This window comes from Snodgrassella alvi (assembly GCF_002777745.1).
Classification (GTDB): domain Bacteria; phylum Pseudomonadota; class Gammaproteobacteria; order Burkholderiales; family Neisseriaceae; genus Snodgrassella; species Snodgrassella alvi_D.
Genome location: NZ_MEIO01000027.1, coordinates 1 through 57,671, shown reverse-complemented (window position 1 = coordinate 57,671; position 57,671 = coordinate 1). Strand labels below are relative to the sequence as shown.

At 40.8% G+C, this 57,671-nt stretch carries 49 protein-coding genes, 6 tRNA genes and 1 pseudogene (1 of these 56 running past the window's edge); 27 read left to right on the top strand and 29 right to left on the bottom strand.

All coding sequences use genetic code 11. The features are described 5' to 3' along the window. Positions 1-197 carry the 3' portion of a DUF3465 domain-containing protein gene (locus tag BHC51_RS03200; RefSeq protein ID WP_100124169.1) on the top strand. 304 nt of this gene lie to the left of the window's left edge, so 197 of the gene's 501 nt are visible here — the last part of the coding sequence; its start codon lies beyond the left edge, outside the window; it ends in the stop codon at positions 195-197. 66 nt (positions 198-263) lie between these two features. Next, positions 264-839 (top strand): HdeD family acid-resistance protein, encoded by a 576-nt coding sequence (locus BHC51_RS03195; protein ID WP_180296416.1) that lies wholly within the window; start codon positions 264-266, stop codon positions 837-839. 90 nt (positions 840-929) lie between these two features. Here BHC51_RS03195 and BHC51_RS03190 read toward each other — a convergent pair whose 3' ends face one another. The 9 genes from BHC51_RS03190 to pilM form a co-directional block, all read right to left on the bottom strand. Further along, positions 930-2,123: an amino acid aminotransferase gene (locus BHC51_RS03190; protein WP_100153301.1), complete on the bottom strand. Its 1,194-nt coding sequence runs from the start codon at positions 2,121-2,123 to the stop codon at positions 930-932. 108 nt (positions 2,124-2,231) lie between these two features. Continuing rightward, positions 2,232-2,942 carry a tRNA (guanosine(46)-N7)-methyltransferase TrmB gene (gene trmB / locus BHC51_RS03185; protein WP_100153300.1) on the bottom strand — a complete coding sequence of 237 codons (711 nt, stop codon included), beginning with the start codon at positions 2,940-2,942 and terminating at the stop codon, positions 2,232-2,234. A gap of 60 nt (positions 2,943-3,002) precedes the next feature. Then, positions 3,003-4,085 carry a 3-dehydroquinate synthase gene (gene aroB, locus BHC51_RS03180; RefSeq protein WP_100153299.1) on the bottom strand — a complete coding sequence of 361 codons (1,083 nt, stop codon included), beginning with the start codon at positions 4,083-4,085 and terminating at the stop codon, positions 3,003-3,005. 6 nt (positions 4,086-4,091) lie between these two features. Continuing rightward, entirely contained in the window at positions 4,092-4,634 is a 543-nt protein-coding gene (locus BHC51_RS03175; protein WP_180296415.1) for a shikimate kinase, read from the bottom strand. A 282-nt stretch (positions 4,635-4,916) separates the two neighbouring features. After that, a complete protein-coding gene (gene pilQ, locus BHC51_RS03170) occupies positions 4,917-7,088 on the bottom strand; it encodes a type IV pilus secretin PilQ (RefSeq protein WP_100153298.1) in 2,172 nt (723 codons plus the stop codon). A gap of 35 nt (positions 7,089-7,123) precedes the next feature. Next, a complete protein-coding gene (locus tag BHC51_RS03165; RefSeq protein ID WP_180296414.1) occupies positions 7,124-7,660 on the bottom strand; it encodes a pilus assembly protein PilP in 537 nt (178 codons plus the stop codon). Positions 7,661-7,713: 53 nt separating this feature from the next. Beyond that, positions 7,714-8,352 (bottom strand): type 4a pilus biogenesis protein PilO, encoded by a 639-nt coding sequence (locus tag BHC51_RS03160; RefSeq protein WP_100153297.1) that lies wholly within the window; start codon positions 8,350-8,352, stop codon positions 7,714-7,716. 14 nt (positions 8,353-8,366) lie between these two features. Then, complete coding sequence (locus tag BHC51_RS03155) at positions 8,367-9,035, bottom strand: PilN domain-containing protein (protein WP_100153296.1); 669 nt, start codon at positions 9,033-9,035, stop codon at positions 8,367-8,369. 1 nt (position 9,036) lies between these two features. Further along, complete coding sequence (gene pilM, locus BHC51_RS03150; protein ID WP_180296413.1) at positions 9,037-10,083, bottom strand: type IV pilus biogenesis protein PilM; 1,047 nt, start codon at positions 10,081-10,083, stop codon at positions 9,037-9,039. Between the two features lie 181 nt (positions 10,084-10,264). Here pilM and BHC51_RS03145 point away from each other — a divergent pair, with 181 nt between their 5' ends. From BHC51_RS03145 to BHC51_RS03080, 14 genes are all read left to right on the top strand, one after another. Next, a complete protein-coding gene (locus BHC51_RS03145; protein WP_100153294.1) occupies positions 10,265-12,619 on the top strand; it encodes a penicillin-binding protein 1A in 2,355 nt (784 codons plus the stop codon). 260 nt (positions 12,620-12,879) lie between these two features. After that, positions 12,880-13,812 (top strand): polyphosphate kinase 2, encoded by a 933-nt coding sequence (gene ppk2 / locus BHC51_RS03140; RefSeq protein WP_100153293.1) that lies wholly within the window; start codon positions 12,880-12,882, stop codon positions 13,810-13,812. Between the two features lie 163 nt (positions 13,813-13,975). Next, positions 13,976-15,235 carry a glutamate-5-semialdehyde dehydrogenase gene (locus tag BHC51_RS03135; RefSeq protein WP_100153292.1) on the top strand — a complete coding sequence of 420 codons (1,260 nt, stop codon included), beginning with the start codon at positions 13,976-13,978 and terminating at the stop codon, positions 15,233-15,235. Between the two features lie 240 nt (positions 15,236-15,475). Beyond that, a complete protein-coding gene (gene htpX, locus BHC51_RS03130; protein WP_180296421.1) occupies positions 15,476-16,330 on the top strand; it encodes a protease HtpX in 855 nt (284 codons plus the stop codon). A gap of 942 nt (positions 16,331-17,272) precedes the next feature. Continuing rightward, positions 17,273-18,460, top strand: a complete 1,188-nt coding sequence (locus BHC51_RS03125; RefSeq protein WP_100124158.1) for an acetylornithine/succinyldiaminopimelate transaminase — start codon at positions 17,273-17,275, stop codon at positions 18,458-18,460. A gap of 2 nt (positions 18,461-18,462) precedes the next feature. Further along, entirely contained in the window at positions 18,463-19,197 is a 735-nt protein-coding gene (locus BHC51_RS03120; protein ID WP_100153291.1) for an SIR2 family NAD-dependent protein deacylase, read from the top strand. A 66-nt stretch (positions 19,198-19,263) separates the two neighbouring features. Beyond that, entirely contained in the window at positions 19,264-20,196 is a 933-nt protein-coding gene (gene hemC / locus BHC51_RS03115; RefSeq protein WP_100153290.1) for a hydroxymethylbilane synthase, read from the top strand. Then, positions 20,193-20,924 carry a uroporphyrinogen-III synthase gene (locus BHC51_RS03110; protein WP_100100369.1) on the top strand — a complete coding sequence of 244 codons (732 nt, stop codon included), beginning with the start codon at positions 20,193-20,195 and terminating at the stop codon, positions 20,922-20,924. The genes hemC and BHC51_RS03110 overlap by 4 nt, the downstream gene beginning before the upstream one ends. A gap of 53 nt (positions 20,925-20,977) precedes the next feature. Continuing rightward, positions 20,978-22,360 carry a uroporphyrinogen-III C-methyltransferase gene (locus tag BHC51_RS03105; RefSeq protein WP_257384761.1) on the top strand — a complete coding sequence of 461 codons (1,383 nt, stop codon included), beginning with the start codon at positions 20,978-20,980 and terminating at the stop codon, positions 22,358-22,360. Next, positions 22,357-23,559, top strand: coding sequence for a heme biosynthesis HemY N-terminal domain-containing protein (locus tag BHC51_RS03100; protein WP_100153289.1), 1,203 nt, complete (start codon positions 22,357-22,359; stop codon positions 23,557-23,559). The genes BHC51_RS03105 and BHC51_RS03100 overlap by 4 nt, the downstream gene beginning before the upstream one ends. Before the next feature lie 59 nt (positions 23,560-23,618). Next, positions 23,619-24,683, top strand: a complete 1,065-nt coding sequence (gene hemE / locus BHC51_RS03095; protein WP_100100371.1) for a uroporphyrinogen decarboxylase — start codon at positions 23,619-23,621, stop codon at positions 24,681-24,683. A 205-nt stretch (positions 24,684-24,888) separates the two neighbouring features. Beyond that, a complete protein-coding gene (cls, locus tag BHC51_RS03090; protein WP_100153288.1) occupies positions 24,889-26,382 on the top strand; it encodes a cardiolipin synthase in 1,494 nt (497 codons plus the stop codon). 383 nt (positions 26,383-26,765) lie between these two features. After that, complete coding sequence (locus BHC51_RS03085) at positions 26,766-27,260, top strand: Plug domain-containing protein (RefSeq protein WP_100153287.1); 495 nt, start codon at positions 26,766-26,768, stop codon at positions 27,258-27,260. A 273-nt stretch (positions 27,261-27,533) separates the two neighbouring features. Further along, positions 27,534-27,725 (top strand): hypothetical protein, encoded by a 192-nt coding sequence (locus tag BHC51_RS03080; protein WP_100153286.1) that lies wholly within the window; start codon positions 27,534-27,536, stop codon positions 27,723-27,725. Between the two features lie 32 nt (positions 27,726-27,757). Here BHC51_RS03080 and BHC51_RS03075 read toward each other — a convergent pair whose 3' ends face one another. The 6 genes from BHC51_RS03075 to BHC51_RS03050 all read right to left on the bottom strand — a co-directional run bounded on the left by BHC51_RS03075 (position 27,758) and on the right by BHC51_RS03050 (position 33,598). After that, positions 27,758-28,885, bottom strand: coding sequence for a Tim44 domain-containing protein (locus tag BHC51_RS03075; protein WP_100124150.1), 1,128 nt, complete (start codon positions 28,883-28,885; stop codon positions 27,758-27,760). A 496-nt stretch (positions 28,886-29,381) separates the two neighbouring features. Further along, positions 29,382-30,023 (bottom strand): trimeric intracellular cation channel family protein, encoded by a 642-nt coding sequence (locus BHC51_RS03070; RefSeq protein WP_100153285.1) that lies wholly within the window; start codon positions 30,021-30,023, stop codon positions 29,382-29,384. A gap of 6 nt (positions 30,024-30,029) precedes the next feature. After that, positions 30,030-30,722 carry a pseudouridine synthase gene (locus BHC51_RS03065; protein WP_100124148.1) on the bottom strand — a complete coding sequence of 231 codons (693 nt, stop codon included), beginning with the start codon at positions 30,720-30,722 and terminating at the stop codon, positions 30,030-30,032. A gap of 40 nt (positions 30,723-30,762) precedes the next feature. Beyond that, complete coding sequence (locus tag BHC51_RS03060) at positions 30,763-32,220, bottom strand: sodium:proton antiporter (protein ID WP_100153284.1); 1,458 nt, start codon at positions 32,218-32,220, stop codon at positions 30,763-30,765. A 206-nt stretch (positions 32,221-32,426) separates the two neighbouring features. Next, positions 32,427-33,008, bottom strand: coding sequence for a DUF1415 domain-containing protein (locus tag BHC51_RS03055; protein ID WP_100124146.1), 582 nt, complete (start codon positions 33,006-33,008; stop codon positions 32,427-32,429). A gap of 107 nt (positions 33,009-33,115) precedes the next feature. Next, complete coding sequence (locus BHC51_RS03050; RefSeq protein WP_100100380.1) at positions 33,116-33,598, bottom strand: Lrp/AsnC family transcriptional regulator; 483 nt, start codon at positions 33,596-33,598, stop codon at positions 33,116-33,118. A gap of 684 nt (positions 33,599-34,282) precedes the next feature. On the opposite strand from BHC51_RS03050, the gene BHC51_RS03045 reads away from it, so the two are divergent. The 3 genes from BHC51_RS03045 (at position 34,283) to BHC51_RS03035 (ending at position 38,178) form a co-directional block, all read left to right on the top strand. Further along, on the top strand, positions 34,283-35,482 hold the full coding sequence (locus BHC51_RS03045; RefSeq protein WP_100153283.1) for an MFS transporter: 1,200 nt from the start codon (positions 34,283-34,285) through the stop codon (positions 35,480-35,482). A gap of 314 nt (positions 35,483-35,796) precedes the next feature. Beyond that, positions 35,797-36,987 (top strand): FAD-dependent monooxygenase, encoded by a 1,191-nt coding sequence (locus tag BHC51_RS03040; protein WP_100153282.1) that lies wholly within the window; start codon positions 35,797-35,799, stop codon positions 36,985-36,987. Positions 36,988-37,014: 27 nt separating this feature from the next. Continuing rightward, a complete protein-coding gene (locus BHC51_RS03035) occupies positions 37,015-38,178 on the top strand; it encodes an FAD-dependent monooxygenase (RefSeq protein WP_100153281.1) in 1,164 nt (387 codons plus the stop codon). A gap of 408 nt (positions 38,179-38,586) precedes the next feature. On the opposite strand, the gene BHC51_RS03030 is transcribed toward BHC51_RS03035, so the two are convergent. The 9 genes and pseudogenes from BHC51_RS03030 to msrAB form a co-directional block, all read right to left on the bottom strand. Then, positions 38,587-39,057, bottom strand: coding sequence for an OB-fold protein (locus BHC51_RS03030; RefSeq protein ID WP_306807521.1), 471 nt, complete (start codon positions 39,055-39,057; stop codon positions 38,587-38,589). A gap of 546 nt (positions 39,058-39,603) precedes the next feature. After that, positions 39,604-39,694, bottom strand: a tRNA-Leu gene (locus tag BHC51_RS03025). Between the two features lie 45 nt (positions 39,695-39,739). Then, positions 39,740-39,814: transfer RNA gene (locus BHC51_RS12630), tRNA-Cys, on the bottom strand. 23 nt (positions 39,815-39,837) lie between these two features. After that, a tRNA-Cys gene (locus BHC51_RS03020) sits at positions 39,838-39,911 on the bottom strand. A 45-nt stretch (positions 39,912-39,956) separates the two neighbouring features. Then, positions 39,957-40,032 (bottom strand) — tRNA-Gly (locus tag BHC51_RS03015). A 32-nt stretch (positions 40,033-40,064) separates the two neighbouring features. After that, positions 40,065-40,140: transfer RNA gene (locus tag BHC51_RS03010), tRNA-Gly, on the bottom strand. 31 nt (positions 40,141-40,171) lie between these two features. Then, a tRNA-Gly gene (locus BHC51_RS03005) sits at positions 40,172-40,247 on the bottom strand. Positions 40,248-40,354: 107 nt separating this feature from the next. Next, positions 40,355-40,927, bottom strand: a complete 573-nt coding sequence (gene pgsA, locus BHC51_RS03000) for a CDP-diacylglycerol--glycerol-3-phosphate 3-phosphatidyltransferase (RefSeq protein ID WP_100100384.1) — start codon at positions 40,925-40,927, stop codon at positions 40,355-40,357. A 245-nt stretch (positions 40,928-41,172) separates the two neighbouring features. Then, positions 41,173-42,165 (bottom strand): annotated as a pseudogene (msrAB, locus tag BHC51_RS02995) (bifunctional peptide-methionine (S)-S-oxide reductase MsrA/peptide-methionine (R)-S-oxide reductase MsrB); the annotation flags it as partial. Positions 42,166-42,311: 146 nt separating this feature from the next. On the opposite strand from msrAB, the gene BHC51_RS02990 reads away from it, so the two are divergent. From BHC51_RS02990 to rfbD, 5 genes are all read left to right on the top strand, one after another. Beyond that, positions 42,312-42,800: a GNAT family N-acetyltransferase gene (locus BHC51_RS02990; protein WP_100100386.1), complete on the top strand. Its 489-nt coding sequence runs from the start codon at positions 42,312-42,314 to the stop codon at positions 42,798-42,800. A 558-nt stretch (positions 42,801-43,358) separates the two neighbouring features. Next, a complete protein-coding gene (nrdR, locus tag BHC51_RS02980; RefSeq protein ID WP_100100388.1) occupies positions 43,359-43,814 on the top strand; it encodes a transcriptional regulator NrdR in 456 nt (151 codons plus the stop codon). A gap of 106 nt (positions 43,815-43,920) precedes the next feature. Next, positions 43,921-44,517 (top strand): cytochrome C, encoded by a 597-nt coding sequence (locus BHC51_RS02975; protein ID WP_143557484.1) that lies wholly within the window; start codon positions 43,921-43,923, stop codon positions 44,515-44,517. Positions 44,518-44,520: 3 nt separating this feature from the next. Further along, complete coding sequence (gene ribD / locus BHC51_RS02970) at positions 44,521-45,654, top strand: bifunctional diaminohydroxyphosphoribosylaminopyrimidine deaminase/5-amino-6-(5-phosphoribosylamino)uracil reductase RibD (RefSeq protein ID WP_100153279.1); 1,134 nt, start codon at positions 44,521-44,523, stop codon at positions 45,652-45,654. Positions 45,655-45,828: 174 nt separating this feature from the next. Then, positions 45,829-46,689: a dTDP-4-dehydrorhamnose reductase gene (gene rfbD, locus BHC51_RS02965; RefSeq protein ID WP_100100391.1), complete on the top strand. Its 861-nt coding sequence runs from the start codon at positions 45,829-45,831 to the stop codon at positions 46,687-46,689. Positions 46,690-46,744: 55 nt separating this feature from the next. On the opposite strand, the gene BHC51_RS02960 is transcribed toward rfbD, so the two are convergent. Together BHC51_RS02960 and BHC51_RS02955 are read right to left on the bottom strand one after the other, a co-directional pair. Next, a complete protein-coding gene (locus BHC51_RS02960; RefSeq protein WP_100100392.1) occupies positions 46,745-47,188 on the bottom strand; it encodes a DNA polymerase III subunit chi in 444 nt (147 codons plus the stop codon). A gap of 12 nt (positions 47,189-47,200) precedes the next feature. Continuing rightward, positions 47,201-48,610 carry a leucyl aminopeptidase gene (locus tag BHC51_RS02955; protein ID WP_100153278.1) on the bottom strand — a complete coding sequence of 470 codons (1,410 nt, stop codon included), beginning with the start codon at positions 48,608-48,610 and terminating at the stop codon, positions 47,201-47,203. A gap of 130 nt (positions 48,611-48,740) precedes the next feature. On the opposite strand from BHC51_RS02955, the gene lptF reads away from it, so the two are divergent. Together lptF and lptG are read left to right on the top strand one after the other, a co-directional pair. Then, entirely contained in the window at positions 48,741-49,850 is a 1,110-nt protein-coding gene (gene lptF, locus BHC51_RS02950; RefSeq protein ID WP_100100394.1) for an LPS export ABC transporter permease LptF, read from the top strand. Next, a complete protein-coding gene (gene lptG / locus BHC51_RS02945; protein ID WP_100124138.1) occupies positions 49,850-50,938 on the top strand; it encodes an LPS export ABC transporter permease LptG in 1,089 nt (362 codons plus the stop codon). The genes lptF and lptG overlap by 1 nt, the downstream gene beginning before the upstream one ends. Positions 50,939-51,794: 856 nt before the next feature. On the opposite strand, the gene BHC51_RS02940 is transcribed toward lptG, so the two are convergent. Genes BHC51_RS02940 through BHC51_RS02930 form a run of 3 tightly spaced genes read right to left on the bottom strand, consistent with a single transcriptional unit; the run spans position 51,795 to position 56,720 of the window. Then, positions 51,795-53,117: a TolC family protein gene (locus tag BHC51_RS02940; RefSeq protein WP_100153277.1), complete on the bottom strand. Its 1,323-nt coding sequence runs from the start codon at positions 53,115-53,117 to the stop codon at positions 51,795-51,797. Then, positions 53,117-54,544 carry an HlyD family type I secretion periplasmic adaptor subunit gene (locus BHC51_RS02935; protein ID WP_180296420.1) on the bottom strand — a complete coding sequence of 476 codons (1,428 nt, stop codon included), beginning with the start codon at positions 54,542-54,544 and terminating at the stop codon, positions 53,117-53,119. The genes BHC51_RS02940 and BHC51_RS02935 overlap by 1 nt, the downstream gene beginning before the upstream one ends. Before the next feature lie 34 nt (positions 54,545-54,578). Further along, entirely contained in the window at positions 54,579-56,720 is a 2,142-nt protein-coding gene (locus tag BHC51_RS02930) for a type I secretion system permease/ATPase (protein WP_100153276.1), read from the bottom strand. A 498-nt stretch (positions 56,721-57,218) separates the two neighbouring features. Here BHC51_RS02930 and BHC51_RS02925 point away from each other — a divergent pair. Next, positions 57,219-57,671 (top strand): calcium-binding protein (locus BHC51_RS02925; RefSeq protein ID WP_306807520.1); only part of this gene is annotated, 453 nt, incomplete at its 3' end.

Here is a 57,671-nt window from a genome sequence, read left to right as displayed (position 1 = left end):
ATAACGGTACTCTTTTAGTGGTGCATAATATTGATCTGGCACCCCGATTAAATGGTTTGCAACGCGGAGATAAGGTTTCTTTTACTGGTGAATACATCAGTAATGAACGGGGTGGCCTGATACATTGGACACATCATGATCCTTCACATCGCCATGCTGATGGCTGGTTATTATATAAGGGAAAGCGTTATCAATAAGCTTGCTGAAATATTACGTTTTTAAAATTTATGATGTGTGATTTATATTTAAATTAAGGAAATATCGTGAATAATCTTTCTTTTCGTAGTCCACTGGCTGATTTACTTTCTGAAAATTGGTGGATAGTACTGATACGTGGTATTGCCGCTTTAATTTTTGGTTTACTGACATGGTTTTACCCATTTATATCAATACTGGTTATGATGATCTTCTTTGGGGTTTATGCTTTAATAGATGGTGTGATGGGCATTGTAATTTCTATTAATGGACGCAGGACACATCAGGATTGGTGGCTGATGCTGATTTGGGGTATTGTAAGTATTCTGGCAGGGATGGTAACTTTTTTCGTTCCGGGAATAACTTGGCTGGTTTTGATTGCATTTATTGCAATCTGGGCATTAGTTAGTGGAGTATTGCAGATCATCGCTGCTATTCGTTTACGTAAATCTATTCATGGTGAGGGATGGATGATTGTGGCGGGAATTTTATCAGTTTTGATGGGCATTATTTTGTTGGTTAATCCTTTGCAAGGTGGTATAGCATTGACCTGGGTTATTGGTGTTTATGCGGCATTATTTGGTGTTGTGAATATTGCTTTGGCTTTTCGTGTCCGCCGATTTTCTGCCGCAGAGATAAATTAGAAATGATGTTTATATTAAATTAATTTTTATTGAAAACTGGCTGGTAATCAATCAGACCAGCCAGTTTTATTACTCGAAGTAAAGAGAATTTTATTTCAATACTTCAACCATAGCATTGGCCACATATTCTATGTTACTACTATTTAAACCAGCCATGCACATACGACCATTTTCGACTAAATACACGCCAAATTCAGTTTTTAAGCGCGTTACTTGCTGAGGGCTTAAGCCTGTAAAGCTGAACATGCCACGTTGTTTAATGAAATAGCTGAAATCGCGTTCGGGGATTTTAGTCTGCAATATTTCATACAAGCGGGAGCGCATAGCACGAATGCGGTCGCGCATCATATAAACTTCCTGCTCCCATTGTTGAAATAATTGGTTATTATTCATCACTTGATCAACAATGTGACCACCATATCCTGGAGGGCTTGAATATATACGGCGAACAATGAATTTAAGTTGACTCTGTACCAGTTGGGCTTCTGTAGCTGTTGGACAAACTATGCTTAAGCCGCCAACACGCTCACCATACATGGACAGATTTTTGGAAAATGAATTACTGATATAAATGCATAAGCCTATTTCAACAGCTTTACGAATGGCATAAGTATCAGTATCTATATCATCTCCAAATCCCTGATATGCTATATCCATAAAAGGGATTAATCGTTGTTGCTTGATAATTTCCAGCAATTCATCCCATTGCTGCTGGTTTGGATCTACGCCAGTAGGATTGTGACAGCAGGGATGTAATAAAATAATACTGCCTGCTTCCAGTTGCAGCAGGAATTGTTTTAACTCTGTAAATTTAATGCCGATGGTTTCAGGGTCATAGTAGGGATATTTATGTACTTCTATTCCTGCTCCCTCAAATATACTGATATGGTTGCCCCATGTAGGGTTGCTGACATAAGCTTTTGCCTGTGGGAACCAGTGGTGAATAAATTCTGCACCTATGCGCAAGGCACCAGAACCACCAAGGCTGGCAATAGTTGCTACCCGACCGGTTCTGATGGCTTCATGTTCACTGCCGAGTAATAGTCTTTGGCAGGCTTGTCTATAACCGGACAGTCCATCCATGGGTAGATAATCATGCGGGAGATGTTGGGCTACCATCTGCGATTCTACGGTCTTTACGCATTCCAGTACAGGTACACGACCAGTATCATCATAATAAACACCTACACCAAGATTCACTTTTTGGCTGCGTGAATCCTGTTTGTATTGATCCATCAGTCCTAGTATAGGATCTCCTGGATAGTATTCGACATTCTGAAACATTTCAGTTCCTTAGAAGACAGCAATATTATTTGACGGAAGATGAATTGCTGTAATGCAATCCAAGCTGATTGTACCTTAAATGCCTTTACTGTTTATTAATTTCTACTGTTATTTCTTTACAAAAACCAAATCCCACACACTATGTCCGAGTCGTTTGCCGCGAGCTTCAAATTTTGTTTCTGGTCGATAGGCTGGTGTAGTAGCAAAATCATGTGCCGTATTTTGTAATTCTGGGAAGCTGTTTAATACTTCAAGCATTTGTTCTGCATATTCCTGCCAGTCGGTTGCCAGATGAATATAGCCATTTTTTTGCAGTTTTGGAAGTAACTGGGCAATAAAGGGTATCTGAATCAGGCGGCGTTTGTGATGGCGCTTTTTGTGCCATGGATCCGGAAAGAAAATATGAATACCATGCAGGCTATTGTTACTGAGCATATGATTGACCACTTCTACCGCATCATGGCGCATCACCTTTATATTCTGAATATTTTGTTCCTGAATCAGTTTTAATAGGTTGCCTACGCCAGGTCCGTGTACATCAATAGCCAGAAAATCGCATTCAGGAAGATTGTGGGCAATTGCAGCACTTGCTACGCCCATACCGAATCCGATTTCTAGAATTTTGGGTGCATTTCTATTGAATATGGTATTTAAATCTACTACGTGTTTATTGAAATCAACACCAAATTGTGTCCATTGTGTATCAATGGCACGTTGCTGTGCAGTAGTCATATGGCCTTGGCGAAGAACAAAACTGCGGATGGTACGAACGTGATCTTTATTGCTTTCTACTTGCAGATCGGGTTTAGTGGTGGTCATACTTTATCTTGTGTTTAACATGAAAGTTGATAATTTAGCGAACAGAGATTCTAACATGCTTCAAGAGATAAATTGTTTCAATGTTGTTGTCAGTGTTTCTGTTGTTATATTGTCAGCCAGTACGGCTTCTCCAAGGGTTTTAACCACTACAAAACGCAAGTTTCCATCAATTACTTTTTTATCATGACTCATATGCGTAAGCCACGCTTGCAAAGACATTGCTGGAGGAACAACGGGCAGATTAGCCTTGGCTAATAAAGTAATGACACGTGCAGTATCCTCTGAACGCAGATAGCCAAGTTGTTCCGACAATCGGCATGCCAGCACTGTACCGGCAGCAACAGCTTCTCCATGCAACCAGTTGCCATAGCCCATTTCTGCTTCAATGGCATGACCAAATGTGTGTCCCAGATTCAGATAAGCGCGGATCCCGACTTCTTTTTCATCTGCGCCAACAATATCGGCTTTCATCTGACAGCATCGGTAAACGGCTTGAGCCAGTATGGCCGGATTTTGATCAATTAATGCGGTGATATTGTTTTCCAGCCATTGTAAGAATTCTATATCGCCTAATACTGCGTATTTAATTACTTCTGCCAGGCCTGCGGAAAATTCTCGGGCAGGTAAGGTTTGTAAACTGTTTAAGTCGATAAATACTGCCTGAGGCTGATAAAACGCGCCAATCATATTTTTTCCCAAGGGATGATTGATTGCTGTTTTACCCCCGACAGATGAGTCTACCTGACTAAGAAGTGTGGTAGGAATCTGAATAAAAGGAGCGCCACGCTGGTATGTTGCAGCTGCAAATCCCACCATATCGCCAATGACCCCTCCACCCAAAGCTAGTAAAGTAGTTTGGCGTTCTGCTCGATGCTGCATTAAGCCATTATAGATTAGATTCAGTGTCTGCCAGTTTTTATATTGTTCACCATCAGGCAGAATAATACTGAAATGCTTATAACCAGACTGGGTCAGAATTTGCTGCCATTCCGACAGATACAATGCTGCAACTGTATCATTACTGATAATGGCGATTTTGTTATTAAGATAGGGAGTAAGAATTTGTTGCGCAGATTCAAGTAAGTTACTGCCTATAAAAATTGGATATTGATGTGAGGCGGTTGCAACAGAAAGGGTATACATGATGGTTTATAACAAAGACAGTTGTTGAGAAGGAGGATGCAGTAATCGAATTAATCGATTAACGGTATGAGCACTATCAGGGCTGCCTACATCCATTACAGTATGTGCTGTAGCGCGATAAATAGGATCACGTATGGTATATAATTCCTGCAATTTGGCCAGTGGATCCGAAACCTGTAATAAGGGGCGATTTTTATCGTGCTGAATTCTTCCGAGTAAAACTTCGGGCTGGGCGTGCAGATAAATTACGTGGCCATTCTGTTGTAGTTTAAGCCGGTTTTCGAGTTGTAAAACCGCACCTCCGCCGGTAGCAATGATAGTATTTTTTTTTTGTACCAGTTCGCTGAGAATCATTGCTTCACGGCTACGAAATCCGGATTCCCCTTCAAGTTCAAAAATGGTTGGTATGGAAACACCTGTGCGTTCACAGATTACCTGATCACTATCATAAAAGGTACAACGTAATTTATTTGCCAGTTGTTTACCGAGAGTGGTTTTTCCTGCTCCCATCAAACCGATCAGAATCAGATTGCCAGCTATATTATCCATGTTTGTAATTGTAACTGAGTACCACAATTTATGCATTAGTAAACTGAAGATATAATATTGAAGAATGGTACTAAATTTATAAACTATATCTATTTAATTAATAGAAAAAGTCTTTTGGCTTGTTTAGCTACCTGAGGAACAAATATGCTGGATATAGCTTAACTGATTAAAGATTTAAAAGGCTGGCAAAATAATCTGAAACCCAAAATTTATATATTGTTTTAAGTAAAAAGCCAGTCTGTTGTTTACAGACTGGCTGAATTAAATTTTATAGTATTTACCTTAATATTTTAACGGCGCATTGGTAGACTCAACTATACGTGGAGTAATGAAAACCAGTACTTCATTACGTTGTTGAGTATTTTTTCTATGTTTGAATAAATTACCAATACCTGGAATATCACCTAATAAAGGCACTTTATCTATACCGTTTTCATTATTTTCATTGTAAATACCACCAATAATTAATGTACCACCGTTTTCTATCATGGTTTGGGTATTAACAGTCCGTTTTTGCATACAGATATCACTAGTACGGACTATATCCGGAGCAACATTTGAGCAGGCAATCGGACGATCATTCTGTACTTCCAATGTCATGATAATATTGCCATCCGGAGTAATTTGTGGTGTAACTTTTAACCCTAATACAGCATCTTTGAAACTAGTCGACGTAGCACCACTAGAAGATGCTTCCAGATAAGGTACCTCATAACCAGATTCAATTTTGGCTTCTTTGCGATCCTGAGTTAATACTCTGGGTGAAGAAATAATTTTGGTTTTGCCCGCAGATTGCGAAGCTGAAAGTTCAAGGAACAATGCACCTGAAGCAAAATTATGTACCCAAGAAACGATTGAAGTTGGATTAGTTACACCAAGATTAATATTGGGGGCGTCAAATTTAGCTGAAGAGCTGGCATTATCCCGATTCGTTTCGGTAAGATGCCCTCCGATTATATTTCTGCCTGTATGTCTGGTATAACCAAACTTGGTACCTAGTTCACGAGCGAAACTATCGGTAGTTTCTACAATTCGTGCTTCTATAAGTACCTGTTGGGATGGAACATCAACTTGTGCTACCAGTTTCTCAAATTTTTTAATTACACTATTAATATCGGTAATAATTAATATATTAGTAGCTGGATCCAGTAGTGCGCTACCTCGCGGACTTAAAATACTATGTTCCGGATCCAAGCTTTTTCCATCCTCCGAAAGGTTAAGAATTTTTTTGAAATCTTCTACACTCCGGTATTTCAGCTGGAAAGTTTGGGAAAGTAATGGACCTAAATCGTCAATTTTCTTTTGCTGCTCGAGAGTATTGGTATCACGGGACATTAATTCATCGCGTGGTGCAACATTGATTACATTACCATTGCGACGCATATCCAGGTTGCGTGATTCCATAACCAGATTTAATGCCTGATCCCAAGGAACGTCTTTTAAAGAAATAGTCATTTTTCCTTGAACACTGTCGCTGGCAACAATATTCATACCCGATTCTTTGGCCAGAATCTGTAGAATAGTGCGTACATCAATGTCCTGAAAATCTAAAGAAACGCGTTTCCCTTTAAAAGATTTATTAGTATTTTTTAATCCTTCACTGTCTAATTCAAACTTACGTGATACTTCTACTATCAGATTATTGCCGCTCTTGATCTGATTAAATTCCCAGCTGCCCTGCATCTGGATATTAACCTCAGTATCATTACCTACTCGGTGCAGACGGATTGCACGTACAGGTGTACTAAAATCGGTAACATCAAGATTGCGTTGCTGTTCGGTTAGCAAAGGGACATTTTTATAGGTTAATGTCAGGCTGGACGGATTACGTTTAATTATAGGTTCGACTTTGCCATTTAGCCCGATAATGGAAACAACTCCATTACCGTTCTTACCTTTTTGAAAATCTACATTAACTGCAGTAGTAGTATTATATGTATTATCAGTTGTTACCGGCTGACGGTTGATTACCTGTGCTGATATATTGTTGGGTGTCGGGTAGGATGGTGGATTCAGTACAGGAGTAGATTTGACAAGCGGAGGCTGTTTACTTTTAGCTTTATTTTTTGCTGCAAGTGGTTCTTGTACATATACCCATACTTCGTTACCTTTGACAGTAGCATTGTATTGTCCTGCCTTTGTTAAAGACAGCATCACACGTGTACGGTTGGAAGTCTGACCAGCTTCAATTTGCTGCAGAATTGTGTCATTAAATTTTAGTAGATTTTGTGGTACTGTTAATCCGGTACCAGCAAAATCCAGTGCAATCCGTGCGGGATTCTCAGTAGTAAAACCTCGGGGTAGTACAGGATCTTTATCAAACTGGATTTTAATCAGGCGCTGTTGATTCTGCAGAGTGCCGACCTTAATAGCGGTGATATTCCCTGCCAGTAGACTCTGACTCAGTAAACCCAGACCGAGAGTGGATAAAATAGATATGGTTTTAATTTTCATATTGATACCTTCTTAATTTTAAATGGGTTACTTTTTCAGTTCTGACTGGATGTTTTTGCAGAAGCGCTATCTGCCGCCTGTAACGGTATGCTGGCGCGTCGGCTTGACCAGTTGCTATAAGAGTCTTCGACTAACTCCGAAATCACGATTTCATCCGGTGTTATCGCTGTGATACGTCCGAAATTCTGTCCCAGATAATTACCCAGATTGACGGTATATACATGTCCATCCACGGCAATAAAAGCAGAGGGTGCTTTACCTGTAGCTTTAATTAAGCCGACATAATGTAATTCACCTAAAGAGTAATTTTCCAGAATCTGTCTGGGGCGGTTCAGATCGGGGGCATTCTTTCCCTGTAATCCGGCTTTTAAACGTGCTGGATCAAAGATATTCATTTGTGGCTGGGCCGGAGGAGTATAACTGGGCTGAATATTTAGCTCAGCTTGCTCACGTTTAATAGGTTTGGATTTTGCCTGCTGACTGGTATTTTGCATCCATTCATGCAAATCTTCATTTGCTGCCGAACATGCACCCAGTGTCAGAATGCAAAGGCAGAGTAGATATTTATTCATGTTTAATCCGTTGCTCATATATTTAAAGTGCCGTGATTACAAAGAAAGTAAGCTTATTTCTTATCTTTTTTATCATCAGTTTGGGCTTTGATTTCTGCAGCGGTTAACGCTTTGTAGGTATTGGCAACTGCATTTAAGGTAAGTGTGTTATCTTTATCATTACGTTTCAGAACAATGGAGTTTAACGTCACAATACGTGATAATTTTCCCACATCACGTATAAACTGACTGATCTGATTGTAATTACCTGTCAGGGTAATCTTGTAAGGTAATGTCTGAATAACCTGTTGTTCAGCTTTATTATCAGCATTTTGTGCCACTGGGGTAATACTATCCATATTCAATCCGTTTTTAGTTGCACACTCATGCAGCTCCTGAATCAGATTGGGAATTTCTGCCTGTGTTGGCAGTTGCTTTAATAATAAATTAAATGAACCATTTATACTTTCTAGTTCTGCTTTCAATACATCCAGATTGGCTGCCTGTCTACTTTTTTCAGCGTAAGTCTGCTTTAGTGTTTCCTCTTCCTGTCGTAGTTGACTTAATTGTGCATTTAAACCACTGTAAACAAAGAAATAGGCCAGAACGATAATAATAACAATGATGCCTCCGGCTATACCCAGTTGTACAGGCTTGCCTTGCTGGGATAGGGAGTTTAAATCTATTGCTTTGAGATCAATGTTTGTTGCCATATTCAGCTACTCCTTCAATTTGATGTTTCTGATGCATCAGATGCAACCTGATTTTGTGGCTTTTCTGTTGCCTGACTTTGTTCAGCAGGTGTTGAATTTGAGCTAATGGCTTGATTAGTTTCAATCATGTATTCCGGCTGACCAATATTATTATTCAAATGTATGCGGATGCTGAATTCTTGCGTATTGTTAACCCGTTTGATATTCAACAGTTCAGGGGTACTGAAAAGTCTTCCTGGTAATGCACTCATAAATGCAGCAGTTTTGGCATCACTGAATGCCTTGCCATTAATTGTATAATTATTTGCATCCTGAGCTGTTATGCTGGTTATATATAATCCCATCGGCGCCACAGTATTCAGTGTATCCAGTATACGTGCTGCTTCAAAACGCTTATTAGACAATTCTGCCACTTTTTCCTGCCGTGCCATAAAGTTTTTTCGTTCATCTTGCAGCTTTTCAATCTGGCTAATCTCTTCTTCCAGTTTGCTTATACCATTTTTTAAAACCAGATTACGGCTTTCCTGACTGCTCACTCGGCTATCAAAAGCCATATAACCCAGAACTGCCAGTCCAAGGCCAATCAGGGTTGCTCCGGCCAATAAAGTCTGAAACTGCTTTTTTTCTTTGGCCTGTAATGCTTCACGATAAGGCAGCAGGTTAATTTTTAATAAAGGTAACATCTTATAATCCTCTTACGGCCAGACCAAAGGCAACGGTTAATAAACTACTGTCCTGTTGTAATTTTGCCGGCTCGATACCATCACCGAGTTCTGCTAACAGTACAGGGTTAATCTGTTGTGCTGGGATGCGAGTTTGCTGCCTGATACTCTCGGTAAATCCATTGGCGCCATTGTTGCCATAGCCAAAAATCAGAATTTCCTCGATTTCGTTTTCCTGACTGGCTGAGGTAAAGTAAAACTGCAAAACTCGCTGAATTTCCTGAATAAACTGTTGTTGAAAAGGCTGTGCAACAGTCGAATTATAATCTTCAGGTTTAGATGGGCTGTAGAGCATGTCCCAGGCTTCTTCTTCGGTCAGTTGATAGCTGCGTCGTAAAGACTGCATCAGATGTTCATAGCCCAGATTAATTTCCTGTTTGTACAGTAATTTGCCGTGGCACATGATGATAGCCTGTGTTTCGCTATAATCAATATTAAATACAGCGATACACTTATTCGTCAGCTCTGGTTGTCTGACATTGATCCAAGTAATGGCGCTGTTGATAACCGCCAGTAAATCTACATCCATTTGTGTGGGCGTGATTCCGGCATCAGTATACGCATCCATCAGGATGTTGACATCATCCCGTTTGCTATTGACTAGTAACAGATTTTCTTTGCCCTGCCCATTAATGCTGACACTCTGGTAATCATAACTTACGTCATCCAGAGAGTCATATTGACTTAGTTCAGCCATAACCTGTTCTTCTTCGGTATACTCTGTATCCTCATCCCGATCGAGAAACTGGATGAAAGCCTGTCTTTGGGAAATGGCTACGGTAATATTGCGGCAACTGCTTCGGAGTTTTTGGTTTGCCTGTTGCAAATGAGCAACAAGTTCTTCGTGATTTTCGACGTTGCCATTACCAATTATGTTTTTTGGCAGAGGGACAACAACGTATTTTTCGAGACGAAATTGATTTAAACTGCGTGCATTCAGAAGCACCATGTTAATGCTTTTATCAGTAATACTGATACCAAGACACTGTCTCGAGGAAGTTGTGGCCACCTTCTTATTCTTTGAATTTATTTTGAAATTATTCAGTTTCATGAAAGGGCTTTCTGTCTGTTTATCAAACGGGTGATATCGTGCTTTAAAAAAAGCTCTTATATCTTGCTAACAAAATGAAGAACAAAGTTTACTTTATTTTTAATATGTTTCGCAGCCTTTAAATGAAAATTAGTTGATTATGATTAGAAAATTATTACTATCTACGGTAGGTTTGTTTGTTGGGTTGGGGCTTTTTGCTGCTGGTCTGGTGGCAATTGCAATTCTGGTTACATATCCTAAATTGCCATCTTTGGAAGCTGTGACACATTATCAACCTAAGATGCCGCTAACAATCTATTCTGCTGATGGTAAGTTAATGGGGCAGTTTGGTGAAGAACGACGTGCTTTTACTCGGATCAATGACTTTCCTCAGGTGCTGAAAGACGCAGTAGTGGCAGCTGAAGATAAGCGTTTTTATGAGCATAGTGGAGTTGATTTTATTGGTATTACCCGCGCCCTGATTTACAATATGACAGGTGGTGTGCAGTCAGGTGCCAGTACGATTACCCAACAGGTAGCACGCAATTTTTATCTCACTAATGAGCGTACTTATACACGTAAATTTAATGAAGCTCTTCTTGCGTACAAAATTGAACAGAAACTGACTAAAGATCAGATTCTTGAGCTGTATTTCAATCAGATTTATCTGGGACAACGTGCCTACGGCTTTGCAGCGGCATCTCTGGTGTATTTTAATAAACCTGTACAAAAACTGGATTTGGCTGAAGCAACGATTCTGGCTGGTTTACCCAAGGCACCTTCCACTTTTAATCCTGTTGTAAATCCGCAACGAGCTAAAATGCGTCAGCGTTACATCCTGAACAATTTGGTAGAGATGGGCAAAATTACTCCTGCTCAGGCCGATGCTGCCTTTGCTGAACCGCTACAGTATGTGCAATATCGGCAAGCCATAGACCAGAATGCTCTTTATGTTGCGGAAATGGTACGCCAGCAGATGTATGAAAAATATGGTGATGCAGCCTATACTCAGGGTTTTCGGGTTTATACCACAGTTAACTCGCAGGATCAGGCTGTGGCTACACAGGCATTACGTAAGGTACTGAGTAATTTTGACAAGGGTTCTGCCTATCGGGGAGCAGAAGGTTTTTTTGATCTGAGTAATATTCCGGATGATGTTCGTGATGAGCAGATAGAACAGTATCTAACTAATCGTTCAGCAGTGGATGGTATGGTGCCAGCTGTGGTGACTGCACTGGGTTCGAATTCTATTGTGGTATATATAGCCGGAGTAGGTGAAAGCCGGATTGGTGGCAATAGCTATAACTGGATTAAGCGTGCTGTTAATAATGATAAATTAGGAGAAGCTTCTCTTCGCATTGGTTCGGTGGTACATGTGCGTGGTGATGGTAAAGGCTATCATGTTGTGCAGCAGCCAGAACTTCAGGGTGCAATTGTTGCTTTGGATGCACAGACTGGGGCGGTCAGGGCGCTGGTAGGTGGTTATGATTTCCATCGGCGCCGTTTTAATCGTGCTACTCAGGCTAAACGTCAGCCAGGATCTTCCTTTAAGCCATTTATTTATTCTGCTGCTATAGCAAAGGGCTTTACACCTGCAACGATGGTCAATGATGCTCCGATAGTATTGCCCGGTATGGGGGCAGGTGGGCGTGTGTGGGCGCCGAAAAACTCAGATGGACGCTATGCCGGATTTATTACGCTGCGCCAGGCATTAACAGCATCCAAAAATATGGTTTCAATCCGTATATTGATGGCAATGGGCGTTGACTATGCCAGACAGTATGTACAACATTTCGGTTTTCGCCCAGATCAGATTCCGGGCAGTTTATCTATGGCTCTTGGCAGTGGTCAGGTAACACCAATGCAGATGGCTGAAGGGTATGCTGTTTTTGCTAATGGCGGTTTTAAGGTTTCCAATTATGTGATTGATCGGATTTATGACAGTCGTGGTAATCTACGTGCACAAATGCAGCCATTGGTAGCCAATCAGAATGCGCCGCTGGTTATTGATCCGCGTAATGCATTTATTTTATATCACATGATGATGGATGTGGTTAATCATGGTACAGCTTATGGCGCTCGTGCGCTGGGGCGCAGTGACATTGCAGGTAAAACAGGGACAACCAATAATAATAAAGATGCATGGTTTGTTGGTTTTAATCCGAATGTGGTCAGTGCTGTGTATATCGGCTTTGATCGGCCTCGTACCATGGGACGGTCAGCCTTTGGTGGTACAATTGCTTTACCAGTCTGGTTGGAATATATGCGGTATGCGTTAAAAGGTAAGCCGATTGTTAATACACCAGTTCCAGCTGGTATGGTGCAAAAATCTGGTGAGTATTTTCTTAAGGAATACCAGACAACTAATCCTGATTTGCCGCTGGATAATCGTGCAGATGGTCCGGTAACGTCAGGAACAAATAATAATGATGGTGGGGCTGGTGATGGTGATGTAAGTGAAATGCCAATAGCGCCACAGTCAGGCAATAATGGCCAGCTAGACTCACTGTTTTAGTAATCGGCTGGGTTTTTGGCTAATGCTGCGGGTAATCAGTTTTGATTACCCGCTTTTTACTAACATGAATGTTAATATTCAATCAGATGTCCGGACAAAGAGGTTATATAGATATATATCAATAATTCAATCAATTATTTACAGAATGACGGATTATTTGGTAAGTAAGTGCGACATTGGGTTACAATACTTATTCGAATTATCAAGTTTTTAAGAAGAAAATTTTTGGTTTACTCGGAGCCAGAGAGGACAGGGATAATATGAGTGAGCAGCAACTACAGTCTGATCAATATAATGAAATCGATGATCAGGATAAAGATGCTAAATTAAATGTTTTTAAAAAAAGTGTACTGGAGTATCAGGGTAAACATTCGGATGAAGATTCTTCTACCGCGCCTTTACCGGCCAGCTATCCTTATCGAACACGTATGCGGCGTGCGACATATGAACGTGAAAAAGTCAGACTGCAAATTGAATTACTGAAAGTGCAAAACTGGGTTAAGGAATCTGGCCAGAAGATTGTATCCTTGTTTGAAGGACGGGATGCCGCAGGTAAGGGAGGAACAATCAAGCGTTTTATGGAGCATCTCAATCCACGTGGCGCAAGGGTAGTGGCCTTGGAAAAACCTTCCGAGACTGAAAAAGGCCAGTGGTATTTTCAGCGCTATATTGAACGTTTGCCTACTAATGGTGAAATGGTGTTTTTTGATCGTTCTTGGTACAACCGCGCTGGTGTGGAGCGGGTAATGGGCTTTTGTCAGCCGCATGAATATTTACAGTTTATGCGTCAGACGCCAGAGCTGGAACGTATGTTGGTAAACAGTGGTATTTATTTGTTTAAGTTCTGGTTTTCTGTATCAAGAGAAGAGCAGTTGCGCCGGTTTATTTCTAGACGGGATGACCCGTTAAAACACTGGAAACTTTCTCCTGTTGATATTCAGTCTCTGGATCGTTGGGATGATTATACCGCTGCCAAAAACGATATGTTTTTTCATACTCATACCGGTGATGCGCCGTGGACAGTAATTAAATCTGATGATAAAAAACGTGCCCGTCTCAATTGTATTCGTCATTTTCTGAGCGAACTTGATTATCCGGGTAAGGATATCAATGCGATAGGTGCTGTTGATAATCTGATTGTACTCAAGCCGCAAACTCAGTTTAAAGATTCAACAGATACGCATATTGATTAGTTTTTGCTACTATTCTGCCTGCTTTTTAAGCGTAATAATGTTTACGTATAATTTGGATTTCAGGTTATATGCAAGGGTTATTTTAGTTGGGTAAATGTGTCCAGTGTGATTTTATATGAGAATAAGAATGATTTTTGTGTTGTTTTCTGGAAAGTAAATTCGCATGGAGTTAACCAAATATATTACTGAGACGGCTAAAGCAGCCAAAGAAGCTTATTTTTCTCTAGTTACTGTATCAGCAGCACAAAAGAATCAGGCTTTGTTTTTTATAGCGGAAGATTTGGCCGCACAGCAGGATGTAATTCTTGCAGCCAATGAAATCGATATGAACTTGGCACGGCAGCAAGGATTGGATGCCGCGTTACAGGATCGTTTACAACTTACCGGGCGCGGTATTGAAGCAATGATTGATGGTATACATCAGGTTACCGCGCTTGCTGATCCGGTGGGTGAGATGGATGAGTTCCGTACTCTGCCCAGTGGTATTACACTTGGTAAAATGCGTGTGCCATTAGGTGTGATTGGCATGATTTATGAATCACGGCCGAATGTTACCCTTGATGCTGCAATTCTATGTTTGAAATCTGGTAATAGTTGTATTTTGCGAGGAGGAAGTGAAGCTATTAACAGTAATCGCGCAATTGCTGCTGTAATCAGATCCTCACTAAGAAAGGCAGGTTTACCGGAGGCTGCTGTCAATTTGATTACTGAAACAGATCGTGCGGGTGTGGATATTTTAGTGAATTTGCCTGATTATATAGATGTGATTATTCCCCGTGGAGGTAAAGGACTGGTGCAACGGGTGAATGAGAAAGCTCGTGTACCGGTTATCAAACATCTGGACGGGATATGTCATGTTTATATTGATGCTGCTGCGGCAACGGAAATGGCGATTAACATTGCTGTGAATGCGAAAACTTCTCGCTATGGCACCTGCAATACCATGGAAACTTTGTTGGTTCATGCCAGTCGTGCAGTGGAGTTATTGCCTTTGTTGCAGCAGAAGTTTGCTGAAAAAGGCGTCGAGTTACGTGGCTGTGCACGTACTCAGCAAATTTTAGGTGATAAAGTTATTCCGGCACTTGAGGCAGATTGGTCAACTGAATATTTGGCACCAATTTTGTCTATCAAAGTTGTAACCGATTTTAATGAGGCAATCAACCACATCAATCATTATGGCAGTCATCATACTGATACTATTATTACCAATGATTTAGCAAATGCACAATTGTTTTTACGTGCAGTAGATTCTGCCAGTGTAATGGTTAATGCGTCGACCCGTTTTGCAGATGGATACGAGTATGGGTTGGGGGCTGAGATTGGTATTTCTACTGATAAAATTCATGTGCGTGGTCCGGTAGGTCTACATGGGCTGACCTGTCAGAAATGGATTGTTCTAGGTCATGGAGAAGTACGTCTTTGAAATTTATCTGTTCTTGATATCATTATACTATAAAGACAAATATTCATTTGTTGATATGCTACTTTGTCATAATTAAGATGGTTAAATTCTATAATTCCTGATCTTTTTTATATAATTCTTTTATGGAAGTTCTGGTTTTAATTGTTACCGGCCAGTGTGATAAAAAAAACTGATTATTAATGTTTAAATATGTCACTAATGTTGTGCTGGTTAAATTTTGCAGAAATAAAAGGGCATGATGTGAAACGCATTGTATTGTTTATTGCTACCAATTTTGCAGTTATTATCGTTATTAATGTTATTCTGAGTATTCTTTGTGCACTTTTGGGAATTAATATCAATGGTAATGGTACCAGTAATTTGTTATTGCTGGCTATTGTAGTTGGCTTTACTGGATCCTTTATTTCTCTAGTCATGTCAAAGACACTGGCGCTCAATTCAGTTAATGGTCAAATAATCGGTCAGCCACAAACGGCCGCTGAGGCCTGGCTGTTAAATACTGTTGCCAATCAGGCCAGTCAGTGGAATATTACTATGCCTGAAGTGGCTATTTATGATGCGCCTGAACCTAATGCTTTTGCTACTGGTGCTACGCGTAACAGCTCTCTGGTGGCTGTCAGTACTGGCTTACTGCATGGTATGTCACAGGATGAAGTAGAAGCGGTACTGGCTCATGAGATGGCGCATATTGGCAATGGTGATATGGTGACAATGACATTGTTACAGGGGGTGATTAATACTTTTGTTTTTTTCTGGTCTCGTTGTATTGCAGAGGCTGTAGCCAGAAATAAAGATGATGAGGTGTCGCAGAATACTTACTTTATGGTGAGTATGATTTTACAGATGCTTTTTGGTTGTCTGGCGAGCTTGATTGTGATGTGGTTTAGCCGCCAGCGTGAATATCGGGCAGATGCCGGTGCAGCCCGTTTGGTAGGTGCTCCGAAAATGATTGCAGCTTTACAGCGCTTGAAGGGTGAAGTTAGTCATTTGCCGGATGATATGCTAGCTTTGGGTATTGCTAGCGAAGCAGCTGATTCTCTTTTTAGTACTCATCCTACTCTGGATAACCGGATTAATCGCTTGCGTCAGATGTGATTTGCTGATTCTATGAGTTTAACTGACTAGTTAAACTCTTTTCCCATAGGGGGGGATTAAATATTATAAATTCTGCCTCGTATGCTGCAAGAGAAATGGATAGCTCATACCATTCAGGTTTAGAGCGGCCAATATCAGCACAAACTCAATATTGCGGTAAAGTAAATACTTTAGGAGCCTTGTTTATTTGCATTCTATCTCTTTTATAAAAAATATTGAATAACGTATTCCAGCATTCATTTACCCTTGTTTGATCATCGTTTGCTGTATTAACAAATAGTATTTAGATATGGGTTTCATCAATTGAGTAAGTTTTTTATTGTTATTTGATATGTTTTAAAGCCGTATTTAAATCCTGTATGGTTTGTTTTAAGAGATAATGAATTGATGTAATTGACTATGAGAATAGTGCTGATATCGTATGGTAAATATTTGTGTTGTTTTTAATTTGAATGAAGGTTGATTAGTATATTTTCTGATGAAGTTCAGGTACTGAGCTAAATATGATCTAAAATTAAGTGGGCTAGGGTGGGAAAATTTTGATTATTATATGTATATGCTAAAGAGATATTGAAGTGGGCAGTGCAGGAGAAATATAATATTAGTATTAAGATAATAGAAACAGGAATTAGGAGAAACGTAGAGTATCATTCATAGCTTGTACTTGATGGGTTTCTAATGTTAAGTAGTCCGATTCAAGCTACTAATCAGATTAATAATGATGCTATGCATATTGATAAAATCTGTAGTAAGCATTGTTATTGGTAGTATTGCTTCAATTGATGAAGTCTCTTTATGTATATAGTATCTGCTTGTGGTTTGGTTTCTATTTGTGTTTATCAAGTTTATGATACAACCGATTATCAGGATTTTGATGACTGCTGATTATTATAATTTTATGATGTTTTCAAATGATGTTTGTATCGATGAATAGAGAGAAAGATGAATAATTATCTAACACCTAATTTTAATTTTGCGCCTATGCTACCTGATCATGCACAAGACAGTCGGGTTTGGGATAAAAACGGGCAGGAATATATTGATTTGGCTGGTGGTATTGCTGTTAATGCGTTGGGACATTGTCATCCGGTATTGATTGAGGCGCTTACGGCTCAGGCACACAAGCTGTGGCATATTTCCAATATTTATACTACACAACCAGCTCAGGATTTGGCGCAGCGGCTGGTAAAACATACGTTTGCAGAGCAGGTGTTTTTTTGTAATTCTGGAGCTGAAGCAAATGAGGCCGCATTCAAGCTAGCTCGCAAATATGCACGCGACCATTTTGCTGGTGCTGATAAACATGAGATTATAGCCTGTATTAATGGTTTTCATGGGCGCACGCTGTTTACAGTTTCGGTTGGTGGTCAATCCAAATACAGTGATGACTTCGCACCTTTACCGGGTGGAATTCGGCATATTCCGTTTAATGATGTTGCTGCTATTGAAGCTGCAATTAGTGATAAAACCTGTGCTGTTGTTATTGAGCCGATACAGGGGGAAAGTGGTGTATTGCCGGCAAGTGCAGAATTTTTGCAGGCAGCCAGAAGTGCTTGTGACCGACATCAGGCATTATTGATTTTTGATGAGGTACAAACGGGTATGGGGCGTACTGGCAAATTATTTGCTCATCAGTACTATGATGTGCAGCCGGATATTGTTTCCAGTGCTAAAGCTTTGGGTTGTGGCATTCCAATTGGCGCCATGCTTACTACAGCCAAAGTTGGGAGTAGTTTTACGCCCGGCAGTCATGGGAGCACATTCGGTGGCAATCCGCTTGCGTGTGCTGTTGGTTGCGCTGCTTTTGATATTATCAATACACCTGAAACCATGCGCAATGTGATTCAGCAGGGAGAAAAGTTGCAGGCTGGATTACGGGAGTTAGCGGCAGCAACTGGTGTGTTTTCTCAGGTGAGGGGGCAAGGGTTGCTGCTTGGCTGTGTGATGTCTGAGGGATATGCCGGACGAGCTGCACAGTTGATGCAGCTGGCATTGCAGCATGGTCTGCTGGTTTTAATTGCTGGTAACAATGTGTTGCGTCTGGCGCCTAGTCTGTTATTGACTGATACTGATTTGCAAGCTGGTTTGCAGCGGTTAAAAGCAGCAATAACAGCCTTTGTGCATATCTGATTATGTTTTTTTTATCAGTCAGGCAGCGGGTAGTTGTTTTAACAGGTTCTGGCATTAGTGCCGAAAGTGGATTGCAGACTTTCCGTAATCACGGTGGCTTGTGGGCTGGAGAGCGTGTAGAGGATGTGGCGACACCTGAGGCATTTGTTCGTCAGCCTCGGCACGTGCTAAATTTTTATAATCGTTTACGTCGTCAGCTGCAAAATACTCAGCCCAATACAGCACATCTGGCCTTGAAGTATTTGGAAAGTGTCTATGATGTTAATATTATTACTCAAAATGTAGATGATTTACATGAACGTGCCGGGAGTAGCTATGTATTGCATTTACATGGTGAGCTATTAAAAGCCAGAAGCAGTGTCGATGAGAATTATATTGTAGATTGCTTTAGTGATCAGACGCTGGCAGATACTGATGATAATGGTTTCCTGATGCGTCCACATATAGTTTGGTTTGGTGAGGCGGTACCGATGATTGAACCAGCAATACAATTAATGCGTGCTGCTGATATAGTGATAATCATCGGTACTTCTTTACAGGTTTATCCGGCAGCAGGTTTAGTGCAGTATATACCGCCAAAAGCAGAAATTTTTCTAATTGATCCACAGCCTTATGAAGGTTTGAAAAATGTACAGATTATTCGTGCATCTGCTCAGGCTGGTGTAAATAGTCTGGTAAGTGAATTATTACGGCGCTCTGAAGCTCAGTCATTGTCCAGCCAGAATGGTGATCATTAAAAACTGTACTTTCTTTAGTTAGTGTTAAAATTTCAGCTCTGATTTTCTTGATTCTTGTGTATCAGTATGACAAAAAACAAATTAGTCATTGCCAGTCGTGAAAGTGCTCTGGCCATGTGGCAGGCACGTTATGTGCAGCAATGTCTTCAGGTGGCGTACCCTGATTTATCTGTTGATATTCGGGGTATGACAACGCGGGGCGACCAGATATTACATCAGTCTTTATCAAAAATAGGTGGTAAGGGGCTGTTTATCAAGGAGCTTGAGTTGGCTTTGCAGCGGGAAACTGCTGATATTGCAGTTCACTCTCTTAAAGATGTACCGATGCAATTGCCGGAAGGCTTTATATTGGCTGCCATAACAAAGCGTGCTAATCCGCTGGATGCTTTTGTTTCTCATGATTATGCCAGTCTGGCTGATTTACCTGCCAAAGCAATAGTGGGTACTTCCAGTCTGCGTCGCGAAGCACAGATTCGGTTGCAATATCCGCATTTGCAGGTAAAGCCTTTGCGCGGAAATGTGCAGACACGTTTGGATAAATTGGACAGACAGGAATATGCTGCAATTATTCTGGCCGCAGCTGGACTTGAGCGGCTGAAGTTAGAGCAGCGCATCCGAAATATATTACCAGCAGAAATATCGTTACCGGCCGCTGGACAGGGCGCATTGGCGATTGAGGTTGCGGCTCACCGTCAGGATTTACTGAGACTGCTGCAACCACTTCATCATCCTGTTACAGCAGCATGTGTTATTGCAGAACGTTCTATGGCAAGGGTTTTAGGCGGTAGCTGTCAGGTTCCTCTGGCTGCATATTGTATTGAGAGATCTGGCATGCTTGAGTTGCGTGGTCTGGTTGCTTCTGTTGATGGCACCACTGTGCTGCGTGCTAGTGCACAGGCCAACATAGATGAAGCGGAACAGCTGGGGTTGAAAGTTGCTCGGCAGTTAGCCCAACAGGGGGCACATCAGTTAATTTCTGGCATATTATCTGGACGATGAGCACTCAGCCTTGTTTGGCGTTAATGCGCCCGAAATTGGCTGCGAAGGCTGATGCGGATTGTTGCCTTCGCGCAGGCTGGATACCGCTATTGCTTGAATATCAGCAGTTGCAGCCACGACCTGTAATTTTAAAGCAGCTATTTATGCAAAGTCTGGCTCAGAATGTTGTTCTCTGGGTTAGCCCCAGCGCTGTGCATATTGCAGCTAAATATATTGCCCACTCTGATAATTTACTCCATGTAGCCGTGGGTGCATCTACAGCCAGAGCATTAACCGCGTATGGATTCAAGCAGATTATCTATCCGTTTGACGGACATGATAGTGAAGCGGTTTTACGCCTGCCTTTATGGCAGCAGCAAAAAGGCAGGTTATTGCTGATTCGTGGAGTAGGTGGGCGTGACCTGCTTATTGATCAGTTGCGTCAGCAAGGGTGGCAGATTGAGGTAGCCGAGGTGTACCAGCGCCTGCCACAGCCTATTAACTGGTCGGTATTGACACAGCAGGCACAGCATGGAAGTTTGAAAGCAGTTTATATGACAACATCTTCAGCTGTGCAGGCTTGGTTTACGCAACTACCGCCAGATTTGTACGCAGTTAGCAAAAGCTTGTTATACTTGATTCACCATCCACGTATAGCAACTGCGTTGACTGAGTATGGTGTTTCGGCACTGTTGGTACCAGATTTATGTCGTGGACTGGAAATTTTACATTCACACAGCACGCTATGATAGTGGCACCAGCTGTGTTATTTATCCCAATTATTAAGTAGGGAGTATACGGAATGAGTGAACAACAAGATGCACAGTCTAGTCAGCCTCCTGAACAGGGGAAGCAGCCATTACTGGTAAACAAGCAGGGAGAGATTGTGACTCCTCCTGTAGCGCCTACTTCTGCGACTGCTGAAGCGACAGACAAAGATATCTCACGTGAAACTATGGATTCTCCAAAAAACAACACAGGATCAGGCATGTCTGCACGTACTATACCTAGCCAGTCAACTTCTGTAAAACAGCATCATTCCAGCTCAGGTAAAGGAATTGCGCTGGGGGCACTGGTATTATCTTTATTGGCATTAGGAGCAAGTGGCTTTTTATTTGTCGAAGGCCAGAACCAGCTTAAAACCCAGCAACTACATTTTGATCAGAAAATTGATAATGCTGGCATTGGAGCCAGTAAAACTGCGGCTACTGTGGAAACAAGCCTGTCACGTATTGATGAACTGAGTCGACAGCTACAGGAACTGCAATCGCAGCAGAAAACTCAGGGTGAAAATGTTGATCGCCTTACCCGAGCTTATCAGGAGTTGGTAAAAAGCCGGACAGACTGGCTTGTAGATGAAATTGAAGCTACGCTTAATCTGGCATCGCAGCAGTTATTGATTTCTGGCAATGTGCCGGTGGCGGTAAATGTGCTCGAGAATCTGGATAGCCGTTTATCGCGTTTTGATCAACCACAATTATTGCCAATCAAAAAAGCCATCAGCGCTGATCTGGAAAATCTCAAAAGCCGGCCATATCTTGACGTGGCCAGTGCTTCCTTACGTCTGAACCGCCTAGAATCAGCCGTTGCCGGCTTGCCTTTGGTAATAGATAGTCAGTTACAGCCTGGTGCTGCGCCAGTCAGTGCACCAGTTAATCCGAATGCCTCGTGGTGGCAACGAACGTGGCAGAATACTATGAACTCTCTGAGTAGCATGGTAGAAGTACGTCATATTGATCATAACGATTCGATGTTAATGTCACCAGAGCAGATATATTTTGTGCGTGAAAATCTGCGCTTGCGTTTATTGGATGCCCGTATTGCTTTGATTCAGCGTCGTGGTGAAGTGTATACAGCTGATCTGAATGGCGCGGAAGCAACCGTAAAACGGTATTTCGATGCTAGTTCAGTGGCTACACAATCATGGTTGAAAGAGTTGATGCAATTAAAAATGCTCAATGTGCAGAACAATCATGATGGCAATCTGGCTGCTAGTCTGGCTGCTACTCGTGAATATCAGAATCAGTCTGGAATGGATATGTCTACAGCGTTGCCTGATTTCAATGCTTCTGCTGCCAGCAGTGCTTCTGCTCCGATAGCTTCACATGCTGAAAGGTCTGCTAGTCTGGAAAACAGTAATAATGTGTCTTCAGACTCTGCTGAGCAGGGAGAACATAAATTATGAAATCTTTGTTATGGCTGATTGTTCTGTTCATTGTTGCGGTTGCTGTGGTTTTGGGCGCGAAATATTACAGTGGTGACGTATACATTGTGGTTGAGCAGACTCTGGTACGCATTAATCTACAGCTTTTTATCGGCATTGTTCTGTTAACTGTGGTGTTACTGTATATTTTATTACGTATTGTCATGGGCTTTGTGCATCTCCCCGGACATTGGCAGCACTGGCGTATCAATCATCAGCGCCATCAGGTTGAAACAGCATTGAATCATGCAGGTTTGGCTTATTTTGAAGGGCGTTTTCAGTTTGCAGCACGTGAGGCAGAACGGGTGTTACGCAATAAGCAGGGGCAGCACAGCCGCGCTTTGGCGTTATTACTGGCTGCACACAGTGCAGATCAGATGGATGACATCTCAACCCGTGATCGGTATTTGGATGATGTGGCCAAATTACCGGAAAAACAGCAGCTATCCCGTTATCTGTTGCTCGCACAATCTGCGTTGGCACAGCATAATGATCAGCAGGCAAAAAATGCTCTGGAAGCGGCAGCCAGAATCAATCCGAATTTAACCCAGCTGGTTAAGCTGCAATTACGTTATGACTGGGAACAGCGTGATGCACAGGGAGTGTTGCAGCAGGTTGATAAATTAGTCCGTGCGGGTGCTTTAAGTGATGGTGAACAGCAACAATACCGTTACTGGGCTTATCGACAATTATTGGCAGAAGCCAAAGATCCGGCTGAGCTGAAAAACAGTCTCAGGTCAATACCGGTAGACGAACGGGAAAGCACACTTAGTGTGGATATTGTAGAAAAATATCTTCAGCTAGGTATGTATAATCAGGCATTAAAGTGGGTAAAAAAATATTATCCGCGTACCCATGATGCGGCACTGTTACCGGCTTTTAATCAGGCAAATCTGTATTTAAGCAGTAAAGAGCAGCAAAAAAATATGGTAACGGCAGATAAGTGGTTACAGCAGCAGCCGCAAGACCCAAATTTATTATTATTGATGGGTGAACTGAGCTACCAGCAGCAGCTATGGGGTAAGGCTAAAAGCTATCTGGAAGCCAGCCTGCAATCAGGCAATAATAATGTCACCAGATTGCTGCTGGCTAAGGTGCTGGAGCAGTCTGGGCAGAGCGAAGCTGCTGAGCAGCAGCGCAACCAGATATTGGCTAGCATCAGTAATGATGATGAACCGTGATTTTAGTTTTAATTTAACAGGTGGTTAGTACTTAATGTGCTAACTACCTGAGGTTGATTATGGCAGTTTTACACAACGATACATTTTTACGTGCTTTACTGAAACAGCCGGTGGATTATACGCCGGTATGGCTGATGCGACAGGCCGGGCGCTATTTACCTGAGTACCGAGCAACACGGGCAAAAGCCGGCAGTTTTCTGGAACTATGCCACAATACCGAACTGGCTACAGAAGTTACCTTGCAGCCTCTAGAACGTTTTAAACTGGATGCAGCCATTCTTTTTTCCGATATTCTGACTGTGCCCGATGCTATGGGATTGGGTTTGCACTTTGTGGAAGGCGAAGGACCAAGATTCACTCATCCGCTACAGCATGAGCAGGATATAGTTCATTTGCAGGTTCCTGATATGAGCCGTTTGCGCTATGTGTTTGATGCGGTAAGCAGTATACGGCAGGCGCTGAATGGGCGTATACCATTGATTGGTTTTTCCGGTAGTCCGTTTACTCTGGCCTGTTATATGGTAGAAGGAGGAGGCAGCCGAGATTTTCGTTTGTTGAAAACCATGCTGTATCAACGTCCGCAATTATTACATAAGATACTGGATATTAATGCGCAGACAGTGACAGCCTATCTGAATGAACAGATCGCTTCGGGTGCTCAGGCAGTCCAAATTTTTGATACATGGGGGGGTATTCTCAGCGATGCAGCATTCCAAGAGTTTGATTTATTTTATCTGCGACAGGTAGTGTCAGGCTTACAGCGTGAGGCAGATGGCCGGCAGGTACCTGTAATCGTATTTACCAAAGGTGGCGGGCAGTGGCTGGAACAGCTGGCTGCACTGGAAGTTGATGCTTTAGGTGTAGACTGGACGGTTAATCTGCAACAGGCTCGTCAGCAGGTAGGGCAGCGGGTGGCCTTACAAGGTAATCTGGATCCACTGGCATTATTTGGTAATCCTGAAAGTATCGCATGTGAGGTTAAGCGTTTGCTGGCAGGATATGGCGCTGGCAGTGGACATGTATTTAATTTGGGACATGGTATTAATCAGTTTACTGATCCGGAAATGGTGAAGTATGTTGTAGATGAAGTGCACCGCTTGTCAGTTGGATACCATCAAAACTAATTGTTATTATATTGGTAAACAAATGGCCAGTTAAAAAAGATAAAGCAGGGTTATACAGCCTATTATTGCGGCAGGCACAGGAGATACTCCCTGTACCTGCCAGAATTTTTTGTCTGGCCATTATTTAATTGATTTTTTCAGATTTCTGATTATCCCTTTATAATTTACTGTATCTGAGGGCTTCAGAAACAACAGGTTGGCTTATATGTTACATAATATACCATGGGCAGAAATTATTGTTGTGTTACACGTGGTGGTGGTAACTGTATTAGTGGTACGGGTGCTATATCATCAGCGTAATACAGGAGTATCTGTTGCGTGGATTTTGATGTTGGTGGCTTTCCCTTTAGTTGGAGCCGTGGGCTATTTACTCATTGGGGAACCAAGGCTGGGTTCACGTCGTTTGCGCCGGCAGCATGAGCTGGTGAAGTTCTATCAAAGATTTAGCGAAACGTATCTGCATGATTTTAATCAGCATGCCTGTTGTGGATTGAATGAACGCTATCATGGTATCAGTCTGATTGCAGCAGATAAAACCGGTTTTAACGCTACGGAGTACAATCATCTAACCCTGCTCACGAATGATGAGGAAATCATTGCTGCTATTCGCCACGACATTCAGCAGGCTAAAACTAGTTGTCTGCTGGCATTTTATATTGTTGATCCTCAAGGTGAAGTTGTAGCATTGCTCAACGATGCCATGGCAGCAGCTCAACGTGGTGTGGTAACCAGTATGCTGGTTGACAGTATCGGCAGCGCCAGATTCTGGCGCAGTGACTGGCCGCATCGTTTGCGCAGTGCAGGTATTACCCTGACTGAAGCTTTACCCATTCAGATCTGGCGTACTTTTTTTGTACGTGCAGATTTGCGCAATCATCGCAAAATTGCGGTGATTGATCAGAAAATCGGCTATACCGGTAGTTTTAATCTGGTGGATCCACGCTTTTTTAAGAAGGATGCCGGTGTCGGGCAATGGGTAGATGTCATGATGCGCTGTGAGGGTAGTCTGGTGCAACCACTGGCTGCGGTGTTTGCCGGTGATATGGCGGTAGAAACTGAGTCTAATCTTATGCAGGTGCAGCAATGGGTAGATAGTTATGGCAAACAGGCGCTTATGCATAATTTGCAGGTTGCCCAACAAGAGCAAAATGGCATGGTAGTGCAAGTAATTCCGTCTGCACCGGAACAAGGCAGTCCGGTTATATATGACACTATTGTCAATGCCATTCATGCGGCTACACGCCGGATTATTATTACCACCCCTTATTTTGTTCCTGATGATGCTTTGTTGTTGGCGCTAACCACGGCTGCTATCCGTGGTGTGGATGTTACGCTGATTGTACCGGAAGCAGTTGACTCTAAACTGGTGAAATATGCTTCCCGTGCTTATTATCCGATGTTGCTACAGGCCGGAGTTAAAATTGCTCTGTTTAAGGGCGGGTTGTTACATGCTAAAACCTTAACTATTGATAGCGATTATACCTTGTTTGGTACTGTAAACATGGATATGCGCAGCTTTTATCTGAATATGGAAATTAGTCTGGCCATTTACGATGAAGGTATGACCGAGAGAGTGGTAGCGTTACAAAACAGTTATTTACATGATTGTAAATTTATTGAGCTCAAGGCATGGCAAGCGCGTTCAAAATGGTGGGGACTGGTAGAAAATACAGTGCGTCTGGTTGGCCCATTGCTGTAAGACTGAATAAAACTTTAAAGATGCTGTCTGGACTGATAACCGGCAGCATTTTTTATTGCCTGATAATGGTGTTCAAACCTACTTATAAATTTGTTTTCAGGCTGGCTGTAATGTGGTTCATTCGTCAGCAACATTTCTATTGCCAAGCTTATATTTCGGCATTCAGGTTTATTTCTGATGATTAATATGTTTATTTATAATGATTTTTATAAATAACTGATTACATTGTAAATGTGGAATATACTGATGCAGAGGATTTTGGGTTGGCAGAATATACATAAATGCTATTCGTTTGCCTTAGTTGGTGTTGTAGTTATTTTATATTTATTTTTCAGTGTATTAAGCTATAGTGTGGCACGCAATTTAAGGCTTTAGTTTTATCATTGGTAATACAGCCGGTTGTAACTTATATTAACGGTAAAGCTGAAGCTCACCTGTCGGATATTGCAGTATATGCCTTAAGCATTAATGCAACATGGTTGAATGCAGTAACATTTATTTACACTGTGAATGCGAATAAACTGGCAAATACGTCTAAAACTAACATGTCTGATGCCTTAAAAGGCATTACAGGCTTTGAAGAGGGAGAACTACGTTCAGGATATACAGATTTTCATGCGCGGTTTTGGTGCTCGTTCAGCCTTTGGGGTGGGGGAATCCGGGTTTATGTTGATGGTATTCTGGCTTCAATGCCAACAGGCAGGGGCAAACTTCTAATATTGATTTCAACGTTCTTGAAAATAGAAGTGCTTAGCAGATTGTTTTTTTCATTATATGGTAATTCTTCAGGTGGAACTGTTCTGGCGACTACAGGAGAAGACGAAGGTAAACCTAGTGTCAGTTTGGGTTTCAATACTGGCCATTTTTCTAAACAATAAGCGTTATTGCATGTATAGGGAGGCAGCGATACAGCCTTATTACCAGCATATAATATCAATTCCAGTTACTTTGAAATCAATGGCTATCGAGAAAACAGTGATGCACGCAAAGTGCTGAATAATGCCAAATTTACTTGGAATCTGAATGATAGCAGTGCTTTGAACTGAGTCATGAATCAGGTGCGTATCTGGGCTGCTAACCTCGGTGAGATTACGCGTAAACAATGACAGAAAAAACCTTGCCGGATAGCTCATAACGTTAAAAATTATAATATGCGCAAGGAAATTGACCAGAGCCAGACTGGTTTTACATGGGATAAACCTATAAACGAACATAACAGTCTGTATGCCATGATGTATGCAGGCAGGCGGCATGTAGTGCAATACCAGTCCATTCGGGAAAATTTTCTGATTAAAACAAAAAGCACTGATTTAATCAGTGCTTTTTATTTGGAAACAAGGTAACTAGATTCCGATTATCTACTGGCAAATAATGATTAATCTTGCTGAATTCCGGCGATTAACCACTCCTGCTGACTACCCACAGGTTTGATAAAATGCCATACTTCACTGAAAGGTTGTTGCGGACTGCCTAACTCCTCACTTACCAGGCCACTGAAGCGGACGCTGGCAATGTATTGGCCGTTCTCATCGGTGCTTTCTACCAGATCGGCATTCAGATTACTGAATTCGGCAGTGTCCTGATTATTAACGATATCATTGCGGATATCAGCAAACATTTCTGGTGTAAAGTAACGGCGGATTTCTTCCAGATTAGAAGCATTATTCATTGATTGAACATGATTAAAGCGCTGACGGGCAAAGCGTAGGAATGCTTCAGCGCTACTTCCGTCTGCCATACCTGATGAGTTGTGTTGTATCGTACCATTGCTATTAGCGGCAAGATTTTGCCCGAATATATTGGTACGATTGCTATTGCCATTATTGTTTAGCGAAGTGAAATTACTGGCATTATGATTACTGCTATAAGGCATATTTGCCTGATTATTTTTTTTAGTGGCGAAACGGCGATAAAGGTAAAAGCCACCAAGTGCAATAATAATTAACCAAAACCAGCTAAATCCGCTTTTAGGTGGTTGTTGTGCTTGTTGTTGATCGGCGTTAGTAGATGCAGTAGTTGTGGTATCGTCAGTTACTGTACCACCAGTATCAGCGTTATTGTGATTACTATCGGTATTTGAAGCTGGTACACCTGATTGTTGCTGGTTATGGTTAGCCATTGCATGACCTGCCATTGCACCAATAGCTGCACCAGCTACACCTGCACCAATTACCCGGGCAGTGTTGTTTCCACGTGGCTGAGCTTGATTGGAATAACTGTTCTGATTACTGTTGCGATAATCACTGCGTCCCGAATTGGAGCCCGAATTGGAATAAGAACGCGACATACCCGCATTATTGCCCCCTCCAAGTCTGCTTGAAGATGAATTAGAATAGCTGTTGCGGTTGGACTGGTAAGATGGGCTGCTGTATGAGCTGGAATAGTTGGAACGTGACATTCCGCGATTACTACCGCCACCAACTCGTTTGGCTTCAGCTAATGGGCTCAGTGTCAGGCTGAGAATAACCGCAGAAGCAATACAACGTAATTTTCGATTGTCCATCACTTGGATACTTTCATATCTAATATATTAAAACTAACTTTACTGTACATAGCGCTGAAAAATAATATTTCAAGCGGAAAAATATGCATTATTTAAGCTATTTTACAGTTTTATGGTTGCTTTTGGGATTAAGAATTAGAATTTTGTGTGTAAAGGCATTATTGATTGATAGTAATGTAAAGATAATTGTTGTATGAAGTTTAGTAGAAATACAGTCAAAAAATTTAGCGCAGATGATAAGGTAATAAGAATAATTATTTGTTTATCAATATGGATAAATAAGTTTTTTTCTGTAATAAGGTATTACTGAATATAAATGCAGGATAAAAAGAACCCTCTGTGCCAAGGGGAGAAGCAGCAGAGGGCTAAAATAATATTTCGACAAGAGAATACTGAAAACTGATTTTAAATCTTAATCTTATACACTTGTTACCGCGTATGGACATTATCTTAATGACTTAGACTGTTTTTTGCAGCCAAAGTTCTTGTACTTTTGTTATATTTTGTAATTTTTCTTTTTTTGAAATCCAGGCAGAGTAATGTTGTAGTGATAAGCGAGTAAACGACTTATTACTCCACCGGCAAATAACAAATTGATGCTTAATGGGGTAACTACATTCCAGTGATTCAGCAGGCATAATAGCAGGCCGAGTATAATAGCAATAGTGCCATAAATATCACTGCGCAGAATGATTGGCACTTCATTAACCAGAATATCACGCAGAATACCACCGCCTACAGCAGTGAAGAATGCCAGTGTAATCACGCCAAACCAGTTTAATTCCAGCGACAGTCCAACCTGCGCACCAGTTAAGCTAAATGCAGCCAGTCCCAGTGCATCAGCCGCCACAAACCACACGGCTAGAATCCGATGCCGTTGATACTGTAAATGGAATATCCATGATAATAAAAGCGTGATAAATATAGTCCATAATGCCGTATTACTTTTAAAAATCATAGGAATGTGTCCAATCAGAGCATCACGCATCATGCCGCCACCTACCGCAGTAAGCAAGGCCACAATCACCACCCCAAGAATATCAAGTCTTTTGCGAAAACCAACCAGATAGCCAGACACAGTAAATGCTGCTGTTCCTATGATGTTAATTAGCTGGAAAATAAGATCAGTATTAAGCATATTTCATTAGTCAGATTCTGGTTGAAAAAAACGCCAGCCGCCAACTGGCAGATCATCAGCCTGCCATGGGCCGAAGGTGCAGCGGTGTAAGGCAACAACACGGTTACCAGCAGCCGCAACCATGCGTTTAACCTGATGGTATTTACCAGATGTAATGGTTAGGTGCAGGGTATAAGCATTGATTAATTCGGCAGCTTCGGCTTGTACGGTTTCATTATCGTCATGTAATAAAACTCCGCTTTTTAGCGTAGTACACAGCTCATCATCTGCCGCATGTTTCAACCTAACTCGATAAACTTTTGGCAGTTTATGCTTGGGTGAAGTACAACGATGGTTAAATTGACCATCATTAGTAAGAATCAGGACGCCGGTTGTGTCGGCATCAAGCCGGCCGACAGCCTGCATATCCAGATGCCGCAACGGTTCTGGCAGTAAACTGAAAACACTTGGATAAAACTGCGGTTTATGCGAAGTTTCATAATCGGCTGGTTTGTGTAAGAGAATATAAAAATAGGGAAGGGGTACTGGTGTCAGATTCACATCATCAATTTTTAGGCTACTAACACTCAGTGGATCAATATCCGTACGTGCATCAGTATAGACTATTCCATTTATTTGTACCGCTGCATCGGCAATTAGTGCCTGACATTGCTTGCGACTACCCAACCCCTGCGCTTGCAGGTATTTTAATAATTGCATAATTAAATAAACCTTATTGGCTGGTTACCTTTGAGATAAATTAAAAAAACAGTAGTGTATCCAGCACAAACAATGGGATAAGCAGAGTTACAGACCATCCCATATAGCCAAAAAAGCTCGGCATAATAACACGCTGTTGCTCGGCAATGGCTTTTATCATGAGATTAGGTGCATTGCCAATATAACTAAGCGCGCCCATAAACACTGAACCCATTGAAATAGCCAATAATGTTTTAGGAAAGTACTGCATCAGTATTTCTGCATCTCCACCGGCAAGATTAAAAAACACCAGATAGGTAGGTGCATTGTCCAGAAAGCCAGATAATAGCCCGCTCATCCAGAAGTAAAGAGCATTTACTGGTTCACCATTATGTTGAATCAGTTGTACTACTACCTGAAAATCACCGGATGTGCCCAGTTGTAATACGGCCATCACTGGGGCAATGGTAATGAAAATCCCGATAAACAGTTTACTTACTTCCTGCATTGGCGCCCAATTAAAGTCATTTTGCCGGCGCAATTTTTCTGGTGTTAATTTCAGCCCGCATAAGGTGATTATCAGCAGTAAACCATCACGCAGCCATGCGAGAAGACTGATTTCAATTCCATAAACATGCCAGACTGGCGCAGTCTTGCATATACCTGAAAACAGTATTACGCAAGTTACTGCAAGCAATAGCACCAGATTAGCTTTGCCTTGAATAGTTAAGGATGCAGTAGTTTGCTGTGCTACAGAAGTAGCTTTTGGTTCATGTTTCCACAAATAGGAATCAATACAGAAGAAGACTAATAGTAAGACCAGAGTGTTTACTAGCACTGGTATTAACATATGACTTAATGTCCACTGAAAACCAATGCCTTTCAGAAATCCTAGAAATAACGGAGGATCACCAAGTGGTGTTAATCCACCGCCGATATTGGCCACTAGAAAAATAAAAAATACAACAACATGAGTGCAATGATGCCGATGTGCGTTGGCACGCAATAATGGTCGGATAAGCAGCATGGCTGCCCCGGTAGTCCCCATTAAGCCTGCCAGAAGTGTACCTGTAGCCAAAAGTGAAATATTTAATCTGACGCTGCCAATGTTATTATTCTGAATCACAATGCCGCCAGACAGAGTATATAACGACAGCAACAAAAGTATAAAAGGGATATATTCCTCTATTAGGGCATGTAACGTGAGAGAAATACCAGTTGATATACCATAGCGCCAGCTTAGAGGTAGCAGAAATAAACTACACCAAAGGCCAATAATCTTACCACTATGCTTATGCCATATATTTGGCAGCAGCATTGGACACACTGCAATGGACAGCAGTGTCCCAGCAAAAGGGATACACCACCACAGATTTAATTCTCTGACAGGCAAGCTGGAAGCCAGCGCAGGTAACGGGAAAGAGATACAAATGACTGCGGTTAGCAATTGGAGTATGTGGCCATTCTGGCGTAACGATGAAATAATTGACTGCGAATAATGAAATTTAACCGGCGTCATTCTGTACTATGTATTATGTAAACAACAGTGATTTTAACAACAAAACCATACTAGGTTGAAGAACTGCTTGATAATTGAACGGCTGTTATTAAAGATTGTGGATTGGCTAATGATATTTTTAGCCATGTTTTTAACTTTGAAAGTATAAGTTGCTGCAAATTTGTAGATAAGTAAATATTCGACCAAGGCTTGATGTATTCATCAGCTTAATGCTTTTTCTGTTTTCTCATCGGATATTCTATTCCCAATTTTGCCCAGCCTTCAGTGCCCATCTGGCGCAATAGTGCTTTATTACGTTCATAGATAGTTGCTGCGTCAGGAAAGGCTGCAACAGCCTGATCTATACTGCTTTCACGAATCAGATGCAAAATAGGGTAAGGACTGCGATTAGTATAGTTAGTGATGTCATTATATGGCTCATCGGCAAACTGAAAATCGGGGTGAAAGGGGGCTATCTGTATAGTACCATTGGCATTAACATCTTGAAGTATTTGTTCTGCTAATGTCACTACATCCAGAAAAACATCAAAATCAGCAAATAATTGTGGTTCGATTACTAAAGTGGTTTCTATTTCAATTGCTGGTGTCTGCAACAAAAGCAGGATTTCCCGTTCAAGTAATTCGAGAAATGCATCCAGATGTCTGGCATGACTAAGAGTAAATCGAAGCCTGTTCAAATTATAGGGCTTTCGAGCAAAAGGGCAAAGATTCAGGCCGATAACAGCCATTTCCAGCCACTGGCGGCAGGCTTCGATAACATTTTCATCAGCAGTAGAAGATATAGTCATAAGCTCTAATTTTACCTGAGGGCAGATACAGCTGCACGGCTTGAATCAATGAATGGCTGAAATCCCATTAATCGTGTTATTCAGCTTTCTGTTTCGTACTGTGACCACTAGCCGATATTCAGATGTTCTAGCGGCAATGAGGTAGTTGTCTTAATTTCTTTTAAGACAAAACTTGATTTGGCATCTTCAACACCGGGTGTGGCCAGTAGCGTTTCCAATATAAAATGGGAAAAAGAATTTATATCGGAAAAAAAAGCCTGAAGAATATAGTCGGATTCACCGGTAAGTGCAAAGCAGTTTAGTACTTGTGGCCAGCGCTGCACAGCCAGAGTAAATTCATCCCGGGATTGTTTGCTTTTGTTGACACTCACGCGGATAAATGCCTGAAGCCCAAGTGCAACATGACACGGGTCTAACAGGGCTGCATAGCGGCGGATAATGCCAGATTCTTCTAGCTGCTTTAATCGGCGTAAACAAGGGGAAGGCGATAAAGCTACTCGTTCGGATAGTTCAACATTGCTAAGACGACCGTTGTCTTGTAAAACTTGCAGAATTTTTAGGTCGGTTTTATCTAAAAAACTTATTGACATAATGCAAGGATCCTGAGGTTTGCTGCTGCAGCAATGCTACAGGCGGAGATAAATAAATTAAGATAAAGGTTTACATAGCTTGCAAAATTGCACTTAATTACAAAAATAGATGTTATTTTGACATTAATCTAAAATTTATACTAGTTATTCTAAATGATTTTTGTTTATCTGTTTTCCTTGATTATATAAAAACTGATGATAATAATATGTTTTAAATGAAAAATTAATGCTTAGGTTAAAGTTGCATAGCATTTATGTTCCGACTTGTTTTCAGTTTACACTAAAAAGAAGTAATAAAAGCAATAATTAAAAACAATTCAGCTCAAACTATTAATTAAACTTTCTTTTATTAAGTTTGTTTTAAAATTATTAAAATTTATTAAAGTTCTGGCCATAATAGACTATGGCTACTATGTCTTGTGATTCATTCTCTCTAGTAACTAAATTTATTAACTTTTGGTATATTTTTAATAGCTAATAATAATCAAAATAAATACAGTCATAAAAAAATTAAAATATTTGGCTTTTTAATAATTGTTAACCAGAAAAGCAACAATCCCAATAAGCGGTATAATCAGCTCGCAACAAAAAGTTAACTCCAAATGATTATTAGTAATATTAGCTTTGCAATTATTCAAATCACGTCAGATGATTGACGAATAATAAAGAATGGTTTAATTGATTATGTCCAACTCCTCTATAGCTTCTATTCAAATCAGGTTGAATCTTGCCTTAATTATTACTGTGCTGATAACCGGTGCTTTGGCTTTTGTTCAGGTTTATTCCGTTCAGTCTATTTTGCCTGTACTGATGCAGGAATTTCAGGCAAGTGCCGCAACAATTGGTTCTACGGTAGGCGCCACCATTCTGGCTGTGGCGTTTATGTCCCCGCTTTTAGGCATGATATCGGATGCATTAGGGCGCAAAGCGTTTATTGTTGGTTCAATTATCTTTATTACTATTCCTACTCTTGCGTTATCTTTTGTTCACAATATAAGTCTATTATGGTGGCTGCGTTTTATGCAGGGGCTAGCTGTTCCTGGCATAACAGTGGTTTTGCTGGCTTATATAGGTGAGGAGTTTTCCGGTAATGCGCGCATCAGGTTAATGGGTTTTTATGTTTCTGGTACTGTACTGGGAGGTTTTCTCGGCCGGTTTCTGATGGGATACCTGACTGAATTTATGGGTTGGCGGCATGCATTTATGGTAATGGGTATTATCAGTGCGTTTGGAGCTTTCTTAGTATGGCGTAATCTACCAGCATCGCAAAAATTCGAAGCCAAACCACAAGTTTCAACTGCATTGGTTACTCTCTGGCATCATTTACATAACCGCTATGTTCTTGCTGCCTGTGCACTGGGTTTTTGTGTGCTATTTTCTCTGGTTGGCTGTTTTACCTATATCAATCTGTATCTTGATCAGCCACCTTATAATCTTTCCAGTGCACAATTAGCCAATATATTTGCCGTGTATTTAATCGGTATGGTCATTACACCGCTATCGGCACGTTTGATTGTTAAGTTTGGTACCAATTTCACAGTTTTAATTGCCATGAGCTTGTCTATTATTGGGGTTTTGCTAACGCTGTTGCATCCGTTATGGTTGATTGTATTGGCTCTGGCTATTATGAGTAGTGGTATTTTCATTACTCAATCCTCCACCATCACTTATATATCTGCTAATGTTACTGAAGGACGTTCACTGGCCTCCGGTCTATATTACATGTGTTACTACGCAGGTGGTTTTGCTGGTTCTGTGCTTTGTGGTCATGCTTTTGAGAATGGTGGTTGGTTTATGACCGCAGTTACTTTGATTAGCGCACAATTGATGGCGATGTTGATTGGCGGAGTTTTGATGCGAAAAGAGATGAACTGCAATAACTGACTACGTTATAAAACACCAGTGTCAGGTGGTGCTCTGTTTTGTTCGTGTGCTGAATTTATTCATATTTCTTTAAGGAAAAATGGCCTAATTGGTATCACCCCAGCTTAATAATCTGAATTAAGTCCAATGCTAATTGATAGCAGAGTGTTTTATATTATTCGCTTTTCTGTTAACAGATAATGTGCACGCTATCTATTCTGGTTCGCTTTATATCTTTCTGATTGTTTATTGTTCAGTTTATTTCAGACGGTTTTTCGTTTCTTTACTGATGAATTACGTTAGAATCAGATTATTTGTTTGTAAAAGGGCGAACTATGCAGCCATTGTCACATTATCCGTTTATTATCATCGGTGCTGGCCCTGTTGGTATGCTTGCCGCCCTGATGTTACAGCAGCAGGGTAAACCCGTGCTACTGCTGGAAGCGCGTGCTGTTGATAGCAATCTAACCGACCAGCGTACGCTGGCTTTGTCGTATCACAGTATTCAGGCTTTTCGACAGGCAGGAGTAGATTTACCTGATGATATATTTACTTTTATTCAGGAAGTACATGTATCACGACAACAGCATTTTGGTCGCGTATTGCTTACAGCCAAGGAAATTAATCTACCTTATCTTGGAGCCACAATTGATTATGTGAGACTATTACGTGCCTGTGAAAAGGCATTGCAAAAATATCGTGTACCGGTGCAATGGCAGACTACAGTAAAACAAATACACAGTACCGCTCATTGGGCTTCAATACAATGTGTATACCAGCAACGACAGCATGTTCTGACTGCGCAATGGCTAATTCTCGCTGAGGGAGGGAATCTGGCCGCCAGTTTACCGGATATTCGGGTACGCAGCCATGATTACCGACAGCAGGCACTGGTAAATACTTTGAGATTTGAATCGAGTAATCAGGCTATTGCCTATGAACGTTTTACCCGAAATGGTCCGCTTGCATTACTGCCTTATGGTGATGATTTTCGTTTGGTATGGACTTGTACTCCCGAAGAAGCGCAGCAACGCCTGCGGCAGGATATATATGCATTTAATCAGCAATTACAGGCTGTATTGGGAAACCGATTTGGTCAGTTGCGTCAGATGGGAGAGCCGACGACTTTTCCGCTCAGATTGCGTCAGCTCAATCAGGTATATAGTCAGCGGGTAATCTGTATCGGTAACGCAGCCCAAACCATGCATCCGGTTGCGGCTCAAGGTCTCAATCTCGGTGTGCGCGATGCTGAAACGCTCAATAAGATATTTGGCATGGCTGATATCAAAGCATTGAATAATGCTACTTTAGCCAGAGAATATGCGCAGGCACGTGCTTATGACGCTCATGCAGTTGTTGGCTTTACCCATATTCTGGTACAGCTATTTGATCATGCCCATAGCGAGCTGGAATACGCACAAAGCCTGGGTATGGGTATTCTGGGTGCGCTACCTGCATTAAGGTACAGGTTTACTAAACAATTGGTTTTTGGCCTCAATCAGCATTCTAATCATCTGGCTAAATGAAACTGCTTTATCAATGTGGAAGGTAATATGAGTAATAACCAGCAGTATGATTTTGATGTCACTATTTTGGGCGGTGGGCTTGTTGGTGCCACACTGGCTCTGGCTTTGCATCAGCAGGGTAAAAAGGTGCTGTTACTGGAAAAAAAGCCACCACAAACCAGTTTAAGCATTCTGTCTCAGTCCTGGGATGCGCGTATCTATGCTGTCAGTCCGGCTAATCAGCAGTTTCTAAGCAAATTAGATGTCTGGCCTGCAGAAAGGGTACAGGCTGTAAGTAGTATGCAAGTGTTTGGTGATGATCATGGATATATCAGCTTTGAAGCATCCAGTGTAAAAGTGCCGTGTTTGAATTATATGCTGGAAAATCGCTATTTATTGGCAAAAATATGGTTGGCACTGGCAGAAAATGGTGTAATGGTAGCAGAAAGCCGGCCACGGTCAGTTAAAACCGATATCTGGTCAGCACAGATAACTCTTGAAAATAACGAGTCTTATCGTAGTCAGTTATTAGTGGGAGCTGATGGTGCAAATTCATGGTTGCGTGAACAGGTTGGAATTGAGGTAATCGCTTCTCCTTACCAGCAGCAGGCCATAGTGGCCAATTTTAGTATAGCCGAGCCACATCAAGGTTGTGCATACCAATGGTTCCGAGGTGGCGATATCCTCGCTTATTTGCCTTTACCACAACAACAGATTTCTATCGTGTGGTCAACGGCTAATGCCGAAAAACTAACTATGTTGGCTGAGAAGGATTTTGCTTGGCAAGTTGCTCAGGCTGGCCAGTTCAAATTGGGCGAACTAACGTCAACCACACCAATGTTCACTTTTGATCTAATAAAACGTCAGCCTAAAACAGTTATCAGCCAACGTGTCGCTTTGATTGGTGATGCAGCACATACTGTTCATCCGCTGGCAGGACAGGGGGTCAATCTGGGTTTTGCTGATGTGCAGTGTCTCAGTAATCTGCTGGCACAAACCAGTGACATAGGGAGCTGGTCATTGCTTAGGCAATATCAGCGTTCAAGGTTATTGGCGGTACGTATGATGCAGCATGGATGTGATGGATTGTTCAGGTTGTTTGCCAATGATGATTTACCCGGCATAGGCTGGCTGCGTAATCAGGGACTAAATTTGGTTGATTATTCGTGGATGATTAAGAACAGGCTGATTCGTCAGGCTATGGGTTTATAACGATATTACCCAAATATTATATTCTCCCTAAACTTTCATACTAACGTTTTGGAAGTTAATTGTAATCTATTATTCAACAATTTAGAAACGTTAATGTTATTCTGAGCATGCGTTTGTTAATTATAAGTCAGACATTAAATTTAGTAGTACTTTCCCAGTCAGTAAGGTTAATTTACTTATTACGCAGAGTTATATTTTAGTTTTTACTTCTTGCTTTTATAAATTATGTGATCAAAGCTTCTATTTAAAAGTTCGCGCTTGAAGATGTAAGAGTACTTACATTCATAGTATTGAAAATCTTTGAGTCCTGAAAATGAAATAGCCTCTCACTTCTATGGTTATTAATAATTAATAATCATAGAAGTGAGAGGATATATTTGAATTAAAGGCCAATCAGATTAACTTAGCTTATTGAATAATACAATCACTCAGCATTGGTGTACCAGCAAATTCGCTATCACCCGTACAAATCATATTGATTTTTTGACCTTTTTTCAGGTTGGCTGCTTTATCGGTTTCGCTAGTGGCCAATTTCGCCTGAGGCATATCTATTTCAAATTCATCGCCAGCTTTAAGTACTACATATGGTTCATCTCCCAATCCGGCTTCAATACTGTTAATAGTGCCACTGATAGATAATTTTTTATCTTTAAATTTTTTATTTGCGGCCACTTCATTTGCTTTATAGGCTTTCAGTAACTCATTTGACGTAACTTTAATTAATGCTTCTTCATTTTCTGTTACATCGGTATGATTACCAGTAGTTGTTGCAGAGGCTGTTGCATTTGAAGCTGCTGGAGCAGAAGAACTCTGATTTATTTCTGGTTTAGTGTCGTTCTTACCAAATACAATGCCTAATATAATTAAAATAACAACAATAATTACAATTCATTTTACAGCGTTTTTCAAGTCAAATACTCCTGTACAAAATTAAATATTCTATTTGTTAATTTAAATATAATTAATAAATATTTCTAAATATTAAAATATATTATAATTAATTATATTATATTAGCAAATATATTGAAAAGTTATTTTGGAGTTGTCTACAGTGTAAATGTATATAAATTAACCTATCTACTCGTATGAAATTATAAAATTATATTTCATTCTGGATTTATTGCTCATGAGTAATTCGATTAGTTAAATATATTTTCTGATTTATATAGTTTAATCGTGGTAATTTTTCAGACTGAGTCAGTTTGATATGGGTAGTTTGGCGTTAACACTAGAGCTGATTGTCGCAGTAATAGTAGTTATTCACAGTCTAGTATGATATGACGAAATAGGCAGAATTTTGTTCAGAAGCGTTTTGCGCAGTAATAGGAATCCGCATAGGCGCACAAGCTGGATTAATAAATATTTAGAAGACTAGTGAAGATAAAATAAAAAAAGACCAGCTCACGCGGTCTTTTTCTGTTTTTATGGTGCCCGGGGCCGGAATCGAACCGGCACGGCCGTTTTAAGAGCCGACGGATTTTAAGTCCGTTGTGTCTACCAATTTCACCACCCGGGCAGGGTAGTAATAAATCTTAATACACAAAGTGCATTAAATTCATTTTGGAGGCGGGGGCGCGGATTTAAACCGGCCTACACAGCTTTGCACACTGTGGCATAGTCACTCTGCCACCCCGCCATAAAGGCTATTTACATAGTATCTGGAGGCGGGAGTCGGAATCGAACCGGCGTACACGGATTTGCAGTCCGCTGCATGACCACTCTGCCATCCCGCCTTAAATATTTACTCAATCGGGTAGAGCAACTATTAAATAAAAATCTGGAGCGGGAAACGAGTCTCGAACTCGCGACCTCAACCTTGGCAAGGTTGCGCTCTACCAACTGAGCTATTCCCGCAAATTCACTTTATACATGTGAGCATGTTTTTTTGGAGCGGGAAACGAGTCTCGAACTCGCGACCTCAACCTTGGCAAGGTTGCGCTCTACCAACTGAGCTATTCCCGCAGATTCACTTTATACATGTGAGCATGTTTTTTGGAGCGGGAAACGAGTCTCGAACTCGCGACCTCAACCTTGGCAAGGTTGCGCTCTACCAACTGAGCTATTCCCGCGTTTCTCATTCGTGCTGAATGAAGAAGCAACATTATAGCGATGAAAAAAATTGTGTCAAGGTTATTAGCGGGATTAATGGGGTATTTTTTGCTTTCACTATGATTCTTCAGGATTTAAATTCTTTGGTGGCCATCTTCAAATAATAAAACATTGACCAGATAGTCAGAATGCAGGCAATAAGCATAAGAATATTTCCCAGTTTCCACAGCAGATTGGGTTCAGCCAGTGGTGGTGATGTCAGTAATAGAAGAAAAATAGCTCCCATCTGTGCTGCGGTTTTGAATTTGCCCAGTTTAGCTACGGCAACACTATTGCGTTTGCCCAGTTGAGCCATCCATTCTCGTAAAGCGGAAATAGTGATTTCACGACCAATAATAATCATGGCAAATATGGCATAAGTGCGGCCAGTGGCTACCAGTAATATCAGCGCTACAGCTACCATCAGCTTATCAGCAACCGGATCGAGAAAAGCACCGAAATTGGATGTCTGCCCCCAGCGGCGTGCCAGATAGCCATCAAACCAGTCAGTTATTGCGGCTGCGGCAAAAAAGCCTGCTGCCAGCCAGTTAATAATCTGACGATCGCTAATCCAGTCTGCAGGCAAGTAAAACAATAAGGTAAATACAGGAATGATAAGGATACGCAACCATGTGAGCAATATCGGAAAATTCCAGGGCATAACGGGGTGTTCCTGAGAGGTTATGATTGGGTTAGTTTACATGATACCGGTTTGAAAGCGTTAAGGTGATTTTTTATTGCTAATTCACGCCTGCGTTGGAAAATGAAATTTAATGTGAATTTAATTTAAGCTCAGGCATGTTGTGGTTATTAATAATTTATTGCAATCTGGATGATCTGGACAGGCTTAATGTCGGGCAATATGCATGCTTCAGCAGTACATACTGCCCATGGCTGAAGGCGAGATTATTTGACCATATCCTTATATGCAGCATAACCTGCTGCATCCATTTCGTCATAAGGGATAAACCGCAGACTGGCTCCGTTGATACAATAACGTAATCCTCCACGTTCCTGTGGGCCATCCGGAAATACATGACCCAAATGTGAATCTGCCTGATGGCTGCGTACTTCAGTACGCTGCATACCAAGACTGTTATCCTGATGTTCGCTGATTACTTCTGGCTGTATGGGTTGGCTGAACGCAGGCCAGCCACAGCCGGAATTAAATTTGTCTCGTGAGCTGAAAAGTGGTTCTCCGCTCACAATATCGACATAAATACCAGGAACAAACAATTCATCGTACGGATGACTATATGGACGCTCAGTGCCTGCGTTCTGTGTGATTTGATAAACTTCTTCACCTAGCTGCTGATGTAAAGTTGCAGCATCGGGTTTATGGAAAGTTCTGGCATCATATGCTTGAACGGCAGTTGCCGTTTTGGGAAGCTCAGGCAAGGGTTCGCGGGCTTTTTGTAGATCGATATGGCAATAGCCCTGAGGGTTTTTGTTCAGGTAGTCCTGATGATATTCTTCAGCAGGGAAAAATTGTTGTAAAGGCAGGTTTTCGACTACGATGGTTGCTTCATAACGACCCTGTTCAGCTTTGATTGCAGCCTGAATAACATCTCGGTCGGCAGTATCAGTATAGTAAATACCACTGCGGTATTGAGTACCAATATCATGTGCCTGACGGTTCAGGCTAGTGGGGTCTATGATACGGAAAAAATGGCGCAGTATATCGGTTAAGGGCAGAACATCTGCATCGTATTCAACTTTTATGGTTTCGGCATGACCAGTGTTTTGTTTGCAAACTTCTTCATAACTTGGGTTTTCGGTATGCCCGTTGGCATAACCTGTTTGCGTAGTTAGCACACCGTTTAATCGTTTAAAATAGCCTTCCATACCCCAAAAACAGCCACCGGCAAGATAAATAATTTTTATATTCATAATGTTATTTCATATCCTTGTGTGATGTATGTGTATATGCTAGCACTAGCTTGTATTGAATGAAAGATGTTGTTTTGCTTAATTATATATGGGTGATATAAAATCTGTATTCGATTCTGGTTAATTTATGTATTGCTGTATTGGTTGAAGATTATATGAGTATTATTACTTATTTACGTCCGGCACGACCTGAAGACTGCGAAGATATTTTCAATGCTCATCGCTATGCGGTGCAATATACCTGTGCGCGCAAATATAATGAAACAGTATTGAAAACATGGTTGTCATTATTGAATGTTGAAAGTTATCTGCATACGATGACGGATGCGAATAAAGCTTTATGGGTAGTAGATTATAAAGGGCATATTCAGGGTTTCTTTCAGATGGATTTAGTGGAAGCACAATTGGATGCGCTATATATTCATCCCTTTGTGCATAATCAGGGGTTAGGAACTGCACTTTTACAGCGTGCTGAAGATGTTGCCAGTTGTGCAGGTTTGGGCTTGTTGAAATTGTATGCATCGCTGAATTCGGTTAAATTTTATGAAATCAATGGATATACTTCGCTGGGTGAATGTGCTCTGCCACTCAATAATGAGGTTACGGTTAACTGTTTACTAATGCGTAAATATTTAACTGAGTAGATTTGCTTGTAAAAGTACAAATTTATTATCTGGCCTGTAGCTTAGGAGTGAGTAGTCTGTTTGTTTCTTAAATATTTGATTTATTATTGTTGTTTGTCAGTGAAAGGTGAAAATTCTTAGAATTCCTATTTTTCTTAATCTATATAAATAATTAATAAGCCCAGTTTTTTAATTCAATTGAATGAATCAACAATGACAACGAATTCGTTCTTATACAGTGGATGATTTTTTTAAGTTTATTAAATGATTTGATTAATTAAATTTTTGATTATTACTTGTACTGCCATTCTTGTCATTGCTTGGTACCACTTGAAAAACAATTCATTTATTATGACTTGCCTATTTTTTAATCAACGTAAAATACATAATAAAAATCAGTATTCTATGGTAGTTATCCCCATATTTTACCTGAAGTTTTGCGTTGGATTCTGTGTACAGGTGGATAAGTCTGCGATAATTGGTTATATTGTACTGACATAAAAAATAAATGAGCTTGCCAGCCATAGTAGTGCCTGCCACAATAGCCATTCAATTCCATCAATATTAATTTGCATTTGTATGAAATGTCCCTTTTGCCAGCATCATAATACACAGGTGATTGATACGCGTCTGAGCGAAGGTAATAACAGTATACGTCGTCGTCGTCGCTGTTTGGCCTGTGATAGTCGTTTTAGTACGCTGGAAGTAGTGGAGATGCGAATGCCGCTGATTATCAAGCGTACTGGAGAAAAGGTGTTGTTTGATCCGGCTAAACTGTATACCAGTATTAGCAGGGCACTACATAAGCGGCCAATGGATCGGGAAAGCATTGAAAATGCTGTAGCAAAGATTGAAACCAATCTTTACCACATGGGTGTCAAAGAAGTTCCCAGTTACATGATTGGAGATATGGTGCTAAGTTTATTGGCTAAACTTGATGAGGTTGCTTATGTGCGCTTTGCTTCAGTGTATAAAAGCTTTCATGATGTTTCGGAATTTACTCAGCTAATTGCGACATTACAAAAGGTAGATTAAAAGTATTTATTTTGTCTGGCTATTTTGAAATAGCTCGCTGCATTAGGCGCTAATTCTTGTTATACTTTGTAATTATTGTGCCTTGTCATGAAAGCTTGAATATATCATGTTGAAATTTCGTTTATCGTTGTTTGTAATAATCGCATCGTTAGGTTTATCTGCGTGTACACAAAAAGATACTTCTGTGACGATGGATGCTAGTGATACTCAGGCTGCAAGTAGTGTTGCAAGCAATGTTGCATCTGCTACTGCCGTAACATCTACCCAGACTCTAACCAGTAAGGATGGTAAGCTGAGTATTGTAGTAAATGGTGATTTCGCTGATGCAATGGATAGCGCAAACGACAAAGTAGATCAGGCACAAATAAATAGCCTTACTTTATTACAGTATGATGCAAGCAGTAACATTACTCTTGCAGTTAGTAATTTGGGTGAGATAAAAATTAAGGCAAATGAGTATTTCAAGAATTTGGCTGATAGTCTGAAAAACAATGCAGCCATCAGTAATATCAAGGTAGGTATTGCTACAGAAAACCGTATGAATTATCGCTTCAGTCATCAGCAGAATGGTGCTTTACTCAACGAAAGCTGCGTTGCTCTGATTGGAAGCAATAATCTTTATTCCGTTTGCGCCAGCAGCGATAGTGCCAGTGATGCTGCACTTGCTGCTACGCTGAAAACCATTAATGTACAGAACAGTTAAAAGATGAGCTTTTCTGAGCTTGATAAAAAATTCATGCAAACCGCCCTTGAGCTAGCTTGGCAAGGGCGGTTTTCTACCAGCCCTAATCCGCGGGTAGGCTGTGTAATTACGCGTGGTGAGCAAATTGTCGGCGAAGGCTTTCATGTGCGAGCAGGGCAACCACATGCCGAAGTGCATGCATTACGACAGGCAGGGCAACTGGCACAGGATGCTACTGCCTATGTTACTTTGGAACCTTGCAGCCATACCGGCCGGACAGGCCCATGTGCGCAGGCTCTGATTGATGCTCATATCAAGCGTGTGGTTGTGGCCATGAGTGACCCCAACCCATTGGTTAAAGGTAATGGACTAAGCATGTTGCAACAGTCTGGTATACAGGTTGAGAGTGGTTTGTATACACGGCAGGCACGTGCACTGAATCCGGGTTTCTTATCCAGGCTGGAAAGATACAGACCTTATATCAGGCTGAAAATCGCTGCGAGTCTCGACAGCAAGACAGCGCTGAGTAACGGTTTAAGCCAATGGATAACAGGAGAGGCAGCACGTAATGACGTCCAGACATTACGTGCTGAAAGCTGTGCAGTGTTAACGGGTATCAATACTATACTGGCAGATAATCCACAATTAAATGTGCGACGCTTTTCAGCATTACGACAGCCATTACGTATCATTCTGGACAGTAAGCTACGAATCACACCTGCTTATCAGGTAATCCATGATATAAATAGCCCTACACTGATTGTTACCACTATTACTGATACTGCTAAAAAAGCTGTTTTTTCCCCTTACCCACATGTTTCTATTTTGACTGTACCAGCAAATCAGGATGGCCAGATTAATTTGCAAGAATTATGGCCTGCTCTGGCACAACGTGATATTGGTCTGATACTGGTTGAAGCAGGTTCTATTCTGAATTCAGCCTTACTGGCCGCTAATGCCGTAGATGAAATAATTTATTATCAGGCTCCGAAAATTCTCGGGGCAACAGCACGTAATGCTATTGAGTTACCGGAAAATCCGCAGGCATTAACCGATTCTGAATGGCAGACTGTTGCTGTAGATGTTATGGATCAGGATTGTCGCTGGTTATTGCGCCATCAACAAAGCGCTACTTGGTTAACAGGGATCGTGGGTTAATATTAATAACCAGTTTATTTATACAAACAATCTTTATTTTATATAAAAAACCATGCTGAAAATAAACTAGTGTTGTGTAACAATAAGCTTATTGTTTGAGCACTTCATGTGTGCAACATCATATTTAGCTGCATTGTAGTTATTTTATTAGTAATTTAAAACAAAGGCTTAGCCATGCGTATTTTATTAACAGGTTCAAAAGGTCAAGTGGGTAGTTGTTTAAGAGACAGATTGCCGGAAAGTTGGGAACTGATTGCCAGTGACTCGCAGACATTGAATATTACTGATGCACATAATGTGCTCAATATGGTGAAAACCTTTGAACCGGATGTAATTATAAATGCAGCAGGTTATACCAAGGTTGATGCAGCAGAAACTGATATAGCCAAAGCTTTTGCGGTGAATGCAACAGGAACATTAAATCTGGCTCAGGCCGCTAGAGCAATTGGTGCGCGATTGATTCATCTGTCTACTGAACAAGTATTTGATGGTCATCATCACGTAATTCTGACAGAAAATATGGCACCTAATCCATTAAATGTATACGGTCACAGTAAGCTAGCAGGTGAATTACTGGCTTTAAACGCGCATGTTGACACCGCTGTTATTCGTACTTCATGGGTATACAGTGAATATGGACACAATTTTGTAAAAATCATGTTACAAAAAGGATTAGAAACATCCACTATCCGAGTGGTAGACGATCAGATTGGTTGCCCCACCTATGCGGGAGATTTGGCTGAAGCTATTATCCGCCTTGCTTCATTAACCGATTCTCCACGCGGCTTAATGCATTTTGCTGGTAGCCAGCAAATGAGTTGGGCAGATTTTGCTCAACGTATTTTTGCTGAAGCAGCTGAAATCGATGAGCGCTACCAACAAGTCAAAGTTGAGCGTATTGGCACTGCTGATTATCAGTCGGCAGCCAGACGACCTGAGTTTGGTATTCTGGATAGCCGTACCTTACAAAACATGCTCCCAGAACCAGTAGTCGATACACCTTTAACACACATTATCACTAAATTGCTGAATTAAAAGAATGTGCAAAAAGCGGGTTAATGGCTAACCCGCTTTTTAATGTCTGCCAGCATTACTTTTGTGTACGCATATCATGGTGCTCAATAACAAAGCCAGCATCCCGATAAGTACGAAAACGCTGTCGTGCAGCTGCTATTTCATCTAGATCAGTACTCACTAGCTCCAATACCCGGTCTGGTATTATGGGGGCATCACACCAATAAACATCCGCCAGATTAATAACCACGCAATCCTTCTGTATTGTAGGTAAATCTGAACCATAAGCCAGTAACACCGATTGTGCAGTAAGCGGCTGCGGTTGCTGAGGTGACCAGATTTCATGTGGGATAAAACTGGTAGCCTGAAACGACCATAGAGCATGATCAAATTGATTTACACGGCTTTCGTTTTCTAACCAGATCAGAACGCTTGCTCCACTTTTATATACTTTTTGAGTCAGTCGACAAGTAAAAGAGACTGGGTCAGTAATGTGAGTATAAAAAGTAGTAATAGCCATATCGTCTCAAATTCATGATTGCTGAATCAGATATTCAAGCAGCAGCGGCACAGGGCGACCTGTAGCACCTTTATTGTTGCCTGAATGCCAGGCTGTACCAGCAATATCCAGATGCGCCCATGGATAACTTTCGGTAAAACAGGACAAGAAAGCTGCAGCAGTAATTGTTCCAGCAGGGCGTCCGCCTATATTTTGCAAATCAGCAAAATTGGATTTTAGCTGTTCTTTGTATTCGTCAAACAGAGGCAATTGCCATGTTTTATCATTAATACTGGCTGCTGCGTGTAATAACTGATCAATAACTGACTGATTATTACCCAGTACACCTTGTGCAACATGTCCCAGAGCAATGATACAGGCTCCGGTTAAAGTAGCTACATCAATTACAGTTTTTGGCTGGAAGCGTTCAGCATAGGTAAGGGCATCACATAAAATTAGTCTACCTTCTGCATCGGTGTTTAAAATTTCAATATTTAAACCATTCATTGCCTTAACAATATCTCCCGGTTTGGTTGCATTACCGGAAGGCATATTTTCACAGGTGGGAATAATAGCAATTAGATTTAGTGGTAGTTTAAGCTTGGCAGCAGCTGCAAAAGTACCAATAACAGCGGCAGCACCACACATATCAAATTTCATTTCATCCATTGCAGCTCCCGGTTTCAGGGAGATACCGCCAGAGTCAAAAGTAATACCTTTGCCCACCAGAACCACGGGTTTATCTTCAGCATCCGGAGCGCCGTGATATTGCAGCTCAATAAGATAAGCTCCGGCAGAACTGCCCTGTGCAACTGCCAGCAAAGCATTCATACCCATTTCCTGAATATCGGCCTTTGCCATAATTCGAGCATGGGCACCCACATCAGTTGCAGTTTTAGAAGCAAAAGAGGCCAGATAGGCTGGAGTACATAGGTTACCCGGTGCATTACCCAGATCTTTACAGATATTCATACCATAAACAACGGCTTCACCCTTGTTTAGATATTCGCTTACTGCGTGAACAGTATAGTAATAAATATGCTTAAGTGATACAGGGTTAGAATCTTTTTTAAACATATCAAAGCAGTAAACAGATTCACCTACTGCAATCGTGAATGCCTGTACCCACTGTTGTGCCAGTACCTCAGGCAAGGAATTTAAATCAACACTAATCTGGGTTTGCTCTTTAGCCCAGTTGGCTGCCGTTGAAGCCAATTTCTGAATACTGGCATAGTCTTCTTTTTCTAAGCATGCCACGGCCAAAGCCTGTATATGGTTCTGCTCAACCATATGAGTAGCAATAAAATCTTTCGGTTGCTGTTGCAATTGAGATAGTAAAGTACCTGCTACAGGATTGTTGTGTTTACTGTTTGCAGTGCAGACAATAAGTAAAGGGCTATTGTTTTGCGGCTGCAATTGTTCGGCTTTTATGTTAAATTCCATCTTTTCCTCTCCCAATATAAGGGCGTTGTATATATTCTGGACAAATCATGCCCAAAGCTGATTTGGATGGCCCTATTGTAACGCAGGCTGTCACTAAAATACGGACAGTCGCATATGTGTTTATTATTTTATGATTTATCAACGCCAATTTATTAAAGAATTATCATGGGCTGCCGTTGGCATTTTCGTGATTTTGCTTGTAGTACTGGTAGCCACGCAAGCAATTAATCTGCTGGGTCGAGCTGCCAGCGGCCGCGTAGCTATTGATGCAGTAACAGCATTAATCGGGTTCTGGACAATTGGACTGACGCCCGTATTACTTATTTTAACTGCTTATATTAGCATCATTACGGTACTTACTCGTTACTGGCGTGATAGCGAAATGGTTATCTGGCTGTCCAGTGGCTTATCATTAAGAAACTGGATTTTCCCCTTAATGAAATTTGCTCTTCCGTTTGCAGTTCTGGTTGGGGTGGTAGCAATGCTGATTCAGCCATGGGCAGAGTGGCGTAGCCGCGAATTTGCAGAATTGCTGAAACAGAAGCAGGAAATGTCACTGCTGGAACCGGGTGTCTTCCGAGAAATAGGTAAAAGCCATCCACGGGTTTATTTTATTGAATCATTTAACCCTGATAGTGGCCTTGCCAGCAACCTGTTTGTACAGGAAAAAGAAAAAAATGGCAAAGACAGTACGATTTTTGCCAAGCGTGGTGAGTTCAAACAGGATGGAGAAAAGCGTATTCTGACTCTGGAAGATGGTTTCCGCTATTATGGACAGCCCGGACAAGCAGATTATCAAAGAGCTTCATTTGACAAAATGACCCTAGTCATCAGCGTTAATACAATGGTTATCGATCCAAAACAAAACCGTCACACCATTCCTACCGCTGCATTATTTGCCAGTGATAAAGCCATTTACAAGGCTGAGCTGATGTGGCGTTTATCATTGCCAATAAGTGTAATTATATTGGCTTTGCTGGCCTTACCTCTATCTTATTTTAATCCGCGTACCGGCCATACTTACAATATTCTGATCGCGATTGCTGTATTTTTAATTTACCAGAATGGACTAACCTTTTTACGGGATTTGGTTGAAAATGACCGCATTCCGTTTTGGCTTGGCATATTGCCTATGCATCTTTTGATGTTTATGGTGTTTTTGTTTTTATTGCGGTGGCGGGATCTTCCCTCAGCATCATTTAAAACAGCATTTACATCATTACTAGGAGGTCGCTCCTGATGCGTTTGCTTAATCGCTATGTAATTAGCCAATTGTCCATTTGTACTCTGTATGCATTGCTGGCACTGATAAGCTTATACAGCTTCTTTGATATTATGGGTGAAATCAGCCATGTTGGTGATGGGAAATATACTGCCAATAAAATGCTGTATTATGTTCTATTACTGATTCCCACACATGCATATGAGCTTATGCCTCTGGCTGTGCTGATAGGTGCGCTGGTGTGTCTTAATCAGATGGCCAGTCACAGTGAATTTACTGTAATCAGAACATCAGGTATCAGTTTGACTCGGATTATCAGTATGATGTTACAGTTTGGCTTGCTATTTGCCATTATTGCAGCATTACTGGGTGAATATATAGTACCTAAAACAGGTCCTTATGCAGAGCAATATCAATTGCATGCTCGTCAGAATAGCATTAGTGCAGGAGATAGCGGTATCTGGTTGAAACAAGGTGATGATATTGTTAATGTAGCTGAAATGTTACCTGACGGCAGCTTAAAGAATATCAGCATATATCGTCATGATAAACAGTTTCATCTAATAGAAACTTTGCATGCAGTCAGTGCCAATGTTGATTCTCATACTCAGGAAGGTAAAAAGTCGAAATGGCACCTGCATCAGGTAGACCAGTCACTTTTGGAAGAGCATCAGATAGTAGTGAATCAACTGGAAAATCTGGACTGGCATATGTCTGTTAATCACCAGCTTCTTAATATATTGCTGGTAACGCCCGAACAGATGTCTATTATGGCACTTTCTACTTATATCAAACATTTGAAAAATAATCACCAGCAAACTACCCGCTACGAGCTGGCATGGTGGCGCAAAATTGCCTATCCATTGGCCTGCATTGTTATGGCACTGGTAGCACTGGCTTTTACACCACAGCAAAGCCGACATGGAAATATGGGTTTAAAACTATTTAATGGAATTTGTTTAGGACTGTTATTTCACTTCTCAGGGCGACTGTTTGGATTTACCAGTCAGTTATATGGGATACCAACCTTCATTGCCGCATTTCTGCCTACACTATTATTTTTATGCTTAGCTATATATCTGATTAGACGGCAAGAAAAACGATAGTGCCAGATTCATTAAAATCATTATTTTTAAAAATTATAGGAAGCTAATTGGATCATATTTCAATGGCCAAACATACTTTAAATGACCACTAACTTCAAAAATTGATATTGGTGAATTAATTTTTGAATATTTTTCAGCAGTTAGAATCAATAAACGGTAGACAGTAAGAAGCTTTATTTATTGATTTTGTACACATATATAGATATTACGTGGAATAATAAGACAACTTGGTGTCACCCGATGCTATTGCTGAATCAGCTAATAAGGCTCATTCCAACCATTTTATACAAATCACTAAAATGAATAAGAGTATTAGTAAATTTGAGATTTCGTTTTATTTATAATTGAAAATAAAAATTATTGTTAGTAATGAGTTAGCCTAACCCCTTAAATGCATGGCAATAAAGATGATAAATTATCTTGATTTCCAGCACTAATATTTATCGTTGATTATCGTGAGATTCAATTAATCATGTTATTTTTACCAAAGATTATCTTTATATTATTTCAGATTAAAATATACAGTAGATCTGAAGTTGGATAAAACATGTAATGCAAAAGATATACCAGATATTTCTTAAACGAACCGGTGGGGATTTCTAGCAATAATATTGCTTCACTACAGATATTATTTTTAATGTTTGAACGAAAATACATATTATATTAATAAAGTTAATTGATTTACCATCATTTATATCTGCATCTTACTGTATGAGGCAGATGATTTATTGAATATAAATTGAATTTAATAAATTACTTTATAACTCACTAATATGCAAGCGCAAAACAGATCATGCCAGACATAGTTATCTCAATAATATTCCAAATAAATGTGTTTATAAAGCATAAAGAATAACTAATAGAGAATTTTATGCAATTTTTTCTGTTCATCGGTTTGAGTCAGAATACCAGCATTTTGCAGGAGCTGGATATAAGTGGTGATATAGCCATATTGTGCTTCAGCCAATTTTTGTTCGGCATCGGCTTTGGCCTGTAATGCCTGTAATTCGTCCAGATTACTGCGTATCCCCACCTTACGACCTAATTGAGTGGCCTGTAATTTTACTGAATTAGCTTTTAATAACTGCTGTTGCGCCTGAATCTGATACAGATTGCCCAGCGTTGTCTGATAAGCCTGATCAACATTCAGTTCAATTTTACGCTCCGTAGCTGTTAATAAGAATTTATTTTGTTGTTCTTTAGCAGCAGCTTCTTTAATTTTACTGTGAATCAGGCCACCACTGAATACGGGTACTGAAAGTTGAACTGTAACAATACCGCCTTTGCTACGGGTACCATGATCCATGCCATAAAATTGCTGGATCTGATGATTATCCTGGTAGCCGCCATTAAGTGTTAACTTTGGCCAGTGCTCTGCTTTAGCAGCAATATAAGCTTGTCTGGCATTTTCCAATGCCAGCTTTTGCTGTTGCCATTCTGGATTATTTTTCTGCGCCAGATTTATCCAGTCTGCTTTACTTGATTTACCGAGTAAATCGCCAAAATCAGTATTTTTTAAACGCTTAATTTTCTTCGGGTCCAGTCCCGTAATGTTCGCCAGATTATTTTGTGCTACCAGCAGATCTGTCATCGCACTGATTTTTTTTGCCCGAGCAGCTTCATAGCCAGCCTGCGCTTCATGAGTATCTACAATAGTGGCTGCACCTTTATTAAATAAGGCCAATGCTTGCCTGATCTGCATTGCATAGGCTTCTTGTTCTTTTTCAATTGAAACCAGCTTGTCTTCAATCAGTAATACCTGAAAATAGGCTCTAGCTACTTTAAATAACAGATCTTCCTTCACATTTTCAAGCTGCCAGTCAGCCATATTAGTGGTAATTTTACCTTGCTGGTATTGTGCCCATTTAGCTTTATCAAACAGCGCCTGACTTGCCTGTACATTCCAGCCGTGTGTCTGGGTAGTACTGGACAGGGAGGAGGGCTGTTTCTGATAGATATAATTAGTATTTACCTGTGGCAGTAACGCTGCTCTTGTTTGCACCGATTGCTCTTTCAGAGCATCCCGTTCACTCTGAGCTGCTGCATAATCTGCTGAATAACTTATTGCAGCCTGCCATGCATCAAACAAATCGAATGCCTGTGCAGATACCGAGATAGCACCGCAGCCAATAAGAGTACAGATAGCTTTCCAACTACCAATACGAATATATTTTTGCATCAACGTTCTCGCATACTTTCATCAACTTTGGTTTGCAGCGGGCTTAGCAAATATGTGATAACACGACGCTTTCCAGTTTTAATTTCAGCGGTCACATTCATGCCTGCTGTTAAATTTACCTTTTTACCATCTACAATAAGGTAATTTCTGTCCATAACGATGGTTGCAGCAAAAACCAGTCCCAGTTTTTCATCCTCAATAGCATCAAAGCTGACATGTTTTACCTTACCGGTTAAATAGCCATAACGGGTGTAAGGGAAAGATTCAACTTTAATCACAGCATCTTGGCCAGCTTTAATAAAACCAATATCTTTATTTGGTACCAATGCCTCAATTTCCATCTGATCCTGATCAGGTACGATTACCATAATCTGCTGGGCAGCAGTGACGACTCCGCCTATAGTATGGGTTGCAAGCTGTTGTACCGTACCATCAACTGGAGACTTCAGAGTCATTAACTGTTTGCGCTGTAATGCTTTTTCTGTTGCTTCAGTGAGTTGCTGGATTTGTTCATTTGCCTGTCGCAACTGATCAAGCGTATCGCGCTTAAGAGTGTTGGTTTGCAACTGACGATTCTGCTCGGCTTCACGAATGCTTTCCTGAATCTGCCGAAGCTGGCTGCGCTGGCTGGCTAAATCATTTTTATTCTGAATATACTTGCTTTCCTGCTCATAATAAGCATGTTTAGAAACAAAATTCTGTGCCAGCAGGTCTTTATAATCCTTTGTACGGTTCTGTTCAATAGCGGTAGTCTGCTCAAGTTTGCTTACCTGAGATTGCGTTCCCTGGAGCTGTGCCTGATGTTCTCGCAACACTGTTTGTAACTGAGCATCCTGAGTAAACCATGTTTGAAACTGATGTAATGCCAGCGATTGTGCTTCCAGAATCTGGTCGGGATTAAGATGCCATTGTGCAGCTAATTCCCGATCCAGTTGGGGAGACTGATGCGTATCGATAGCACGGATAACAGCTTCCAGACGCAATTTATTTAAACGCGCAGCCTGTAAGGATTTTTCTGACTGCGCATAGTCACTATCAGAACCTATGCCGCTTAATTGAACTAGCACTTGACCACTTTTTACATGATCACCATTTTTAACAGCAATTTTGTCTACCACCGAAGTTTCCAGTGGCTGGATTATCTTACTGCGTCCGCCGGGAGTAGTTTTACCCATAGCTAAAGCAACGATATCCAGCTTACCAATTAATGCCCATAAAAGTGCAATAACAGCAAACAATATTATCAGACGCGCAGTCCATTTGGGCGCAGCGGAAAGAGGTGTTTCCGTTAATTCCAGATGTGCCGGTAAAAATGCACGTTCATCTTCTTCACGCTTAGGGGGATCCAGTTGAAAGCGGACAGCCCAGACATTTTTCCAGACTGTGCTATAGCGTTGCAGGAAATCTTTAAAAGCTTGAAAGCGAATACCCATATCTTATTTTCTTATTCTGGTTTCAATATCAGTTATTTTGTAGCTGGTATAAATAGCGATAGTAACCATCTGGCTTGGCCAGTAATTCTTGATGTGTACCTTCTTCCACTATACTTCCTTTATCCATAGCAATAATACGATTGGCCATACGAACAGTAGATAGGCGGTGGGCAATAATCAAAACAGTGCGTCCCCTACAAATTGCCTGCATATTTTGCATAATGGCTCGTTCGGATTCATAATCAAGCGCACTTGTGGCTTCATCAAGAATCAGAATACGCGGGTTTCCTACCAGCGCTCGCGCAATAGCTACCCGTTGCCTTTGCCCTCCGGAAAGCCCGGCACCCTGTTCGCCGACTATAGTGTCATAGCCTTCTGGTAATTCCATAATAAAATCATGAGCACCAGCCATTTTGGCTGCATACATAATTTTTTCCAGAGGCATTCCCGGATCAGCAAGAGCAATATTGGCGCGAATGCTTTGATTAAGCAGTACGTTTTCCTGAAGTACCACACCAACCTGACGGCGTAACCATGCTGGATCAGCCAGTGCCAAGTCATTACCATCTATTAATACTCGCCCACGTTCAGGAATATATAAACGTTGCACCAATTTAGTTAGGGTAGATTTGCCTGAACCTGAGCGTCCGACAATGCCCAAAATCTCACCCGATTTAATATGTAGGCTCAGATCACGTAAAATTTCCGCACCATCAGGGCGATAGCGGAAGGAAATTTTTTCAAACTCGATCTGTCCTTTAATATCCGGCAGTGCCATCCGAGAAGTGGGATTTTCAGTTGGTGTGTTCAAAATATCGCCAAGACGGGAAACCGAAATGCCCACCTGCTGAAAATCTTGCCAGAGCTGAGCCAGCCTGATAACAGGCGCGGCAACCTGACCTGCAAGCATATTAAAAGCGATCAACTGACCCACTGTTAACTCACCTTTAATAACCAGATGAGCACCCAGCCATAAAGTTACAACAGTTACCAGCTTCTGAATAAACTGCACACCTTGTTGGCCAATGGTAGCCAGACGGGCAACGCGGAAACCGGAACTAACATAAGCAGCCAGCTGCTGATCCCAGCGTCTGGTCATTTGAGGTTCAACAGCCATAGCTTTAATCGTACCGATTGCTGTTACCGACTCAACCAGAAATGATTGATTATCAGCATTACGAGCAAATTTATCATTCAGACGTGAACGCAAAATAGGGCTAATAGTTGCAGACCAAATGGCATAACAGGGGAGAGATATAATTACTACCAAAGTAAGCCAGCCACTGTAAAACCACATCACCAGCAGAAAAATAAAAGAGAAACACAAATCTAGCACTGAAGTTAAGGCTTGGCCGGTAAGAAAATTTCGTATCTGTTCCAGTTCGCGTACCCGGGCAACAGTGTCTCCTACTCGACGGTGCTCGAAATAGGCCAGAGGTAGGCTTAGCAGATGACGGAATAATCGTGCACCCAGTTCGACATCAATACGTGAGGTGGTATGAGCAAAGATATAAGTACGTAATCCATTTAAAACCACATCAAAAATAGTAATCACCAGCAAAGCAATAGTAATAACATCGAGAGTGGAAAATCCGCGGTGTACCAGCACTTTATCCATTACCACCTGAAAAAACATCGGCGTCACTAGCGCAAATAGCTGAATAAAGACTGATACTACCAATACTTCGAGAAAAATGCGTCGGTATTTGATTACAGCTGGAATAAACCAAGTAAAGTCGAATTTAGCCAGTTGTCCAAGTATAGATGCTCTTGAAGCAACAAGAATCAATTGACCTGAGTAACGCTGTGCAAACTCCTCTTTAGTCAGAATAACAGGTTTACCTACTTCAATATCCTGAATTAGATATCGCTCTCCATCTATTCTGGCTAAAATAAAATGCTGACCATCTTCACGCCACACCATTGCTGGTAAGGCTACCAAAGGTAGACGTTCAATATTTTGCTTAACCAGCTTAGCTTTCAAACCCAAGTCTTTAGCTGCAAGTAGCCATTGCTCAATATTTAAATCATTTTTCTCAGCATACCTATGCGTAATATCAGCTGGATTAACAGCCATGCCATGAAAATGAGCTAAAAGAACCAGAGCAGAAACTGCAATACTAGGCTTCTGGATTTTAGCAGGTATGGAAGATTCTGGTGGTAATGACATAGATTTCAAAATAATTATTTAAGTATCTGTATATAACTTAACACAAATATAACAAAAAATACAGTGTAAAGCTAATATTTGAATTAGCTTATTGGTGTTTTAAATTTTGCAAATAAAAAATGATAGAAGTTTCTGAAGTTGGGAATTGATTTAAATCCTCGTAATGTGTTAAATTATTTTATATAACTGTTTTTACGGGGGATGTGAATAAAATATCAATATAATTATTTAATCCAAGTATAATCATAAAAATATATTTTTAAAATTAGATAAAATATAATTAATATTTTTTAATTTTAAAATTGTGTTTGTTAAGTTCTTTTGTGAATTAAAAATAAGTTTAAAGTATCTAAATGGTTAATATATATTAAAATAAATTAAACTGGAGGTAAAATCAAAAAAATTATTTAACGTAAAGTTTTTAATGTATAAATATCAAATTGTAGTAGTAAATTAAAACAATTATTTTGATTTAATATTTAACAAAGAGGTGATACCTTGAATACTTTTAAAGAAATAAATACCTATCAAGAAATTTTATCAGCTGAGCAAAATAATAATATTAATCTGGTAGAGGGTAGTATAAACAATGATAATTTGACTGGTACTAATCAGGACGACATTTTAATTGGTAAAGAAGGAAATGACAGACTTTACGGTGGAGAAGGAAATGATACCTATGTATTTGCCAAGGGGCATGGTCAGGATTATGTTAGTGACAGTGGTGGTAAATCAGATACAATTCAATTTCTGGATGTGAATTTTGATGAAGTTAAGTTCCGCAAGAATGGTAATACTTTAATTATTTATGGCTATAACGAAGGAGATTCAATTGAAGTAAGAGACTTCTTTTATGCAGGTGATAAATATGCCATAGAAAACTTTGTATTTAAGGATAAGACGGTTACTCTGGAACAATTGCGCACAGAAGGAATGGTATTATACGGTACT

What these genes read in the sequence shown, in the direction of transcription:
- BHC51_RS03035 (WP_100153281.1), top strand. Translation starts at nt 37,015, where the DNA reads ATGAGTAATAACCAGCAGTATGATTTTGATGTCACTATTTTGGGCGGT.
- BHC51_RS02975 (WP_143557484.1), top strand. Translation starts at nt 43,921, where the DNA reads ATGTTGAAATTTCGTTTATCGTTGTTTGTAATAATCGCATCGTTAGGT.
- BHC51_RS02960 (WP_100100392.1), bottom strand. Translation starts at nt 47,188, where the DNA reads ATGGCTATTACTACTTTTTATACTCACATTACTGACCCAGTCTCTTTT.
- pilQ (WP_100153298.1), bottom strand. Translation starts at nt 7,088, where the DNA reads ATGAAAATTAAAACCATATCTATTTTATCCACTCTCGGTCTGGGTTTA.
- BHC51_RS03190 (WP_100153301.1), bottom strand. Translation starts at nt 2,123, where the DNA reads ATGTTTCAGAATGTCGAATACTATCCAGGAGATCCTATACTAGGACTG.
- BHC51_RS03155 (WP_100153296.1), bottom strand. Translation starts at nt 9,035, where the DNA reads ATGTTACCTTTATTAAAAATTAACCTGCTGCCTTATCGTGAAGCATTA.
- BHC51_RS03110 (WP_100100369.1), top strand. Translation starts at nt 20,193, where the DNA reads ATGAGCACTCAGCCTTGTTTGGCGTTAATGCGCCCGAAATTGGCTGCG.
- BHC51_RS03120 (WP_100153291.1), top strand. Translation starts at nt 18,463, where the DNA reads ATGTTTTTTTTATCAGTCAGGCAGCGGGTAGTTGTTTTAACAGGTTCT.
- BHC51_RS03105 (WP_257384761.1), top strand. Translation starts at nt 20,978, where the DNA reads ATGAGTGAACAACAAGATGCACAGTCTAGTCAGCCTCCTGAACAGGGG.
- BHC51_RS02930 (WP_100153276.1), bottom strand. Translation starts at nt 56,720, where the DNA reads ATGTCATTACCACCAGAATCTTCCATACCTGCTAAAATCCAGAAGCCT.
- BHC51_RS03050 (WP_100100380.1), bottom strand. Translation starts at nt 33,598, where the DNA reads ATGTCAATAAGTTTTTTAGATAAAACCGACCTAAAAATTCTGCAAGTT.
- BHC51_RS02955 (WP_100153278.1), bottom strand. Translation starts at nt 48,610, where the DNA reads ATGGAATTTAACATAAAAGCCGAACAATTGCAGCCGCAAAACAATAGC.
- lptF (WP_100100394.1), top strand. Translation starts at nt 48,741, where the DNA reads ATGATTTATCAACGCCAATTTATTAAAGAATTATCATGGGCTGCCGTT.
- cls (WP_100153288.1), top strand. Translation starts at nt 24,889, where the DNA reads ATGTTACATAATATACCATGGGCAGAAATTATTGTTGTGTTACACGTG.
- BHC51_RS03070 (WP_100153285.1), bottom strand. Translation starts at nt 30,023, where the DNA reads ATGCTTAATACTGATCTTATTTTCCAGCTAATTAACATCATAGGAACA.
- pgsA (WP_100100384.1), bottom strand. Translation starts at nt 40,927, where the DNA reads ATGCCCTGGAATTTTCCGATATTGCTCACATGGTTGCGTATCCTTATC.
- BHC51_RS03145 (WP_100153294.1), top strand. Translation starts at nt 10,265, where the DNA reads ATGATTAGAAAATTATTACTATCTACGGTAGGTTTGTTTGTTGGGTTG.
- BHC51_RS03135 (WP_100153292.1), top strand. Translation starts at nt 13,976, where the DNA reads ATGGAGTTAACCAAATATATTACTGAGACGGCTAAAGCAGCCAAAGAA.
- BHC51_RS03075 (WP_100124150.1), bottom strand. Translation starts at nt 28,885, where the DNA reads ATGGACAATCGAAAATTACGTTGTATTGCTTCTGCGGTTATTCTCAGC.
- BHC51_RS03055 (WP_100124146.1), bottom strand. Translation starts at nt 33,008, where the DNA reads ATGACTATATCTTCTACTGCTGATGAAAATGTTATCGAAGCCTGCCGC.
- BHC51_RS03045 (WP_100153283.1), top strand. Translation starts at nt 34,283, where the DNA reads ATGTCCAACTCCTCTATAGCTTCTATTCAAATCAGGTTGAATCTTGCC.
- BHC51_RS03125 (WP_100124158.1), top strand. Translation starts at nt 17,273, where the DNA reads ATGAATAATTATCTAACACCTAATTTTAATTTTGCGCCTATGCTACCT.
- BHC51_RS03040 (WP_100153282.1), top strand. Translation starts at nt 35,797, where the DNA reads ATGCAGCCATTGTCACATTATCCGTTTATTATCATCGGTGCTGGCCCT.
- nrdR (WP_100100388.1), top strand. Translation starts at nt 43,359, where the DNA reads ATGAAATGTCCCTTTTGCCAGCATCATAATACACAGGTGATTGATACG.
- lptG (WP_100124138.1), top strand. Translation starts at nt 49,850, where the DNA reads ATGCGTTTGCTTAATCGCTATGTAATTAGCCAATTGTCCATTTGTACT.
- BHC51_RS03080 (WP_100153286.1), top strand. Translation starts at nt 27,534, where the DNA reads ATGCGCAAGGAAATTGACCAGAGCCAGACTGGTTTTACATGGGATAAA.
- ppk2 (WP_100153293.1), top strand. Translation starts at nt 12,880, where the DNA reads ATGAGTGAGCAGCAACTACAGTCTGATCAATATAATGAAATCGATGAT.
- ribD (WP_100153279.1), top strand. Translation starts at nt 44,521, where the DNA reads ATGAGCTTTTCTGAGCTTGATAAAAAATTCATGCAAACCGCCCTTGAG.
- BHC51_RS03165 (WP_180296414.1), bottom strand. Translation starts at nt 7,660, where the DNA reads ATGAATAAATATCTACTCTGCCTTTGCATTCTGACACTGGGTGCATGT.
- BHC51_RS03175 (WP_180296415.1), bottom strand. Translation starts at nt 4,634, where the DNA reads ATGGATAATATAGCTGGCAATCTGATTCTGATCGGTTTGATGGGAGCA.
- hemE (WP_100100371.1), top strand. Translation starts at nt 23,619, where the DNA reads ATGGCAGTTTTACACAACGATACATTTTTACGTGCTTTACTGAAACAG.
- BHC51_RS02940 (WP_100153277.1), bottom strand. Translation starts at nt 53,117, where the DNA reads ATGCAAAAATATATTCGTATTGGTAGTTGGAAAGCTATCTGTACTCTT.
- hemC (WP_100153290.1), top strand. Translation starts at nt 19,264, where the DNA reads ATGACAAAAAACAAATTAGTCATTGCCAGTCGTGAAAGTGCTCTGGCC.
- aroB (WP_100153299.1), bottom strand. Translation starts at nt 4,085, where the DNA reads ATGTATACCCTTTCTGTTGCAACCGCCTCACATCAATATCCAATTTTT.
- BHC51_RS03100 (WP_100153289.1), top strand. Translation starts at nt 22,357, where the DNA reads ATGAAATCTTTGTTATGGCTGATTGTTCTGTTCATTGTTGCGGTTGCT.
- BHC51_RS03065 (WP_100124148.1), bottom strand. Translation starts at nt 30,722, where the DNA reads ATGCAATTATTAAAATACCTGCAAGCGCAGGGGTTGGGTAGTCGCAAG.
- rfbD (WP_100100391.1), top strand. Translation starts at nt 45,829, where the DNA reads ATGCGTATTTTATTAACAGGTTCAAAAGGTCAAGTGGGTAGTTGTTTA.
- trmB (WP_100153300.1), bottom strand. Translation starts at nt 2,942, where the DNA reads ATGACCACCACTAAACCCGATCTGCAAGTAGAAAGCAATAAAGATCAC.
- BHC51_RS03060 (WP_100153284.1), bottom strand. Translation starts at nt 32,220, where the DNA reads ATGACGCCGGTTAAATTTCATTATTCGCAGTCAATTATTTCATCGTTA.
- BHC51_RS02990 (WP_100100386.1), top strand. Translation starts at nt 42,312, where the DNA reads ATGAGTATTATTACTTATTTACGTCCGGCACGACCTGAAGACTGCGAA.
- BHC51_RS03160 (WP_100153297.1), bottom strand. Translation starts at nt 8,352, where the DNA reads ATGGCAACAAACATTGATCTCAAAGCAATAGATTTAAACTCCCTATCC.